This window comes from Flavobacterium sp., assembly GCF_040383245.1.
Taxonomy (GTDB): Bacteria; Bacteroidota; Bacteroidia; order Flavobacteriales; family Flavobacteriaceae; genus Flavobacterium.
In genome coordinates this window covers 1-57671 of the sequence record NZ_JBEIDX010000009.1, presented here as the reverse complement: position 1 = coordinate 57671, position 57671 = coordinate 1, and the positions used below count along the sequence as shown (strand labels likewise).

Annotated in this window: 58 protein-coding genes and 2 tRNA genes (1 of these 60 running past the window's edge); 37 read left to right on the top strand and 23 right to left on the bottom strand. The window is 32.1% G+C overall.

Features of this window, described 5'->3' with window-relative positions:
- The 3 genes from ABWO08_RS05635 to ABWO08_RS05625 all read right to left on the bottom strand — a co-directional run.
- Positions 1–895: the 5' portion of a saccharopine dehydrogenase family protein gene (locus ABWO08_RS05635; protein WP_353084172.1), read on the bottom strand. 482 nt of this gene lie to the left of the window's left edge; 895 of the gene's 1377 nt are visible here — the first part of the coding sequence; it begins with the start codon at positions 893–895; its stop codon lies beyond the left edge, outside the window.
- A 106-nt stretch (positions 896–1001) separates the two neighbouring features.
- Positions 1002–1316: a hypothetical protein gene (locus ABWO08_RS05630; RefSeq protein ID WP_353084170.1), complete on the bottom strand. Its 315-nt coding sequence runs from the start codon at positions 1314–1316 to the stop codon at positions 1002–1004.
- Between the two features lie 2 nt (positions 1317–1318).
- Positions 1319–2080, bottom strand: a complete 762-nt coding sequence (locus tag ABWO08_RS05625; RefSeq protein WP_353084169.1) for a DUF3108 domain-containing protein — start codon at positions 2078–2080, stop codon at positions 1319–1321.
- 119 nt (positions 2081–2199) lie between these two features.
- Between ABWO08_RS05625 and ABWO08_RS05620 the strand changes: the two genes are divergently transcribed.
- A complete protein-coding gene (locus ABWO08_RS05620) occupies positions 2200–2586 on the top strand; it encodes a DUF423 domain-containing protein (RefSeq protein ID WP_353084167.1) in 387 nt (128 codons plus the stop codon).
- 80 nt (positions 2587–2666) lie between these two features.
- Positions 2667–4292 carry a phosphoenolpyruvate carboxykinase (ATP) gene (pckA, locus tag ABWO08_RS05615; RefSeq protein WP_353084166.1) on the top strand — a complete coding sequence of 542 codons (1626 nt, stop codon included), beginning with the start codon at positions 2667–2669 and terminating at the stop codon, positions 4290–4292.
- Positions 4293–4373: 81 nt separating this feature from the next.
- Here pckA and ABWO08_RS05610 read toward each other — a convergent pair whose 3' ends face one another.
- Both ABWO08_RS05610 and ABWO08_RS05605 read right to left on the bottom strand, forming a co-directional pair.
- On the bottom strand, positions 4374–5123 hold the full coding sequence (locus ABWO08_RS05610; RefSeq protein WP_353084218.1) for a uroporphyrinogen-III synthase: 750 nt from the start codon (positions 5121–5123) through the stop codon (positions 4374–4376).
- Positions 5124–5140: 17 nt separating this feature from the next.
- Positions 5141–5806 carry a DUF4271 domain-containing protein gene (locus ABWO08_RS05605; RefSeq protein ID WP_353084164.1) on the bottom strand — a complete coding sequence of 222 codons (666 nt, stop codon included), beginning with the start codon at positions 5804–5806 and terminating at the stop codon, positions 5141–5143.
- 104 nt (positions 5807–5910) lie between these two features.
- Here ABWO08_RS05605 and ABWO08_RS05600 point away from each other — a divergent pair, with 104 nt between their 5' ends.
- The 3 genes from ABWO08_RS05600 to ABWO08_RS05590 are packed head-to-tail and all read left to right on the top strand — an operon-like array spanning position 5911 to position 8417.
- Positions 5911–6636, top strand: a complete 726-nt coding sequence (locus tag ABWO08_RS05600) for a polyprenol monophosphomannose synthase (RefSeq protein WP_353084162.1) — start codon at positions 5911–5913, stop codon at positions 6634–6636.
- 45 nt (positions 6637–6681) lie between these two features.
- Positions 6682–8022: a dihydroorotase gene (locus ABWO08_RS05595; protein ID WP_353084160.1), complete on the top strand. Its 1341-nt coding sequence runs from the start codon at positions 6682–6684 to the stop codon at positions 8020–8022.
- Positions 8023–8033: 11 nt separating this feature from the next.
- Positions 8034–8417 (top strand): DUF4296 domain-containing protein, encoded by a 384-nt coding sequence (locus tag ABWO08_RS05590; RefSeq protein ID WP_353084158.1) that lies wholly within the window; start codon positions 8034–8036, stop codon positions 8415–8417.
- Here ABWO08_RS05590 and ABWO08_RS05585 read toward each other — a convergent pair whose 3' ends face one another.
- Positions 8418–9437 (bottom strand): NAD-dependent epimerase/dehydratase family protein, encoded by a 1020-nt coding sequence (locus ABWO08_RS05585; protein WP_353084156.1) that lies wholly within the window; start codon positions 9435–9437, stop codon positions 8418–8420.
- A 122-nt stretch (positions 9438–9559) separates the two neighbouring features.
- Here ABWO08_RS05585 and tyrS point away from each other — a divergent pair, with 122 nt between their 5' ends.
- On the top strand, positions 9560–10855 hold the full coding sequence (tyrS, locus tag ABWO08_RS05580; RefSeq protein ID WP_353084154.1) for a tyrosine--tRNA ligase: 1296 nt from the start codon (positions 9560–9562) through the stop codon (positions 10853–10855).
- A gap of 28 nt (positions 10856–10883) precedes the next feature.
- Here tyrS and ABWO08_RS05575 read toward each other — a convergent pair whose 3' ends face one another.
- The 4 genes from ABWO08_RS05575 to ABWO08_RS05560 all read right to left on the bottom strand — a co-directional run bounded on the left by ABWO08_RS05575 (position 10884) and on the right by ABWO08_RS05560 (position 14870).
- Positions 10884–11591 (bottom strand): hypothetical protein, encoded by a 708-nt coding sequence (locus ABWO08_RS05575; protein WP_353084152.1) that lies wholly within the window; start codon positions 11589–11591, stop codon positions 10884–10886.
- A gap of 40 nt (positions 11592–11631) precedes the next feature.
- On the bottom strand, positions 11632–12612 hold the full coding sequence (locus ABWO08_RS05570) for a LuxE/PaaK family acyltransferase (protein WP_353084150.1): 981 nt from the start codon (positions 12610–12612) through the stop codon (positions 11632–11634).
- Positions 12613–12690: 78 nt separating this feature from the next.
- Positions 12691–14451, bottom strand: a complete 1761-nt coding sequence (locus tag ABWO08_RS05565; protein ID WP_353084148.1) for a T9SS type A sorting domain-containing protein — start codon at positions 14449–14451, stop codon at positions 12691–12693.
- Positions 14452–14534: 83 nt separating this feature from the next.
- On the bottom strand, positions 14535–14870 hold the full coding sequence (locus ABWO08_RS05560; RefSeq protein WP_353084146.1) for a T9SS type A sorting domain-containing protein: 336 nt from the start codon (positions 14868–14870) through the stop codon (positions 14535–14537).
- A gap of 191 nt (positions 14871–15061) precedes the next feature.
- Here ABWO08_RS05560 and ABWO08_RS05555 point away from each other — a divergent pair, with 191 nt between their 5' ends.
- Positions 15062–15412 carry a toxin-antitoxin system YwqK family antitoxin gene (locus ABWO08_RS05555; RefSeq protein WP_353084144.1) on the top strand — a complete coding sequence of 117 codons (351 nt, stop codon included), beginning with the start codon at positions 15062–15064 and terminating at the stop codon, positions 15410–15412.
- A gap of 102 nt (positions 15413–15514) precedes the next feature.
- On the opposite strand, the gene ABWO08_RS05550 is transcribed toward ABWO08_RS05555, so the two are convergent.
- Together ABWO08_RS05550 and ABWO08_RS05545 are read right to left on the bottom strand one after the other, a co-directional pair.
- A complete protein-coding gene (locus ABWO08_RS05550) occupies positions 15515–16687 on the bottom strand; it encodes a beta-helix domain-containing protein (RefSeq protein ID WP_353084143.1) in 1173 nt (390 codons plus the stop codon).
- Positions 16688–16878: 191 nt separating this feature from the next.
- Positions 16879–19659 carry a TonB-dependent receptor gene (locus tag ABWO08_RS05545; RefSeq protein ID WP_353084141.1) on the bottom strand — a complete coding sequence of 927 codons (2781 nt, stop codon included), beginning with the start codon at positions 19657–19659 and terminating at the stop codon, positions 16879–16881.
- Positions 19660–19857: 198 nt separating this feature from the next.
- Here ABWO08_RS05545 and ABWO08_RS05540 point away from each other — a divergent pair, with 198 nt between their 5' ends.
- Together ABWO08_RS05540 and ABWO08_RS05535 are read left to right on the top strand one after the other, a co-directional pair.
- Positions 19858–20544 (top strand): response regulator transcription factor, encoded by a 687-nt coding sequence (locus ABWO08_RS05540; RefSeq protein ID WP_353084139.1) that lies wholly within the window; start codon positions 19858–19860, stop codon positions 20542–20544.
- A gap of 33 nt (positions 20545–20577) precedes the next feature.
- Positions 20578–21621 carry a sensor histidine kinase gene (locus tag ABWO08_RS05535; RefSeq protein WP_353084137.1) on the top strand — a complete coding sequence of 348 codons (1044 nt, stop codon included), beginning with the start codon at positions 20578–20580 and terminating at the stop codon, positions 21619–21621.
- Here the strand turns inward: ABWO08_RS05535 and ABWO08_RS05530 are convergent.
- Together ABWO08_RS05530 and ABWO08_RS05525 are read right to left on the bottom strand one after the other, a co-directional pair.
- Positions 21586–22650, bottom strand: coding sequence for a glycosyltransferase (locus tag ABWO08_RS05530; RefSeq protein ID WP_353084136.1), 1065 nt, complete (start codon positions 22648–22650; stop codon positions 21586–21588). The genes ABWO08_RS05535 and ABWO08_RS05530 overlap by 36 nt on opposite strands.
- A gap of 1 nt (position 22651) precedes the next feature.
- Positions 22652–23476 (bottom strand): UDP-2,3-diacylglucosamine diphosphatase, encoded by an 825-nt coding sequence (locus ABWO08_RS05525; RefSeq protein WP_353084134.1) that lies wholly within the window; start codon positions 23474–23476, stop codon positions 22652–22654.
- Between the two features lie 148 nt (positions 23477–23624).
- On the opposite strand from ABWO08_RS05525, the gene trmB reads away from it, so the two are divergent.
- From trmB to ABWO08_RS05490, 7 genes are all read left to right on the top strand, one after another.
- Complete coding sequence (gene trmB / locus ABWO08_RS05520) at positions 23625–24299, top strand: tRNA (guanosine(46)-N7)-methyltransferase TrmB (RefSeq protein WP_353084132.1); 675 nt, start codon at positions 23625–23627, stop codon at positions 24297–24299.
- Positions 24300–24944 (top strand): lysine transporter LysE, encoded by a 645-nt coding sequence (locus ABWO08_RS05515; protein ID WP_353084130.1) that lies wholly within the window; start codon positions 24300–24302, stop codon positions 24942–24944.
- On the top strand, positions 24934–25266 hold the full coding sequence (locus ABWO08_RS05510; RefSeq protein WP_353084128.1) for an MGMT family protein: 333 nt from the start codon (positions 24934–24936) through the stop codon (positions 25264–25266). The genes ABWO08_RS05515 and ABWO08_RS05510 overlap by 11 nt, the downstream gene beginning before the upstream one ends.
- Positions 25267–25384: 118 nt before the next feature.
- Positions 25385–26515: an Mrp/NBP35 family ATP-binding protein gene (locus tag ABWO08_RS05505; protein WP_353084126.1), complete on the top strand. Its 1131-nt coding sequence runs from the start codon at positions 25385–25387 to the stop codon at positions 26513–26515.
- Between the two features lie 35 nt (positions 26516–26550).
- Positions 26551–26790 (top strand): NifU family protein, encoded by a 240-nt coding sequence (locus ABWO08_RS05500; RefSeq protein WP_353084124.1) that lies wholly within the window; start codon positions 26551–26553, stop codon positions 26788–26790.
- A gap of 72 nt (positions 26791–26862) precedes the next feature.
- On the top strand, positions 26863–27915 hold the full coding sequence (locus ABWO08_RS05495; RefSeq protein WP_353084122.1) for an NAD(P)/FAD-dependent oxidoreductase: 1053 nt from the start codon (positions 26863–26865) through the stop codon (positions 27913–27915).
- 5 nt (positions 27916–27920) lie between these two features.
- Entirely contained in the window at positions 27921–28253 is a 333-nt protein-coding gene (locus tag ABWO08_RS05490; protein WP_353084120.1) for a 2Fe-2S iron-sulfur cluster-binding family protein, read from the top strand.
- 31 nt (positions 28254–28284) lie between these two features.
- Here ABWO08_RS05490 and ABWO08_RS05485 read toward each other — a convergent pair whose 3' ends face one another.
- The 5 genes from ABWO08_RS05485 to ABWO08_RS05465 form a co-directional block, all read right to left on the bottom strand.
- The gene (locus ABWO08_RS05485; RefSeq protein WP_353084118.1) at positions 28285–29070 is read right to left on the bottom strand and encodes a DUF3050 domain-containing protein; all 786 of its coding nucleotides are present in this window, start codon (positions 29068–29070) and stop codon (positions 28285–28287) included.
- A gap of 81 nt (positions 29071–29151) precedes the next feature.
- The gene (locus ABWO08_RS05480; protein WP_353084116.1) at positions 29152–30330 is read right to left on the bottom strand and encodes an acyl-CoA dehydrogenase family protein; all 1179 of its coding nucleotides are present in this window, start codon (positions 30328–30330) and stop codon (positions 29152–29154) included.
- Between the two features lie 130 nt (positions 30331–30460).
- Positions 30461–31123: a tRNA1(Val) (adenine(37)-N6)-methyltransferase gene (locus ABWO08_RS05475; RefSeq protein WP_353084114.1), complete on the bottom strand. Its 663-nt coding sequence runs from the start codon at positions 31121–31123 to the stop codon at positions 30461–30463.
- A 96-nt stretch (positions 31124–31219) separates the two neighbouring features.
- A complete protein-coding gene (rimM, locus tag ABWO08_RS05470; protein WP_353084112.1) occupies positions 31220–31744 on the bottom strand; it encodes a ribosome maturation factor RimM in 525 nt (174 codons plus the stop codon).
- A 13-nt stretch (positions 31745–31757) separates the two neighbouring features.
- Positions 31758–32411, bottom strand: coding sequence for a 30S ribosomal protein S16 (locus tag ABWO08_RS05465; protein WP_353084110.1), 654 nt, complete (start codon positions 32409–32411; stop codon positions 31758–31760).
- 155 nt (positions 32412–32566) lie between these two features.
- Between ABWO08_RS05465 and ABWO08_RS05460 the strand changes: the two genes are divergently transcribed.
- The 7 genes from ABWO08_RS05460 (at position 32567) to ABWO08_RS05430 (ending at position 40924) form a co-directional block, all read left to right on the top strand.
- Entirely contained in the window at positions 32567–33322 is a 756-nt protein-coding gene (locus ABWO08_RS05460) for a DUF6252 domain-containing protein (RefSeq protein ID WP_353084108.1), read from the top strand.
- A 136-nt stretch (positions 33323–33458) separates the two neighbouring features.
- Positions 33459–33827, top strand: a complete 369-nt coding sequence (gene rbp / locus ABWO08_RS05455) for an RNA-binding regulator (protein WP_353084106.1) — start codon at positions 33459–33461, stop codon at positions 33825–33827.
- A 182-nt stretch (positions 33828–34009) separates the two neighbouring features.
- Complete coding sequence (gene dnaE, locus ABWO08_RS05450; protein ID WP_353084104.1) at positions 34010–38551, top strand: DNA polymerase III subunit alpha; 4542 nt, start codon at positions 34010–34012, stop codon at positions 38549–38551.
- A 79-nt stretch (positions 38552–38630) separates the two neighbouring features.
- Positions 38631–38972, top strand: a complete 342-nt coding sequence (gene trxA, locus ABWO08_RS05445) for a thioredoxin (RefSeq protein ID WP_353084216.1) — start codon at positions 38631–38633, stop codon at positions 38970–38972.
- 108 nt (positions 38973–39080) lie between these two features.
- The gene (locus tag ABWO08_RS05440) at positions 39081–40007 is read left to right on the top strand and encodes a DUF58 domain-containing protein (RefSeq protein WP_353084102.1); all 927 of its coding nucleotides are present in this window, start codon (positions 39081–39083) and stop codon (positions 40005–40007) included.
- Positions 40008–40103: 96 nt separating this feature from the next.
- Positions 40104–40177: transfer RNA gene (locus tag ABWO08_RS05435), tRNA-Asp, on the top strand.
- Between the two features lie 261 nt (positions 40178–40438).
- Positions 40439–40924, top strand: coding sequence for a hypothetical protein (locus ABWO08_RS05430; RefSeq protein WP_353084100.1), 486 nt, complete (start codon positions 40439–40441; stop codon positions 40922–40924).
- A 6-nt stretch (positions 40925–40930) separates the two neighbouring features.
- Here ABWO08_RS05430 and ABWO08_RS05425 read toward each other — a convergent pair whose 3' ends face one another.
- Both ABWO08_RS05425 and ABWO08_RS05420 read right to left on the bottom strand, forming a co-directional pair.
- Positions 40931–42589 (bottom strand): phospholipase D-like domain-containing protein, encoded by a 1659-nt coding sequence (locus ABWO08_RS05425; protein ID WP_353084098.1) that lies wholly within the window; start codon positions 42587–42589, stop codon positions 40931–40933.
- 70 nt (positions 42590–42659) lie between these two features.
- A complete protein-coding gene (locus tag ABWO08_RS05420; protein ID WP_353084096.1) occupies positions 42660–43586 on the bottom strand; it encodes a hypothetical protein in 927 nt (308 codons plus the stop codon).
- Positions 43587–43641: 55 nt separating this feature from the next.
- Here ABWO08_RS05420 and ruvC point away from each other — a divergent pair, with 55 nt between their 5' ends.
- The 12 genes from ruvC (at position 43642) to ABWO08_RS05360 (ending at position 52619) form a co-directional block, all read left to right on the top strand.
- Entirely contained in the window at positions 43642–44196 is a 555-nt protein-coding gene (gene ruvC / locus ABWO08_RS05415; RefSeq protein WP_353084094.1) for a crossover junction endodeoxyribonuclease RuvC, read from the top strand.
- 2 nt (positions 44197–44198) lie between these two features.
- Positions 44199–45332 carry a radical SAM family heme chaperone HemW gene (gene hemW, locus ABWO08_RS05410; protein WP_353084092.1) on the top strand — a complete coding sequence of 378 codons (1134 nt, stop codon included), beginning with the start codon at positions 44199–44201 and terminating at the stop codon, positions 45330–45332.
- Between the two features lie 10 nt (positions 45333–45342).
- Positions 45343–46104 (top strand): cyclase family protein, encoded by a 762-nt coding sequence (locus ABWO08_RS05405; protein ID WP_353084090.1) that lies wholly within the window; start codon positions 45343–45345, stop codon positions 46102–46104.
- Positions 46101–46499 carry a GNAT family N-acetyltransferase gene (locus tag ABWO08_RS05400; RefSeq protein ID WP_353084088.1) on the top strand — a complete coding sequence of 133 codons (399 nt, stop codon included), beginning with the start codon at positions 46101–46103 and terminating at the stop codon, positions 46497–46499. The genes ABWO08_RS05405 and ABWO08_RS05400 overlap by 4 nt, the downstream gene beginning before the upstream one ends.
- A gap of 12 nt (positions 46500–46511) precedes the next feature.
- Positions 46512–46871 (top strand): MmcQ/YjbR family DNA-binding protein, encoded by a 360-nt coding sequence (locus ABWO08_RS05395; RefSeq protein ID WP_353084086.1) that lies wholly within the window; start codon positions 46512–46514, stop codon positions 46869–46871.
- Between the two features lie 190 nt (positions 46872–47061).
- On the top strand, positions 47062–47469 hold the full coding sequence (locus ABWO08_RS05390; RefSeq protein ID WP_353084084.1) for a response regulator: 408 nt from the start codon (positions 47062–47064) through the stop codon (positions 47467–47469).
- 23 nt (positions 47470–47492) lie between these two features.
- On the top strand, positions 47493–48908 hold the full coding sequence (locus tag ABWO08_RS05385; RefSeq protein ID WP_353084082.1) for a PAS domain-containing sensor histidine kinase: 1416 nt from the start codon (positions 47493–47495) through the stop codon (positions 48906–48908).
- A gap of 4 nt (positions 48909–48912) precedes the next feature.
- On the top strand, positions 48913–50043 hold the full coding sequence (locus ABWO08_RS05380; RefSeq protein ID WP_353084080.1) for an FIST signal transduction protein: 1131 nt from the start codon (positions 48913–48915) through the stop codon (positions 50041–50043).
- A complete protein-coding gene (locus tag ABWO08_RS05375; RefSeq protein ID WP_353084078.1) occupies positions 50043–51065 on the top strand; it encodes a sensor histidine kinase in 1023 nt (340 codons plus the stop codon). The genes ABWO08_RS05380 and ABWO08_RS05375 overlap by 1 nt, the downstream gene beginning before the upstream one ends.
- A 7-nt stretch (positions 51066–51072) precedes the next feature.
- Positions 51073–51390, top strand: coding sequence for an Hpt domain-containing protein (locus ABWO08_RS05370; RefSeq protein ID WP_353084076.1), 318 nt, complete (start codon positions 51073–51075; stop codon positions 51388–51390).
- Between the two features lie 11 nt (positions 51391–51401).
- Positions 51402–52106: a LytR/AlgR family response regulator transcription factor gene (locus tag ABWO08_RS05365; RefSeq protein WP_353084074.1), complete on the top strand. Its 705-nt coding sequence runs from the start codon at positions 51402–51404 to the stop codon at positions 52104–52106.
- Between the two features lie 150 nt (positions 52107–52256).
- Positions 52257–52619, top strand: coding sequence for a hypothetical protein (locus ABWO08_RS05360; protein ID WP_353084072.1), 363 nt, complete (start codon positions 52257–52259; stop codon positions 52617–52619).
- A 47-nt stretch (positions 52620–52666) separates the two neighbouring features.
- On the opposite strand, the gene ABWO08_RS05355 is transcribed toward ABWO08_RS05360, so the two are convergent.
- The gene (locus ABWO08_RS05355; RefSeq protein ID WP_353084070.1) at positions 52667–54055 is read right to left on the bottom strand and encodes a dipeptidase; all 1389 of its coding nucleotides are present in this window, start codon (positions 54053–54055) and stop codon (positions 52667–52669) included.
- Positions 54056–54164: 109 nt separating this feature from the next.
- Here ABWO08_RS05355 and ABWO08_RS05350 point away from each other — a divergent pair.
- Positions 54165–54246, top strand: a tRNA-Leu gene (locus ABWO08_RS05350).
- Between the two features lie 65 nt (positions 54247–54311).
- Here the strand turns inward: ABWO08_RS05350 and ABWO08_RS05345 are convergent.
- The gene (locus tag ABWO08_RS05345) at positions 54312–55208 is read right to left on the bottom strand and encodes a NifU family protein (RefSeq protein WP_353084068.1); all 897 of its coding nucleotides are present in this window, start codon (positions 55206–55208) and stop codon (positions 54312–54314) included.
- Between the two features lie 135 nt (positions 55209–55343).
- On the opposite strand from ABWO08_RS05345, the gene ABWO08_RS05340 reads away from it, so the two are divergent.
- Positions 55344–57671 (top strand): choice-of-anchor L domain-containing protein (locus ABWO08_RS05340; protein ID WP_353084067.1); only part of this gene is annotated, 2328 nt, incomplete at its 3' end.

Sequence of the window (57671 nt, the reverse complement as noted above, 5' to 3'; positions counted from 1 at the left end):
TTTCAACAGAATCAGTTGGGTGATAAGGAAGAAAAGAATTTGTAAAATCTCGAAAACTCATATTTTCAGAATTTTCCATAATGTAACTGTCATCGGTCATTCCCAGTTGAACAAACATATTCCATGCTTTTGAAAAACCAACTCTTCTAATAGTTCCTCTATATAAAGTTAGCGCGTCATCTAACCCATATACACTTCTATATTTAAGAGAATCTCTATTGGCATATCCTTCAAATTTTCCATATCCTTCCACCTGTAAAAATTCGGTTCTTCTAAATAATTTAGTGTAAGGGATGTATTTATATTTGCCTTCTTGAATGAATTTTGCCGCACCACCTTGCCCTGCAAGGACAACATTTCTTGGTGCCCAAGTAAATTTATAATTCCACAAATTATCATCACAATCTGGTGCAACAAGTCCGCCACAAAAAGACTCAAACAAAATGATTTTGCCACCTTTATCCCGAATTTCATCAATTACTTTCATCGCACTCATATGATCAATTCCTGGATCTAGGCCAATTTCGTTCATGAAAATTAATCCATTTTCTTTTGCAGCAGTATCCAACTCTTGCATTGCATCTGAAATGTAAGAAGCTGTAACTAAGTGTTTTTTATAAATAATGCAGTCTTTGGCAACTTCAATATGCAAGTTAGCGGGCAACATTGAAATTACAATATCAGCTTTTGCAATTTGGGAATGTCTTTGTTCTTGGTTATTTATATCTAATGCTATTGCGGAAGCATTTGGATGATTGTTTGTTTTTTTCTGTGCTAATTCTAATGAAATATCAGCAATGGTTAGGTGAAGATTTTCTTGACTTGATTTATTTAAAAGATATTGAATTAAGGAAGACGCAGATCGTCCAGCTCCAATAATTAGAATATTTCTCATAATTTGATTGTGTATGGATTACAAATTTAAAAATTTGTAATGATTTTAGACTCTTTTTTGATAAAAACAAAAAAGACATCATAAGAAGTAAGAAATTTGAGAAGAATTATTCTAAACCTTCTAAATCTTTAAGGTCTTCTTTTTTTGAATCAACTTTTTCCTGTTCAAATTTAGTGTCTACTGTAACTTTATCTTTAATTAAATAGGTTTTTCCTAATACATATAAAGCACAGATATAGGTAATAATAAATAGTAGTTTAGTTAATTTTCTTTGCTTAACATCCGACTTTTTGAAAGCAATAAAAATAAATAGCAAGGCTAATCCAATGGGAGCAAGTGCTAAAGTATCTAGGGGTAATATTGAAAATAAAATGCTGATAAGGGTTAATACAACCGCTACAATTACTAATATTTTTCTCATAATTAAATTCCAGTTGCAGAGGTTAAGGCTAATTGTCCTGTTCCAACAGGGATGCTAAATTTCATTAATACCGGGATTTTTTTCGAATCTGCAGTTAAATAAATTAAGTTTTTATCTTTTCCTTTAAGCACATCAGTTTTCGCACCAATGGACAATTTAAAACAATTTTTTGAACCCAAATTTCCAGCGGAAACAGTTTCAGTTCCTAATAATTTTATTGTTACAGGAATTTGCGTTTCGTCAAAAACAATTACAAAAGATTGTGATTGCCCTGTTTTCATTTTATTAAAATCTAAAGTTCTTATTCTATACATTAGCGAAACTACATCTTGTGTTGACCCCCCAATTGTAAAAGTTTTTGTTGTTTCTGCACAATTTTTTCTTTTTGCAGTACTTGTTACAGAGTTTCCTTTGAATACATATTTTTCTTTTTTTGTCCAACCGCCTTCGTCAATATTTCGCTTATATAAACTAGGCTTTAAAGTGGTAGGGTTAACATAAGCTTCATAAGTATCTCTTATTTTGAAAAACTTATCCCATTTAGAAAAGGTAGCTAATTCGCAATTTAAATGTAAATAGGTCTTGTTAGAAGTATTCACCATTTCGGTAGAGAGAGTTACTTGTGCCAACTGGGTCATTAATCCACTCATGTTGTAGGATCCAGCATATACTAACTTTTCTCCAGAAGGAATTTGATTTGATTGGTCCGTATTAAAAGAGCATAACATCACAAAAAATCCGATAAAAAATAGTGCTTTTTTCATATTAAATAAATTTATACAAATATAAAGTTAAATATCATTTTTAATAAAGAAAAATAAATGTTCTATATTAATTTAATGATAACTCGTAAATTTGGTAAAAATTATAGATTACTAAAATTATGAACAACAAAATAATAACTATTGCTGCTTTTTTTGGAATGACTGCAATAATTTTCGGGGCTTTCGGAGCTCATGCACTTAAAAAGGTTCTTAATGTTGACCAATTAGTAACTTTTGAAACCGGAGTGAAATACCAAATGTATCATGCTTTGTTCTTATTGTTTATAGGATTGAATGCGAACATGGCAGAAAAAATAAAAAAAACAATTTTGAATTTAACTATTCTAGGTGTTATTTTCTTCTCAGGGTCAATCTATTTATTAGCTACCGATAGTTTGAACACATTTAATTTCAAGGTAATAGGATTTCTAACCCCAATTGGCGGCTTATTATTAATTACTTCTTGGGGAGTATTAATGTGGAATTTTTTAAAGAAAAAGGCATAATTAACATGCAACTATATCGATATAGTTGAAATTTATTTTACCTTTGTTGAATATTTATTAATTGCAACACTATACTTTTTATGGATAACTACACCTTAAATACGAAATCGTTTTCGTTAGAAAAATATGGAATACAAAATGCTCAAGAAATCATCTATAATCCTTCTTTTGAGTTATTATATAAAGAAGAGTTAAATCCAAATTTATCTGGTTATGAAAAAGGCCAATTGACAGAATTAGGTGCAGTTAATGTAATTACCGGTGAGTTTACAGGTCGTTCTCCAAAAGATAAATATATTGTAAAAGATAGTGTTACAGAAAATACAGTTTGGTGGAATTCTGACAAAGCTGTTAATGATAACAAACCCATTTCACAAACAACTTGGAATGCCTTAAAAGAAACTACTACAAATCAACTTTCAAATAAAAGATTGTTTGTTGTAGATGCTTTTTGTGGAGCCAATGAAAACAGCCGATTAAAAGTTCGTTTTATTATGGAAGTAGCTTGGCAAGCGCATTTTGTAAAAAATATGTTTATTCGACCTACCGATGCAGAATTAGAACAATTCGGCGAGCCAGATTTTGTAGTTTTAAATGGGTCAAAAACTAGCTTTAAAGATTATAAATCACACGGTTTAAACTCTGAAGTTTATGTTGCTTTCAATCTTACTGAAAAGGTACAATTAATAGGTGGTACTTGGTATGGTGGAGAAATGAAAAAAGGATTATTTTCCATGATGAATTTTTATTTACCGCTTAAAGGAATGGCGTCAATGCATTGTTCTGCAAATAAAGGATCAGATGGCGATGTCGCTATTTTCTTTGGATTGTCAGGAACTGGAAAAACCACACTATCAACAGATCCAAAAAGAGAATTAATTGGCGATGATGAGCACGGATGGGATGATGATGGAGTATTTAATTTTGAGGGAGGTTGTTACGCTAAAACCATCGACTTAAGTAAAGAAAATGAACCAGATATTTACGGAGCCATAAAAAAAGATGCATTATTAGAAAATGTAACGGTTGCTCCAGATGGAAAAATTGACTTTAAAGATGGATCGGTTACCCAAAACACTCGTGTTTCGTATCCAATAAATCACATTCATAATATTGTAAAACCTATTTCAAAAGCAGGTCATGCAACAAAAGTGATCTTTTTAACTGCAGATGCATTCGGGGTAATGCCGCCTGTTTCAAAATTAACTCCTGATCAAACTAAATATTATTTTCTTTCTGGATTCACCGCAAAATTAGCGGGTACTGAAAGAGGGGTTACTCAACCAGAACCAACTTTTTCTGCTTGTTTTGGAAAAGCATTTCTTTCTTTACATCCTACGCAATACGGGCAAGAATTAGTTAAAAAAATGGAACAACATCAGGCAACGGCCTATATGGTCAATACGGGTTGGAATGGATCCGGGAAACGAATTTCAATAAAAGACACTAGAGCTATAATTGATGCAATTTTAGATGGTTCAATAGAAAAGGCAGAAACCAAAACAATTCCGGTTTTTAATTTTGTAGTTCCAAACGCTTTGCACGATGTAAATTCGGCAATTTTAGATCCAAGAGATACCTATATAGATGCAAAAGAATGGAGCGCCAAAGCTGAAGATTTGGCGAGTAGATTCATTAATAACTTTGTTCAATATACAGATAATCCAGAAGGCCAAAATTTAGTAAAAGCTGGCCCTCAATTATAAACCCCAACAAACCAAACTTATACCAAACGAAAAGTCCAACAATTACTGTTGGACTTTTTTTAATTTTAAATATATTTTGAATTATTTTCCTTTGTTTGAATCAGCAATATAACGCTCTAAAGCCATTGTCATAGATGGTGTTTCTGGAGTAGGAGCCAAAATATCAATTCGTAATCCATGTTCTAAAGCTTCTTTTTGAGTAGTGCTTCCAAAAACTGCAATGCGAGTATTGTTTTGTTTGAAATCCGGGAAGTTTTTAAATAAAGATTTAATTCCTGTTGGACTGAAAAATGCCAACACATCATAATAAACATCAGCCAAATCAGATAAATCGCTCATAACTGTTTTGTAAAATACAGCTTGAGTCCAGTTTATTTTTAAATTATTTAAAGTAATTGGCGCATCTGCATTTAGTTGATCTGATGCGGGCAACAAATATTTCTCGTCTTTATATTTCTTAAAAAGAGGCGCCATATCGGCAAAGTCCTTTTGGCCAACATAAATTTTGCGTTTACGATACACTACATATTTTTGCAAATAAAAAGCAATTGCTTCCGATTGACAAAAATATCTTAAATCTTCAGGCACTTTATATCTCATTTCTTCTGCAACTTTAAAGAAATGATCTACAGCATTCTTACTTGTTAAGATGATTGCAGTGAAATTATTTAGATCAATTTTTTGCGCTCTTACATCTTTTGCGCTAACGCCTTCTACATGAATAAAAGAGCGGAAGTCAATTTTTACCTTATGCTTTTGTTGTAAATCAAAATAAGGAGAGTTCTCTACTTTAGGTTCTGGTTGGGAAACCAAAATCGTTCTTACTTTCAAGTTGGACATGTCGTGCTCTAATTTTTTGTAATCAAATAATAAATGAAATAATACGGAGCTATTTCAAGAGCGCAAAGATACAAAATAAAATAAAAGAACTTGCTAAATATAAAATTTTGATAAATTTTTAGAGAAATGAAATACGCAAGCAAATTTATTGTTAATAAGATAATTATAATCGAATAGATTATAAAATTTGTAATGTAATCACTATAAAATAACATAAAAGTAACGGGAAGTAGAAGCAATCCCATGTAAGTTCTAAATGTTACTTTTTGCAAACTAAATTGTTCAATTACTTCTTCAATACCAAAAATGGTAGCTATTATTTTTTCAATTAAAAATTTCGAAAATATAAAAACAGATAGCATAGTGAAAATTCTAATAAATAATATCCAATCTGTTTTTTCACCATAATGCAAATGATAAATTACCAATTGTATAAAAAAGGAGAGTGATATTAAATTAACCGCAACAAGTAATACATTAAAACCGCTCATTAAATGGGAGCTTTCTCGATATATTTTGATGTATTTATCAGATACAATTAATCTAATAAAATCATTAAATCGACTTTCAAAAGCCCCTTTTGCAATAACAATAAATGCTAACGCAAATAAAAAAACCAGTGTTGCCCAGTCTTTATTTTCAATGATTCTAGGATGTAGTTCTTGCGCTATCATGGTTCGCAAAATTACTAAATTTTATTTGTTCCGTACTATTATAATTTTATTAAGATTCGGATGATATAAAATCAGTATTTTTGCAGAAATTATTTTATCTAAATATGAATTGCGGACTTGTAATTATTCCAACTTATAACGAAATTGAAAATATTGAAAGTATTATTCGTGCTGTATTTTCTTTGCATAAGCCGTTTCATGTTCTTATCGTAGATGATAATTCACCAGATAAAACAGCAGATAAAGTTAGAGAGCTACAAAGTGAGTTTGCGGACCGTTTATTTTTAGAGCAACGCACTAAAAAAGCAGGATTAGGAACAGCCTATGTTCATGGTTTTAAATGGGCTTTAGCTCATAATTATGAATATGTATTTGAAATGGATGCCGATTTTTCTCATAATCCACTCGATCTAGAAAGATTGTATGATGCATGTCATTTTGGAGGCGCAGATCTTGCAATTGGATCTCGTTATGTAACAGGCGTAAATGTGGTTAACTGGCCACTAAGTAGAGTATTGTTGTCTTATTTTGCTTCGGTTTATGTTCGTGCTATAACCGGAATGAAAATTATGGATGCTACAGCAGGTTTTATTTGTTATAACCGATCTGTATTGGAGGCTATAAATTTAGACAAGATAAAATTTATTGGCTATGCCTTTCAAATAGAAATGAAATACCGCGCATTTTCAAATAAATGTAACATACAAGAAGTGCCTGTTATATTTACAGATAGAACCAAAGGACAGTCTAAAATGAGTGGGTCAATAATTAAAGAAGCCATTTTTGGTGTTTTAACTTTACGTCTAAAAAAAATGTTCCATAATCTATAAACTAATATTTGAAATGCTTCTTTGCATAAAACAGAATAAAAAATTATGAAGACCATATTAATTAAGAATGCTAAGATCGTAAATGAAGGATCAATTTTTGAGGGAGATGTATTAATTGAAGGCGAATATATTAAAGAAATTGCTCCAAGAATAAGTCATAAAAGTTCCGATTGCAAGGTGATTGATGCCGAAGGAAATTATTTAATTCCGGGAGCTATTGATGATCAAGTGCATTTTCGTGAGCCAGGTCTTACCCATAAAGGTACAATTGCTTCCGAAAGTAGAGCAGCAGTTGCCGGCGGAATTACTTCATTTATTGAACAACCCAATACGGTACCGAATGCGGTTACACAAGAATTACTAGAACAAAAATATGAGATCGCTTCTCAAAGTTCGTATGCCAATTATTCATTTATGATGGGTGGTACAAATAATAACTTGGATGAAATTCTTAAAACCAATCCTAAAAATGTAGCTGGATTAAAATTATTTCTTGGTTCCTCAACAGGAGATATGTTAGTTGATAGTTCTACTGCCCTTGAGAGTATATTTTCTAGTACAAAATTATTAATTGCAGTTCATAGCGAAGATGAAAACACAGTAAAAAATAATTTAGAACATTATAAAGGAATATATGGAGATGATATTCCAGTAGTTTTTCACCCTGAAATCCGTAGTGTTGAAGCTTGTTATATTTCTACTGAAAAAATAATTAAACTTGCAAAAAAAACAGGCGCAAGACTTCATGTATTTCATCTTTCAACTGAAAAGGAATTGAGTTTGTTTTCAAACAAAATCCCGTTGGAAGAAAAACAAATTACTGCCGAAGTATGTATTCACCATCTTTGGTTTTCAGATGAAGATTATGCTACAAAGGGGAATTTAATTAAATGGAATCCAGCTGTAAAATCTGCTAAAGACAGAGAGGCATTATGGAAGGCTTTGCTTAACGATACTATAGATGTTATTGCGACTGACCATGCACCACATACTTTAGAAGAAAAACAACAAGTTTATACCAAAGCTCCATCAGGTGGGCCTTTAGTTCAGCATGCGGTTGTTGCAATGTTTGAAGCATTTCATCAAGGGAAAATATCTGTTGAGAAAATAGTTGAAAAAATGGCACATAACCCTGCTAAAATTTTCAAAATAGAAAAAAGAGGTTTTATCAAAGAAGGGTATTACGCCGATTTAGCAATTGTTAATCCATCCAAGCCATGGAGTGTAAATAAAGATAATATTTTATACAAATGTGAGTGGTCGCCTTTTGAAGGGACTAATTTTAAATCGAGAGTTTCACATACTTTTGTAAACGGGCAGTTAGTTTATGAAAACTCTGCTGTTAAAGAAATTAAAGCCGGTAAGCGTTTGCTTTTCGATAGATAATAAATAGTTATATGAAGAAATTTAGTTTACTGATATTCGCTTTAATTTTTGTAGCTACAAGTTGCAAAGAGGCGTCATTTCCAAAACCAAATAATCTTATTCCAAGAGATAAAATGGAAAATATTATTTATGATTTAGCTATTTTGGAAGCAGTTAAACTTCGAAATTCTGCCGTTCAAAATTATCCAACACCCACCGAATACATCAAATTAAAATACAAGATTGATAGCTTGACTTTTGCAAAAAGCACGCAATATTATGCTTCAGACATTAAAGAATATAAAAAAATGTATGATGAGGTAAAAGACCGTCTTGTTAAAGAAAATGCAAAATTAACCAATACTAAAGTTCGCAGTAATCCCGAAATAATTCTGGAAAAAGAATTAGAGCAATAGTTAATTTTTGTAAAACGGAATTATAGTTGCTAAGTAATCTTCAATACTAGTAAAAGAATAATTCAACTCTTTTTTTATTTTATTATTAGAAAACACGGTTTGACTTAACAAAGAAGCTGCACTAGTTTTAGATAATTTTCTTTTTGATTGAAAGATTTTTGATTTAATCCAATCCAATCTCCAAGCCAAATTTAATAAACCCGAACTTGCTTGAATTGTTGGTTTTTTTACGTCCAATTTAGCAGCAATGTTATTCAAAATATCCTTGTAGGTACAATTTTCTGAGACCAAAATAAATTTTTCTCCACTGCAATCGGAACGCATAAGTTGGTGCATGATTGTTACCACATCAATAACCGAAACATATCCGGTGCTTCCGTTGGTGTAAAATGAAATTCCTTTATTAACAGTTTGAAACAAGATCCCACTTCCTTGATTCCAAAATCCAGGACCTAAGATAACTCCGGGATTTACAATAACAACGGGCAACCCTTCTTGCAGTCCGCGCCACACTTCCATTTCGGCGCCATATTTTGAAATAGCATAATCGCTATGCGGTACTTCAGGATTCCATTCGGTTTGTTCGTTAATAGGAGTTTGATTTGGATGTTTTCCTTCGCTTTGAAGCAATTCTCCAAGTGCAGCTATTGAACTAACATAGCATAACTTTTTTACTTTTTTGTCGATACAAAAGTTAACTATATTGGCAGTACCTTCAATATTTACTTTCCTTAATTTATCTTCTTCAGCTGGATCAAAAGAAATTAATGCGGCACAGTGGTATACATAATCAACTTCTTGAAAAGCTAGTTCAAGAACAGGAACATCTAAAATATCTGCCAAAACCCAATCAATTTTAGTATACAAATCTCCTTTTTTATAAAGTTCGAAAAGCTGTTTGGTTTTGGTTAAGTTAATAGAATCTCTATAAGTAGAGCGAACTTTTTCGGCTCCATTTTCTAATAAATGAAGAAGTAAATGTGCACCAACTAAACCTGTTCCTCCTGTAACTAATATCATGGTTACAAAGATAATTAGTTTGGCGGGTTTATGGATTTAAACTTTAAAAAATCTACACCAAATTAGCTTTGTTGCCATTGCCATTCACAATTCTTATATTTGCGGAAATTATAGTTTTTACGATGAAGAATTTAGTAGAAGAATTGCAATGGCGCGGATTGGTTCACGACATTATGCCTGGGACTGAGGAACAACTTACTAAAGAAATGACAACGACCTATATTGGGTTTGATCCAACAAGCGATTCGTTGCATATTGGGAGTTTGGTGCCGATTATTTTGTTGGTTCATTTGGAGCAATTTGGCCATAAACCAATTGCTTTGGTTGGTGGTGCAACAGGAATGATTGGAGATCCTTCTGGAAAATCAGATGAGAGAAATTTGCTTGATGAAGCTACTTTAGAAAAAAATGTTGCCGGAATTAAAGCAATTTTATCTCGATTCTTAGATTTTAATTCTGCTGCTGCAAATGCTCCATTGTTGGTAAACAATTACGATTGGATGAAAGATTTCTCATTCATAAATTTTGCTCGAGATGTCGGTAAACGCATCACAGTGAATTACATGATGGCAAAGGATTCGGTTAAAAAACGATTAAGTGGAGAAAACGGGGATGGAATGAGTTTTACCGAATTCACTTACCAATTAATTCAAGGTTACGATTTTCATCATTTATATAAAACACACCATTGCTTGTTGCAAATGGGAGGTTCAGACCAGTGGGGGAATATTACTACCGGAACAGAATTAGTGCGCAGAATGAATGGGGAAGGGGCTAAAGCTTATGCAATGACTTGCCCATTAATCACCAAAGCGGATGGATCTAAATTTGGAAAAAGCGAAGGGGGTAATGTTTGGCTTACCGCCGATAAAACTTCGGTTTATAAATTTTACCAATTTTGGTTGAATACAACAGATGTTGATGCAGAAAAATACATTAAGATTTTCACGTTTTTAGATAAAAACACGGTGGAAGCATTAATAGCTGAACACCATGAAGCACCGCATTTAAGAGTGTTACAAAAACGATTGGCAGAAGAAGTAACTACTTTTGTTCACGGAAAAGAAGAATTGGAACGCGCTATTTTTGCTTCTAATGCTTTTTTTAGCCCTACTATGGAAGACTTAGCCAAACTAGATGACGCCACTTTTGTTGAGGTTTTTGATGGAGTTCCAAATGCGCAAATTTCAAAAGAAGAACTCGCAGACGGAATGGATATGATTGCTGCACTAGCTGCAAAAACTAATTTTTTACCTTCTAATAGTGATGCGAGACGCGAATTGAAACAAAATGCGGTTTCGTTAAATAAAGCTAAAGTTGCCGAAGATTATATTATTTCAGAAAAGGATTTGATAAAAGGCAAATTTTTAGTTTTACAAAAAGGGAAGAAGAATTATTACATAATTCAAATAGTATAAATGAAAAGGAGCTAAAAGGCTCCTTTTTTTATTCTTTAAAATTGATTTCCATTTTTTTGGAAGTAAACGTGCCTTGAACAAAGTTCATTTGGCTAGTTATTTTTTCAAATTCCTCGGATTCAAGATTGTAATTGTATCCAACTTTGTCTAAATTGATTGATAATTCTATAAAATGTAGTTTGTCTTCATTTATGTAATATTCGTTATCTAATATTTTGTAATATCTTGTTTTGTCCCAATTAAGAGTTTTTGTATAAAGAATTTTCTCTTTAGGTTTTAGGCTTATTATAGAATTTAACACCAAATCTTTTTCGTGTTTTAATTGTTCTTTTTCATCTTTATTAATCATTGCTTGATAGTCCATATTCATTTCTTTTTTAAAAAATATACTAAGTAGGCTATCCTTTTCTTTTTGTGTTTTTGCTTCTTCTAATTTTTTAATGAAGGCTTCCCTCTTTTTGTTATTAAAAACATCCTCGATATCTAATAAATCGGTCTCTTCATAGATTTTATAAATTATAGTTTTTGATTGAGATGCCCGCAAATTAGGGGTAAGGGTTTTTGTATATAAAAAAAAGGACACTTCCTTATCGGTTAAATTTTCAATATGGTAATTAATAGTAAATTTCCTTTCTGTTGGAATTGAATCTAAAAAAGAGATGTGATCAATTTTTAATTCAATTTGTGCCGAAACGGAACAAGATATAAAGAAAAGTAAATAATATAATTTTCGCATATACTAATGAGATTAGTAATTACGAAAGTAATAAAATAAATTAGTAGACCATTAAATTACATCCTCGAATGTCGGAATTATCGAATCTTCCCAATACTTCGAAGGAATTGTTAGGATATTTCTTACCCAAATCTTGTGAAGCAATAAAGGAACACGAATTGATGTTGGCTAAATCAATCACATTAATGCCCCCCGTTTTTCCATTTGAAACATAAGTTAGTGCATCTTCGGGATCACGAATTAGGATATGCATCCAGCTAGGACATTCAAAAATACCATTTCCTAATGAATAGGCTTGGGATAATAATTCGGTCATGCCGTATTCGGAGTGAATGCTAGAAACTCCAAAACCTTCACAAAGAATTTGGTGTAACTCTTCTCTAATAATTTCTTTTCGCTTGCCTTTCATTCCACCCGTTTCCATGATAATGGTGTTTTTTAATTGAAATTTTCTTTTTTCGATTAAATCCAATAAGGCATAAGTTACTCCAATTAAAATTACATTTTGCCCAGCAGCATCCAACTCTAATAATTTAGAAATTAGTTCGTCGTAGTTATGTAAGTAAAATCCGCTATTTTCATTATTTGAAAGTTCAATTAAATCTTTAACCATATAGATTAAGGACGAACCGGTTCGCTCTAAATAGGAAGGGAGCAAAGCCAAAACGGCATAATCTTCAATATTTCCGTAAAATTCTGAAAATGCATTGCGGTAACTTTGTTCGTATAGGGTAACATCTGTAATTAAATGCTTGCTAGTAATCATTCCTGTAGTTCCGCTACTGGTGAAGGTTTCTTGAACGGGTGCAGAACTAGAAAGTACCTCGTGACTTTTAAAAAATTGAATAGGCAAAAATGGAATTTGCTCCAGCGATTTTACAGCCCCTTTATCGGTTTTTAATAAATCACAAAATTCTCTATAGATGGCGTTGTTTTCGTGTTGGTAACGAAAAACTTTCAAAGCTATTTTTTCAAATTGCTTTGCGCTTGAAATAGTGAAAATATCTTGTGATGGAATCAAGGTTGTAATTTTTACAAAAGTAATAAAAATAAAAAAGCTCCAATGATTATTGGAGCTTTTCAGTTGTATATAGAATAATTATCTAATTACTAATTTTTTAGTTGCAGTATTACCTTCTTCAGTAATTTGCACCATGTAAATTCCAGTGTGTAATTGGCTTACATTGATAGCATTATTAGAAGTAGTTGTGTTTAATACTTGTTTTCCTAATACATCAAATACAGTAATAGTTTTAACTGCATTTAAATCCGATTCGATGAATAAAGTTCCATTAGAAACTGGGTTTGGATATACTTTTAAACCAGTAATAGCATTCACTTGATTTGAAGTAAGAAGGCCGCCAATTGTGGTGTCAATTCTCAACTCATCAAAGATAATTGTAGGAGTTGAAGTTGCAGAATCCTGTCTTAAAATAAATCCACCTAAATCTGCGATTGCAGTAGTTAATACTTGTGATAATGTTGGAGCTGTTGTTAACACGTCAAAAGTGGCTAAAGTTGGATTTATCCACGCTTTTAAAGTTAATGATCCAAAATCATAACTCATAATTACTAACTGAACATCTCCTGCATTTCTTAAAGTAGCATCCAAGTTTGTTGTTGTACTTGCAGCATCTAAACCAAATTGATATTGAGTACCAGATTTAGTTATAAATAAACGTCCTTTATAGTTTTTAGCAGCATCAGTTAATCCAGCAAAGTAAGTTGTTGGAACTGCAGGCAATGTAGCTGTCATATTTGATAAATCAGTTACATTAACTAAAAATGAAGCATAAATCGTTCCAGATGTAGTAGCTGTATAAGGAGTAAAACAATCAATTCCTGTTCCTGTAAAAGTCACAGAATTTCCAGACGCACCATATCCAGTATATGATAAACTTCCAGATGCACCAAGAATTTCATCACCAGTATTAATGTTAGCCCATTTCTGAGAAGTTCCTAAGGCTACTCCTGAAGCGTAAGGAAACGGCTCGTTAAATGGTAATGTATTAATTGGTTTACAAGCTGGTGCAGTTAAAACAGATTGATAAGAACAAACTCCGCGTACTACATCAACTGTTAAATTAGTTCCTTCAGGTACTCCATTAATTAATATGTTACCAGCTGCTACTGTACCAGGATTGTCTCCTGCAACAGTTCCTGCAGATGGAGTTATTGTGTAAGTTCCTGTTCCACCTCCAGTATATGGAATTGTAGCTGTATAAGTATCAATATTAAAGGTAACTGCATCACAAGCTCCGGTTGCTGTACCTAAAACTAGTGTACATGATGGATTAAAGTTAAAAATTTTAATATCATCAATTCTCATTTGTCCTGCAGTAGCTGGCTGTTTAAATCTTAATGATAATGTGCTTGAAGAAGGTAATACTCCACCTGGGATTGTAACTAAATTCCATGTATTTGAAGTGTTATTTGCAAAATTTATCGGTGTCCAAGTTGGTGTTGTAGAAGAAGCGTCTGTACTATATTCTACTATAAGTTGAACTGTTGCAAAAGTTACTGTTAAGTATCCAAAGGTCATTTGAATATTTGCAGAAGAATAGGCAGAAGTGTTAATTCCATCAATTTGAAAGAAAACTCCTGCAGTTGCAGTAGTAAAGAAAACATTCCCTCCACCAGATGCACCAGCGTAAATGTTTGAAACAGAAGTTGCTCTAACATCTGCTGTTCCTGAATAGGCAATTGGCGATGCATTTTGGAATGTTGCAGGTGCAGTTCCTGTAATGTAATTTGCTACAGTTGTATTGGCAGCGGGAGTTCCGAAATTTTCTGAGTAAATAGTCTGTCCAAAAGACACAGAAGCTATTACTAGTAAAAATAAAGTGTAAAGTTTTTTCATAATTTTTTTTAAATATTTAACAAAGGTAATTCCTATTTTTTTATTTGAATTAAATCCAAGTAAAATTATAGTTAATTGTTTAATTATCTGACAATTAATTTTCTTGTAGTGCTTGCATCTCCTTCTTCAATTTTAATAAAATAGATTCCAGGAGAAAGAGAAGAAATGTTTAATTCTTTTGAGGTAAGTTGGGTTTGGAACACTTTTTTTCCTAAAACATCAAAAATTGCAATTTGTTTGTCTTCGTTGTTTTTTGAGGTAATATATAATTTCCCATTAGTTACGGGGTTAGGATAAAAGTTTAATCCTTCTATAGAATTGTCCTGCCCTTTAGGCTGTAACTTAGACTCCTGACCCACTATACTTGAAGTGGTCAAGATAAATAAAGTTAGTAAAAAGAAAAAGTAATTATTTTTCATAGGACTAATTATCAATGCAAATATAAAAATTTATTTCAAATATCTTGCCAAATAACATAATTTTAGTATTTCAGCTCCTTCTTGAAGAGGGATTTTATGTTAAATTTTCCTAATGTTACCAAATTGTTACCAAAAAGTTTTTTTATTGTAAATTAATTAATATATTTGTTTCAACATTAAAACATACAATTATGAAAAAGATACTATTTATTGCAGTAATGATGATTTTTGGATTGGGATTTAGTCAAAGTAAAAGTCCTGTATTAGAGGCAGAAGGTCAATTGGTTAAGGCTACCTATTATTATGAAAATGGTACAATTCAACAGGTTGGATATTTCAAAGAAGGTAAGCTTGATGGAAAATGGAACTCTTATGATGTAAATGGAAATTTACAAGTTGTAGCAGAATACAAAGAGGGACAAAAAACAGGAAAATGGATGTATTATTCAAATAATGTTTGTGTAAACGAAATTAATTTTTCTAATAATCAAATAGTAAATATTCGAAATAATAATCAAATTGCCATAGTAGATAATAATTAATTTTTGATTAGAATAAAATTTAATAGCTCATCCAACGGATGAGCTATTTTTATAAAAAAAACCTCCAATTGGAGGTTTTTTATTTATTATATGATTTTTTATTTATTGAATTAGATTAACACCATCAACTATAGACCACGCTCCACTTGTTAATGAAGCACCAGTTGCTGTAGTACTATTTATGAAATTTGCAGCTCCAAAAGCTACTGTAAATGTTGTTCCTATTCCAGCATAATTAGTTGTTGCTGCATCCATGATTTTAACATTCAAAATCTTGATTTTTCCACCATTAACCTGGTTTGTATTCGTATTTGCATCCTGAATTCTAACGGCTGTTGCACCAGAAGTAGTGTAACCAGAAATCAAAATGTTACTAAATTCACCATTTCCTTCTTTTTTAAATTGAATAGCATCATATTCAGCTGCCGATGTACCTCCTTCAGTTACAGTTCCAGCTGCTCTTTTTAAAGTAATATTTGATACTTTAGGAAAGAATGAGTTATTAACTGATTTACATTCAACTTCCATACCAAAGTTACCAGTATTTAATTGATAAGCATACCAGTTTGTATTTTCTTGACCTTTCCATCCATCTTGCCAGTCAAATGAATCGTCAAAGTTTCCGTAAGAAATTAGATTTTTAGCACTTACAGTTCCTCCATAAAATTCAAATCCATCATCTGCACCTTTGAAAGCAACTAAGTTTTCTAAAACTGTTCCGCTACCAACTGAGTAAAATGAGAAACCATTCATTTCACTTGTATTGTCTGTTAATTTTTTTCCAGCATATTCAACTCTTACATATTTAAGAATTCCACCATTGTGCATATCATTTGTTCCACCATATGGTAATTGATTACCATCTTCAGAAGTAGCGCTTGTAACGCTGTTTGCACCTACAATAGGAGCATTACCATATAATATTATTCCGCCCCATGATCCCGGAACTTTAGAAAGTTCAGTAAATACAATAGGTAAAGCTGCTGTTCCTTCTAAAAATAATTGTGCACCATTTTCTATAACAAGCGCATCAGCGCCATTAGCTACATCTGCTGTTATTGTTGATCCAGCTGCGATTCTTAACGAAGCTCCAGATTTTACTCTTACAGTTCCTTTAATGGTGTAGTTTCCAAGTGGGTAAGTTTTTGCTGTTGTTATGTCACCTGTGATTTCTCCTGTAGCAACCGTTGGAGTGTTATTACTTTCATCGTCATCAGATGAACAGCTACCTAAAATTAAAGCTACTGCTAGAGCGCTAAAAATTAATTTTTTCATAGTTAAAGTTTTTGTGTTAATTGTTTTAATATTTTTTTGACAAATCTACTTTTCAAATTATTTTCATTGATTAATTTAATATTATTAAAATATTATTAGTAAGTCAATTAGTAGTAAATTTTTTGTTAAGAAAGAACATAAAATTAAAATAGGCGCCATTAGCGCCTATTAAAATACTGATAATATGATAGTTAGAATGTGTAGGAAATGTTAAGTGAAATTCCAGTACCTCTTTTATTGCTCTCCATTAATTTTGAATCTTCTATTACAGGTATAGTTGAATTATTACCTAATTCTAATTTGTACTCGGGATTTAGTATATTATCAAATGCAAGTTTTGCATCTATTTTTTTAGATAATTTACTTGTCCAAACTAAATCTAATTTGTGAAAAGGTTTTTCATAAATATGATCAACTCCAGAACCACCTACAGCAAAAATTCTATCACCATATACACCATAAACCAGAGAAAGAGTGTTTTTCATTACTTCATTAAATTCAAATTCATATTTTAAATCAGAATTAATAATCCATTTTGACGCTCCTTGTAATTCTCTACTTTTTTGATTTTCTAATGAATTGCTTCCAAATTCTACATCTACATTTGTAGTCATTAATGAAGTATTAAATCCAAATGAAAAATCTGACAAAGATTTAGAAATTCTATTTAATTGAAAAAGTAATTCAATTTCTGCGCCAAAAAGCGTTGCTTCTTTAGAATTTTTATATGTTGTTAATTGACCACTTCCACCGGCACCAGCAATAAATACACGCTCAATTGGGTTATTAATTTGTTTACCAAATACACCAATAACAAATAGTTCTTTATCGCTAGGGAAAAGCTCATATTTTAAATCAATATTTAAATTTTCACTGTCTTTTAAATCTTTATTTCCTAATTCTGATTTACCATCAGCACTAATATAAGAAACAGGAAGTAACTCCATTGTTACCGGTCTAGTTATTGTTTTTGAACTACTAAAGCGTAAATTATTTTTATCGTTAAGAGAAAATTTTGCATTTACAGACGGTAATACATAAAGTTTATCTTTATTTACTTTTGAATATGGATTTTCAATTATATCAGAAAAGTTACGATACTTCAATATTACTTTTGAATTTTCTATTCTTACACCACCATTTACTTCTAGTTTATCGCTAAAGTTCCAAAATATATTTGCATAACCAGCTTGAACCAACTGATTTAATTTCACTTTATAATCCGCATTAGATTCTTCTCTAAAAGCTAAAATTCCGTTATTAATATCATCAATAATATTATTATCTAAAGTATTTATTGGTGCAGTGTAATTTTTATTTATTACTCTTTGCCCTGCTAAAATTCTATAAGTTGAAGATAAGTCATTTTCAAAAATGTTGTAACCTACAGCTAATCGACTACTTTTTTTGTTTTCTTTTTCATTAAATTTCCAATTATATTCTAATAATGCAGAATAATAATAATTTCCTTTAACATCCAAATATTGTCTGTTTAAGTGATTTCCACCATAAGAAGTATTTATTTCAGTTTCCGAAACTTTTTCACCAACGATAAATTTTCTATCTGGCTGTTGAAATGCAGTTTTAACAAAACTATACCCTCCTTTAATTGTGTGTTTACCGTCAGATGTTAGTTTTAAGTTTCCTAATAATTGGGTGTTGAAATAATCTGATTGTTCAAATTGATTTAATCTGATTAATATATTTGGATTAGATGATAAATTATTAGTGTATCCAAGTTGATCTTGGATTTTACTCTCTGTAGATCTTAAATAAAAAGATGTTAAGCCTATATCAAATCTCTTAGCTTTATATTTTACTCCTAATAATGAAGATGATTGAGTTTGATATTTATAATCTTCTTTGTAAAAATTATTATCATAATTTCCTAAACCTTGAAGAAATGTTCTATCTACTCCTTTTCTAATTAGATATTTGTTCTCTCCGTTAAGTGATAGAATATAGTTTATAGAATTCCCATTTTTTAAATTAAATTTTTCCGAATGAAGAATTCCAATACTTGTATTTATTGGGCTTGAAGTTTCGTCTACATTCCAAGTATTATTATTAAATCCCTCTTTATATTGATCTGGTGTAGGTTTTACTGCTGATGGAATTGTTCCATAAAAGCTAGGTAATTTTCTGTCATTAGCAACCATTCCCAAAAATCCTTTAGAAGAATTTGCATCGCTTGAAATTAAAAAATCTTCTCCATTATTGTTAGTAGTATATCCAACTCCAACACTCAATTTTGTAATACTCTTTGCTTGTGTAGTTTCAATATTTACTGTAGCTCCAGCAAAATCTCCCGAAATATTTGGATTAAATGTTTTATAAATATTCAAAACACCAACAATGTCTGTAGGGAATAAATCCAAAGGAATAATTTTCTTAAAAGGAGTATTTGAAGGCGTTTGTAAATCATTTACAAGTAAAAAATTGTAACGATCTTCAAGTCCTCTCACAAAAAGTCCTCGAGATTCAACTTTTGTGATACCAGTAATTTTTGTCAAGCCTTCTTCTACATCGCTTACCCCTTTTCTAGACATTTCTTGAGCACCAATACTTTGTTTGATTTCGATTGCTTTTTTTTGTTCTTGCAATAAAGCGGTCTCTTTTTCTCTATTGGTTACTTTTTGAATTTTAACATCTTCTAATTTATAACCTCCAGAACCTAATGCTTTGTTTATAGTAAGCGTTTCATTTGCTTTAGCAGTAATAGCAACTTCAACAGATTCATAACCTACAAATGAAAATACTAAAGTGTAATTTCCTGGCTCTATTTTTAATGTATATTTTCCTTTTTCATCAGTAGTGACACCTATGCTTTTTCCTTTAATTCCTGCATTAGCAAATTGTAATGGAAGGTTAGAATTGTCTTTGTCGGAAAGCACTCCAGTTATAGTTGCTTTGTTTTGAGCAATAGAACTTAAACTGAAAAGTAATGCAAATAAAATAAGTTTGAATTTCATTATTTTCGTATATTAAAATTTGATGCAAATAACGCTACACAATGTAAAGTTCAAGTTACCCCGATTTTATGTTTAAGTTTTGTAATCTTTACCTTAATGTTAACAAAATTAAATTACTGTTAACTCGCACAAACTTGAGTTGATATAGTATAAATATCATATATTTACAATCGCAAACCTGCCACCAATTTTTGCCCTATGAAAAAAAAAGACATAAAGATATTATTGGTAGATGACGAACCAGATATTCTAGAAATTGTAGGTTATAACCTATCCCAAGAAGGATATAGCATTGTTACCGCCACTAATGGAAAAGAAGCTATTGCAATAGCAAAAAAAGAGCATCCACAATTAATAATTATGGATGTGATGATGCCAGAAATGGACGGAATGGAAGCTTGCGAGAATATAAGAAAAATCCCAGAATTAAGCAATACAATTATTACATTTCTAACCGCTAGAAGTGAAGATTATTCTCAAGTAGCCGGTTTTGAAGCTGGAGCAGATGATTATATTTCAAAACCAATTAAACCAAAATTATTGGTAAGTAAAGTTAAAGCGTTATTAAGAAGACTTAAAGGCGAAGAAACTAAAAATTTAGAAACAATTACTGTTGGCTCTATTATTATTAATAGAGAAGAATATAAAATCATTAAGGACAATGTTGAAATTGTTCTACCTCGAAAAGAATTTGAATTATTTTATTTATTAGCATCTAAACCTGGAAAGGTTTTTAAAAGAGAAGAGATTTTAGATAAAATATGGGGAAATGATGTAATTGTAGGAGGAAGAACAATTGATGTACATATCCGAAAATTACGCGAAAAAATTGGCGATGATTACTTTAAAACCACCAAAGGTGTTGGTTATAAGTTTGAATTGTAAATCGCAAAATACTTTAATTTCACATACTGTTAAATGTCATTAAGTTTTAAAAAAACCTACACTTTTGCTGTAGTTTCAACTACCTATATCACAATTTTTTCTACTGCATTAGTGGCAATTTTATCGTCTCTTTTTTCAGCGTTATCATGGCAATTTTGTTTGGCTTTTTCAGTTTCTGTAGCTCTATTTTCTTTTTTTGTTCTGCAATACAGAGTGGAGCATTTTATTTATAAAAGAGTAAAAAAAATCTATGACGATGTTTCGCTTTTAGATTCTACTTCTTTTAGTTCTCAATCAATTACTACCGATATGGCAACTTTAACACGAGAGGTTAAAAAGTTTGCTACCGATAAAAAAATTGAAATTGAAAACTTAAAAGTACGAGAAGAATACCGAAGAGAATTTATGGGTAATGTATCTCACGAGTTAAAAACTCCATTATTTACTGTTCAAGGATACTTATCTACATTATTGGATGGCGCTATTAAAGATAAAGATTTAAGAGTAAAATATATAGAAAGAGCCGAAAAGGGAGTTGAACGCCTTATTTATATTGTTGAAGACTTAGACATGATATCTAAATTGGAAATGGGACAATTAAATCTTGAAAAATCCAATTTTAATATTGTCGAATTAATTCAAAATGTGTTTGATTTACTAGAAATGAATGCCGATAAAAAGAACATAATTTTAATGTTTGATCAAAAATACAGTAAGTCAATAAATGTATTTGCAGATCAAGAAAAAATTCAACAAGCTTTAACAAATTTAATTACAAATTCAATTAAATATGGTAAAGATAATGGAACCACTGAGGTATCTATTGAAGATTTAGTTGAAAATAAAATTATTGTAAGAGTTAAAGACAATGGCGAAGGAATAGAACAACACAACATTCCAAGACTTTTTGAACGATTCTTCAGGGTTGATAAAAGTGGTTCGAGAAATGAAGGCGGATCTGGATTAGGACTTTCTATTGTAAAACACATTATTGAAGGCCACAACGAAAAAATTTATGTGGAAAGTGAATTCAATAAAGGTTCAGAGTTTTCTTTCACCCTTGAAAAGGCCGAATAATTCACTCCAATTTACCGTTATGTTTATTTCTGGAAGTCCACCAAATAAACTTACCGATTCTAAATCTTTTATCGAAAAACTATCTTGTAATGCAGTAGGCACTAATCCATCTTTTGATAATTGTATTGCCAAGTATTCTTGCTCAAATTGACCAGGAGTTGGAATAAAAAAAGCTTTCTTTTTTAATTTTGCCAAATCCATAACAGTAGTATATCCAGATCGCGAAAGTACCATTTCACTTTCGTTAATTGTTTTTTCTAACTCAGCAGATTGCATGTAGTTGAATACCGTAATATTCCCAATTTGTTCCTTGATTTGTTCTGCTTCGACCTTTCCTTTAATGAAAACTACTTTCTTGGGATAATCATTAAATTCAACCAAAAGTTTTTCCTCTAACATTGTTCGTTGTGGCTCTGGACCAGAAAGTAAAACCATTACATCATATTTTTTTCTTACCTTTTTATAGTTCAGCCTACTCAAGACCCCCAAATATTTAATATTTAGAGAACTGTTTTCTAAATGACCTAATTTACCTGATAAATTTGGCATGCTTTCGGCATCGGGAACCCAGCATTCCTTGTATTTTTTGATAATAATACTGTGAATAAAACTAGTAAACCAGGTTGTTTGACCAGATAAGACTCTAAGTTGATGGGTTATAAAAACAGCTGGAACCTTTTTTGTATATAAACCAAGTCGATTATCTGAAATGACTCCGCACAAATCATATTCTTTAACCCATTTATTTATTAATTTATTTTCAGAAATTATTGACTTAATTGTTTTTGGACTATTGTTAATTAATTTCCATTTAAAGTTTTCACCTTTTTTTGCATATTCAATGTTATAAGAGGGCAATTCTAAAGCAATCAAATCCGGAAATTCTTTTTTTAGTAAAGCCAATGCAACACCATCGGAAGCAATGATTGGAGTAAACCCATTTTTTTGTAATTCCTGAATGATTGGAATACATCTTGTTGCATGACCCAATCCCCAGTTTAACGGTGCTACTAAAATAGTATTACTCATATTAATCTTTATTTATTAATGAAATAAATTGCTCTGCTAAGTTGCTTTCTTCTTCAAATTCTTCTTCAATAGGACTTGTATTCAGTTTTTTTTCATGCGTATATAAACGCCATTCCTTTTTATTGTACTCGAGCGAAGTTAAATTTTCAATCCAATCTCCCGAGTTTAAATAAACCGTTTTCCCTTTTTCATTTTCAATAGTTTCAAATTTTGGCTCGTGAATGTGTCCACAAATTACATAATCAAATTTGTTGTCAATGGCTAGTTCGATACAAACATTCTCAAAGTTGGAAATAAATTTCACCGCCGATTTTACATTACCTTTTATTTTCTTTGATAATGAATAGGGTTCTTTATTTAATTTGGTTAAAACCCAATTAATAAATCGGTTAAGTAATATTAATAAGTCATACCCCCAACCACCTAGTTTAGCTAACCATTTTGCATGATTTATGGATGCATCAAAAACATCACCATGAAAAATCCAAGCTTTTTTCCCGTCTAGTTCAAGAACTAACTTATTTAAAAGACTAATGTTTCCAAGTTGTAAATCGGTAAATTTTCGTAAAAATTCATCGTGATTTCCAGTGATGTAATACACTTTAGTTCCTTTAGAACTCAAGGAAATTATTTTTTTGATTACTTTCAAATGACTTTTTGGGAAATAGGATTTTCTAAATTGCCAGATATCAATTATATCGCCGTTCAGAATTAAAGTTTTTGGCTTTATTTGCGATAAATATTCTAATAATTCCTTTGCATGACATCCGTAAGTGCCAAGATGCACATCGGAAATTACAACTAGTTCAACCTTTCTTTTTTCCAAGTGTAATTGTTTTCTACAAATTAAGCGATGTTGTTTTTTGTTAAGGTTATTTTAACATTAATAAAAGTTTAATAGTGTTACCTTTTAATTCCTTAGTTTTGTTCTCTTAAAATTAAGGTAATCCGAATAAAGAAATTTCAATTAAATTGTGGGGAGTAAAAATAAATTAAAGAGATTTAAAGAAAACGAAACATTCCAAAATGTATTTCAGCCAACAAGAGAAGAAGTCGTGAGTAATAATTTTCCGTTAAGAGGAAAATGGAACTCTGATTTTTTTAAAAATCAAAATCCAATAATTATTGAGTTGGGTTGCGGTAAAGGAGAATATTCTGTTGGATTGGCAGCGCACAATCCAGACAAAAATTTTGTTGGGATTGATATTAAAGGAGCGCGTTTTTGGCGTGGAGCAAAAACTGCTGTTGATGAAGGCATGCACAATGTAGCGTTTGTTAGAACTCAAATCGAATTAGTAAATCATATTTTTGCCGATGGTGAAGTAGATGAAATTTGGATTACTTTTCCAGATCCTCAAATAAAATATAAACGCACCAAACACCGTATGACCAACACCGAATTTCTTAAAATGTATAAGAAAATTCTAAAACCTACAGGTGTCGTAAATTTAAAAACGGACTCCGAATTTATGCACGGTTATACCCTTGGGTTATTGCATGGAGAAGGCCACGAGGTTGAATATGCCAATCACAATGTATATAAAAATGAAGGTGCTCCAAAAGAGGTTACAAGCATTCAAACCTTTTACGAAAAACAATATTTAGAAATAAATAAAGCCATAACTTACATTCGATTTAAAATTAAATAGATGCAATTTTTTTTTCCATTCCTGTTTGGTTTTTTTGCTGCTGTAATTGGTATTATTCCACCTGGATTAATCAATTTGACTGCTGCCAAAATTAGCCTTATTGACGGAAAGAATAGCGCGTTAAAGTTTGTGTTTGGAGCATTAGTTGTGATTTTTTTACAAACTTACATTTCCGTTTTTTTTGCACAATATATTAATGCCCACCAAGGAATTGTAATTTTATTAAGAGAAATAGGTCTTGTAATATTTATTGCATTGTCTATATATTTTCTAAAATTTGCAAAAAAACATTCTGATAATTCACAAACTCCCAATGTAATTAAGAGTAAACGCAATCGGTTTTTGTTGGGTATTTTCGTTTCTTCAATTAACTTTTTTCCCATTCCTTATTATGTCCTTATAAGTATCACTTTGGCAAGTTATAAGCTATTTAGTTTTGAATTATTACAAGAATTTTTATTTGTTTTTGGAGTACTATTAGGGTCCAGTATGGTATTTTATATATATGTAGAATTCTTTAATAAAATGAGAAATAAAGCAGATTATTTCATTGATAATATGAATAAAATAATAGGAACAATTACCGCAATTGTAGCACTAATTACCTTAATTAATCTTTTGAAATTATACTTTAATGGAAGATAATTTTTTTGAAAGAGTCTACACTATCGCGAAACAAATTCCCGAAGGTAGAGTTACTTCTTATGGCGCTATTGCCAAAGCATTAGGAACGGCACGATCTGCTAGAATGGTAGGATGGGCAATGAATGCTTCTCATAATAGAGCCGATATTCCGGCGCATAGAGTGGTGAATAAAACTGGTTTATTATCAGGGAAACACCATTTTCAAGGCACTAATTTGATGCAACAACTTCTAGAAAACGAAGGAATAAAGGTTGAAAACAACCAAATTTTAGATTTTGAATTGGTTTTTTGGGAGCCAAAAGTGGAGGACTTAGGAAAATAACTTTTCACTATTTTCCTAAGAAAACTTTATTCACTATTCTCTTTTACTTTTAAACTTCTTACTATCTTTGCAATCTAAAATCAATCTTAATAAGAAAGTTAGATTTAGTCATAAAAAAATGAAACTAGACAGAAAAGAAATCCTAAAAGCACTTGAAACCATAACTATTGCTGGAGAAGGGAAAAATATGGTTGAAAGTGGTGCTGTTAAAAATGTAATCACTTTTGGAGATGAGGTAGTAGTAGATTTAGTGCTTTCAACTCCGGCAATGCACATTAAAAAGCGTGCTGAGGATGATATAAAAAAATTAGTTCACGAGCAATTTTCTAAAGATGCTGTAGTGAAAGTAAATATTAAAGTAGAAGCGAAAGAAAATCCAAATGAAATTAAAGGGAAATCCATTCCCGGAATAAGTAATGTGATTGCAGTTGCTTCTGGAAAAGGCGGTGTTGGTAAGTCAACAATTACTGCAAACCTAGCTGTTTCTTTAGCTAAAATGGGTTTTAAAGTTGGGGTTTTAGATGCCGATATTTATGGTCCAAGTATGCCCATCATGTTTGATGTAGAAAATGAAAAACCAATTTCTATTGATGTGGATGGCAAATCAAAAATGAAACCTATTGAAAGTTACGAAATTAAATTACTTTCAATCGGATTTTTCACTTCACCAAGTCAAGCGGTAATTTGGAGAGGACCTATGGCAGCCAAAGCATTAAACCAAATGATATTTGATGCCGATTGGGGAGATTTAGATTTTATGTTAATCGATTTACCACCGGGAACAGGAGATATTCATTTATCCATCATGCAGTCCATGCCAATTACTGGCGCAGTCATTGTAAGCTCGCCACAAGCTGTTGCTTTAGCTGATGCTCGTAAAGGAGTTTCCATGTTTATGGCAGATAGCATTAATGTTCCAGTATTGGGAATTATTGAAAATATGGCCTATTTCACGCCTCAAGAATTACCTGAAAATAAATATTATATTTTCGGAAAAGAGGGGGCTAAAAACCTTGCAGAAGATTTACAAGTTCCTTTCTTAGGAGAAGTTCCTTTGGTGCAAAGCATTCGTGAAGCGGGAGATTATGGTCGTCCAGCAGCTTTACAAACCGATTCTCCTTTGGAAATTGTGTTTGAAGAAATTGCAAGAAATGTAGTTCAGGAAACTGTAAAAAGAAATGAAAATTTGGCTCCTACCGAAGCTATAAAAATTACAACAATGGCAGGATGTTCTGCTGTGAAAAAATAGAAATATCCAGTCTAATTATCTAATTCGAATATAGTATGACACCACAAGAATTAACCCTATCCATTGAAAAAGCACTAGAAGAAATTCGTCCTTTTTTAAATTCAGATGGAGGGGATATCAGTTTGATTTCGATAGAAGATGAAAAACATGTTAAAGTGAAGTTTCAAGGGGCTTGCACTAGTTGTAGTGTGAACCAAATGACTTTAAAAGCGGGTGTCGAAACAACTATTAAGAAATATGCCCCACAAATTGAAACCGTAGAGAATGTTGAGTAGTTAATTGAATGATAAAAGTCATTTCAAAACACGCTATTACTTTGTTACTTTACGATTTTAAAACCAAGAAAAATGATTGAAACCGATATACTTATTATTGGCGCAGGACCAACTGGATTATTTGCTGTTTTTGAAGCAGGATTATTACAGTTGAAATGCCACATAATAGATGCACTTCCGCAGCCAGGAGGGCAATTGGCCGAGTTATATCCTAAAAAACCAATTTTTGATATTCCGGGTTACCCCGAAGTATTAGCTGGTGATTTAGTAACCAATTTAATGGAACAAATTAAGCAATTTCAACCAGGTTTTACCCTAGCTGAAACTGCAGAAACAATAGATAAATTAGAAGATGGAACATTTATCGTTACCACTAATAAAGGAACAAAACATCACGCAAAAGCAGTTGCAATTGCTGGGGGTTTAGGAACTTTTGAACCTAGAAAACCGCAGTTAGAAAATATTTCGTTTTATGAAGAAAAAGGTGTGGAGTACTTTGTAAAAGACCCCGAATTATTTCGAAATAAAAGAGTAGTAATTGCTGGCGGTGGAGACTCAGCTTTAGATTGGAGTGTTTTTCTTTCTAATTTAGCTTCAGAGGTAACTTTGGTTCATAGAAGAAATGAATTTCGTGGTGCTTTAGATTCAGTTGAAAAAGTACAAGAATTAAAAAAATCGGGGAAAATTAACTTAATTACTCCTGCTGAAGTAGTTGCGATAAATGGGAAAGATCATGTTGAAAGCATTGTTCTTGAAAATGAAGGCAACCAACAAGTACTTGAAACCGATTATTTTATTCCCTTGTTTGGGCTTACGCCAAAATTAGGAGCGATTGCTAATTGGGGATTGGAGATTGAAAAGAATGCAATCAAAGTGAATAATGCACTAGATTATCAAACCAATATTCCGGGTATTTACGCCATAGGCGATGTAAATATATATCCAGGTAAATTGAAATTAATTCTTTGCGGATTTCACGAAGCAACATTAATGTGTCAAAGTGTTTACCAACGCATAAATCCAGGAAAGAAATATGTACTTAAGTACACAACCGTTTCTGGTGTAGATGGGTTTGATGGTACTCGAAAAGAAGCTGAAAAAGCAGTTGTAAAATCAATAGATTAATTGATATGCCACAAGACATAATCATAAAAATTACCGATAGAAATGGAGTTTTGCATGAAGTGCAGGCGCCAACCGACATGAATCTAAATGTAATGGAGCTAATTCGAATGTATGAATTAGCCGAAGAAGGAACTGTTGGAGTTTGTGGTGGAATGGCAATGTGCGCATCTTGTCAATGTTATGTTTTAAACGATGTATTGAAATCAGAACGCAATGACGATGAAGAAGCAATGTTATTAGATGCTTATCATGTAAAGTCAAATAGCCGACTTGGTTGTCAAATTCCAATTACCGAAGAAATAGACGGACTGGAACTAGAAATAGCCCCAGAGCAATAAAAAAAGCGAGAAATTATTCTCGCTTTTTATATTAGATAAGTTCCAATTCTTTTTGTGTTATTTGCTCTTCAATGGCATTCCAAAGTCCGAGGCGTTTTTCTAATGCTTCTATGGATACCTCTTCTAGTTCTTTCCATTTGGTTTCATTGGTGCCACACAATTCAGAAATCATTTGCATTGCCATTGGGCCGTGTTCATCGGCATCCAATTCTATATGGCGCTCAAAATAATATATTAATTTTGATAAATCGGTTTCTGGAAAATTGGTTTGAAAGTTTTTTAAGATTTCGGTAAACATACTCGGAATTAAATCTTCTCTTCCAAAGGTAAATGCAGCTGCAATTTTATGTTCTTTCCCTTCTTCGATAATTCTAAATGTAAAATCTAAAAATGCTTTTACATTAGGATGTAGGTCACTTTGTTTTATCGAGACAAATATGTTTTGTGTAGTTTTTACATTTTCAAGAAATACGTTTATTTCTTTGGTATTAGCTCCACATTGTTGCATCGCATCTAAATACATTTCAAAATGACTTTGTCTTGTTCCGTCAAAAGCCAAATCAGTTTCTTCGGCAACAACAATTTCGTTAATCAAATAACGCACTTCCGGATTTCCAATTGGTAACCAAGGGGTAGATGTGCAAGTAAGTTTATTTTGCAAGGCCTTAAGTAACGACATAAAATCCCAAACAGCATAAATATGGTTTTCTAAAAAACAATGTAAATCTTCAATTGTTTTGACTTTTTCGTATAATGAATGAGTCAATAATTGATTTTTATGACCTTGAATGTTATTGTTAATTGAATCTATTGTCATTTTGATAATTTTATGTAAAAATAAAAAAGCCCCTCGTAATGAAGAAGCTTTTTATATCAATTTTAATTATTGTTTAATCAATTATTTGAATGCCGGAATTCCAGTAATATCGGCACCTGTAATTAATAAGTGGATGTCGTGAGTTCCTTCATAAGTTATTACCGATTCTAGGTTCATACTGTGACGCATGATTGAATATTCTCCAGTAATTCCCATTCCACCTAAAATTTGTCTTGCCTCACGAGCAATGTTAATTGCCATGTCCACATTATTTCTTTTTGCCATCGAAATTTGAGCTGTTGTGGCTTTTCCTTCGTTTCTTAGAACTCCTAATCTCCAAGTTAACAATTGTGCTTTGGTGATTTCGGTAATCATTTCGGCTAATTTCTTTTGTTGTAATTGGGTTCCAGCGATTGGTTTGTCAAACTGAATTCTTTCTTTTGCATAGCGCAATGCAGTGTCATAACAATCCATAGCTGCACCAATAGCACCCCAAGCAATTCCGTATCTAGCAGAATCCAAACACATCATTGGAGCTCCAAGTCCAGATTTTCCTGGTAATAAATTTTCTTTAGGAACTTTTACATTATCAAAAATCAATTCTCCTGTTGCACTTGCACGAAGTGACCATTTATTGTGCGTTTCTGGAGTGGTAAATCCTTCCATACCGCGTTCTACAATAAGTCCGTGAATTCTTCCTTCTTCATTTTTAGCCCAAACCACAGCAACATCAGCAAATGGTGCATTAGAAATCCACATTTTGGCACCATTCAATAAATAATGATCGCCCATATCTTTAAAATTAGTCACCATTCCGCTAGGATTAGAACCATGATCGGGTTCGGTCAAGCCGAAACAACCCATGAATTCTCCAGTTGCTAATTTTGGTAAGTATTTCATTCGTTGCTCTTCGGTTCCAAATTTCCAAATAGGATACATTACCAAAGAAGATTGTACCGATGAGGTAGAGCGAACTCCCGAATCTCCTCTTTCAATTTCTTGCATGATTAATCCGTAAGAAATTTGATCTAAACCAGCGCCACCATATTCTTCTGGGATATAAGGCCCAAATCCACCAATTTCTCCCAGCCCTTTTATAATTTGCTTAGGAAATTCAGCTCTTTGAGCATAATCTTCAATGATTGGAGAAACTTCGCGTTTTACCCACGCACGAGCAGAATCTCTAACTAATTTATGTTCTTCTGTTAGCAAATCGTCTAACAAGTAGTAATCTGGAGCTTGAAATAAATCTGGTTTCATTCGAATGTTTGTTTTGATGTCGACAAATTTACATAAACATATTTAGTATTTCATTCAACGAATGTTATAATTTTTATGGATATGATAATTTTTTTGGAAAAAGAAAGGAAAATAATAACAATAATAGAATTTACATTTTAAGATAAAATGCGCTAGTTAGTTCTATATATTCATCAGTGTATTGATGTCTCGCGGTTTCAACAACCAATTCATCTGCAGTTAAAGTGCTTAATTCATAACGTTTAAAAGCCAACAAACTTCTTTTGATTTCGGTAGTTGGAGTACCTTTTATACGAGTGACTTTTATTGGGAAAAGTTCTATTTCGGCACACAAATCAATAAATTTTTCTTCCTCTTTATAAGGAATAATAACCGCAAAAATTCCGTTTTCAGATAATAATAAATCAGCTGCTTCAACCAATTCTTCAAAAGGTAATGCATCCTGAAATCGTGCTAAGTCACGTTGTGTACTTTCAGTTTTATAATCTTCTGAATAAAAAGGAGGATTAGAAATGATGAGGTCATAGGTGTCTTCAGGTTCCTCAACGAATTCATCAAGTCCTGCATGAAAGCAAAATAAACGATCTCCCCAAGGTGAATTTTCGAAATTTTCAACGCATTGTTCGTAGGCATCTTCGTCTATTTCTATAGCATCAATTTGATCTGCGTTGCTTCTTTGCGCTAGCATTAAAGATAAAATTCCAGTTCCGGCACCAATATCTAAAACAGAAAAAGGATTGTTATCAATAGGACACCATGCGCCAAGCAAAACTCCATCTGTTCCAATTTTCATGGCACATCGGTTTTGATTAACAGAAAATTTTTTGAATTGAAACAAAATGATTATCGATTATTAATTTATACAAATCAAATAAACGGAAGTAGAATGCTATAAATACATTTCTACTAAACCTTCAGGAAGGTTCATGATTACTTTTTTATTTTCTCTGTCAATTTTCACAAGAAATTGATCAATCATTGGAACCAAAATTTCAACTGATCCATTCACCACTTCAAATAGAGGCTGAGCAGAAGTATCATTGATGGAAACAATTTTCCCAAACACTCCTAATCGTTGGTCTTCAATTTCAAATCCAATAACTTCATGAAAATAAAATTTGTTGCCTTCAAGTTTTGGTAACATATTTAATGGCAAATAAATTTCGCAGCCAATTATTTCATCGGCATCAGCCTCACTATCTACATCCTCAAATTTTACTCTAAGAAAATCGCCTTTGTGTAGGTTGCCATTTTCAATAAAAAATGGAACCAAGTTTTTGTTGAATTCAACAAAAACCGATTCCATATTTTCATATAACTCAGGCTCGTCGGTATCTAAATAGATTAAGACTTCACCTTTGAAACTAAATTTTTTTGCAATTTTGCCTAAATAGAAACAATCTTCTTTACGCATTATTGCAAATGTATTAAGCCTCTGTTTCTTCGTTATTTTCTTCAGCAGCAGCTTCTTCAGCAGGAGCAGCTTCTTCTTCAGTAACTTCAGCAACTACTTCTTCTGTAGCAGTTTCTTCAGCAGCAACTTCAGCAACTTCTTCTTCAGTAGCAGTTTCCTCAGCAGCAACTTCAGCAACTTCTTCTTCAATAACTTCTGGTGCTTCTGCAGCTTTTAAAGCTTCAGCAGCAGCATTGATTCTTTTTTCGTTAGCAGCTTGTTCCGCTTTTAAAGCTTTAGCTTTAGCATCTTTTTGCGCTTTAGTTAAAGTTTCTTTTTTAGCATCAACTTTTCCAGCTTTTTCTTTAATCCAAGCTTCTAATTTAGCATCAGCTTGCTCTTGAGTTAAAGCTCCTTTACGAACTCCTCCATCAAGGTGGTGTTTCAATAAAGCTCCTTTATAAGAAAGGATAGCTCTAGCTGTGTCTGTTGGTTGTGCACCATTGTGTAACCATTGTACCGCTTGGTCAAGGTTTAATTCAATAGTTGCAGGATTGGTGTTTGGATTGTAAGTTCCTAGTTTTTCAAGGAATCTACCGTCTCTTTTTGCGCGAGCATCTGCCGCTACGATCCAGTAAAATGGTTTTTGTTTTTTACCGTGTCTTTGTAATCTAATTTTTACTGACATAATCTAAATGATTAAATTGAGGTACTCGACCTCGGTTAATTAAGGGTGCAAATATATAAAACTTTTTGATTCTAACTACAAGTAAATAAAAAAATAGTTTAACTTGGATTTTTTGCAAAAAAAACTATTTTTGTAATTATTAACTTATATACAAAATGAAAAAAATAGTATTCCTTCTTATAGTTTTAATTACAACTTTATCATGTTCTGAAGATGTTAAATTTAATAATCCAGGATTTCAAGCCTATCGTGATGGACAATTATTTAGAGCTGAAAATGTTACAGCTTATAAATCTGTTTCAACTGGCGATATATCAATAGTTGCAATAGCTCAAGAAGAAGATGTAGAAATTAATATTTCAAATTCTAATGTTGGAACATACTATTTTGGAACAACAGACATTTATACAAATGCATTGTATAATTCTTCATTTAGTTCGACCCCATTATCTTACAGAACCAATATAGTTTCAGGCCCTGTTGCTAAAATGAATAATTTTATGATTAATGGAGGAACTGGATATGTATCCGATTGTACTTTATCAAATGGTGTTTATGTGTGCGGTAATTCTCACACAACAACAAGTTCAGGAACAGGAACCGGATTAACACTTTCTGTAATTGCAAATGCTTCTGGAATTGTAACATCTGTAAAAGTTGCTTCTCCAGGAACTGGATATAAAGCTGGAGATATTGTTACCATTTCAGGTGGTAGCGGAAACGCACTAATTTCTGTTTTAAATGTTCAAGGAAGTAATGGAGAGGTTAGTATAACTGAAAACACAGGTGATACAATTACAGGTGATTTCAAATTTAATGCAGTGAATACTAGTGGAAATTCATTAGGTAGCGATTTAGTTAATTTTCAATATGGAACCTTTTATAAAATTCCAGTTCAAGTCGTTCCTTAAATAATAAACTAAACTATTTTACTTACCCATTTGAATTTCAAATGGGTTTTTTATTTATAAATGATAATAAAACCTTAATAAATAATATTACCCGGTTTATTATAAGTACCTTTGTAAGGAATTTTAAAATAAAATTATGAATATTTTTGTTGGAAGTCTTCCTTGGAGTATAGAGGAAGCAGATTTGAGAGAATCTTTTGAAGTGTACGGATCGGTTAGTTCTGTTAAAATTATTACTGATAAATTTACTGGAAGAAGTAAAGGATTCGGATTTGTTGAAATGGAAAACGATGCAGAAGCTGAAAAAGCAATTGCTGAATTGAACGGTGCAACTGTCGAAGGTCGTACAATTGTGGTTAACAAATCAGAGCCAAAACCAGAAGGAGAAAGAAGATCTTTTTCTAACAACCGTTCAGGCGGTGGTTATAATGGTGGTGGTAATTCTCGTGGTGGTGGAAGCTACAACGATAGAAACAGTGGTGACGGTAACAGAGGAAGATACTAGTTTTTCAAACTTATTATACTACAAAAACCATCCGATTTTTCGGATGGTTTTTTTTATTGTTAATAACTAAAATTGACAATTTGTTACTTAAAATGTACTTTTGAAAATAGAATAAAGTTTCGATTTTTTCTTTATGATTCTTTTCATAAATAAAAGTCTTCAATCTGTAATCTTCAACCTTAATGTATTTAATATTCGATACTGAAACTACCGGACTTCCTAAGAAATGGGCAGCACCAATTACCGACACCGATAATTGGCCTAGATGCGTCCAAATTGCTTGGCAACTGCATGACGAAATGGGAAATCTTTTGGAACATCAAGATTATTTAATACAGCCAGAGGGTTACAATATTCCGTATGATGCCGAAAGTGTTCATGGAATTTCAACAGAATTAGCTCAGCAACAAGGGATTTCGTTAAAAGAAATGTTAGAGAAATTTAATGTTTCTCTATCTAAAGCGAAGTTTATTGTAGGTCAAAATCTAGGTTTTGATGTGAATATAATGGGTTGCGAATTCTACCGAATGGGAATCGAATCGCCAATGTCCTCACTTCCTATTTTAGATACATGTACCGAAGTTACCGCATCTTTATTACAACTTCCAGGAGGAAGAGGAGGTAAATTTAAATTACCAACTTTAACCGAATTACACCAATATCTTTTTGGGCAACCCTTTGCAGAAGCACATAATGCCACCGCCGATGTGGAAGCTACCACGAGATGTTTTTTCGAATTAATTCGAACTCAAATATTCACCAAAGAAGAACTTGGTGTTGCATCTGATTACTTTGAAGCGTTTAAATTAAAACATTCAAAACCAATTTCTTTAATTGGTTTGAAACATATTAATCTTAAGGAAGCCTCTGAAAAAATAAGACAACAATTTGGAGACAAAGGACATGTTCCAATTTCAAATGAAACACTTTCAGAAAACAAGCAAATCCTTATTGATACTGAGTTTGTGCATTTGCATAATCACACTCAATTTTCGGTTTTGCAATCTACCGTTTCTGTAAAGGATTTAGTTTCCGCCGCTGTCAAAAATAAAATGCCAGCAGTTGCAATGACCGATATGGGAAATATGATGGGTACTTTTCACTTTGTAAGAGATATTCTCAATCATAATAAGGCTGCGGAAGCAAAAAATAAGGCTGCAATTGAAGCGGGAAATGACCCAGAAGAAATTAGTATTAAACCAATTGTAGGGTGTGAGTTTTTTGTTTGTGACAATCACAAAGATAAAACCCGAAAAGACAACGGGTTTCAAGTGGTTTTTCTTGCCAAAAATAAAAAAGGGTATCACAACTTAGCCAAGATGGCCTCTATAGCCTATACTGAGGGCTTTTATTATGTACCAAGAATTGATAGAGAAATTATCAAAAAATACAAAGAAGATATTATTGTCCTTTCCGGAAGTTTGTATGGTGAAGTTCCAAATAAGGTTCTGAATCTTGGTGAAAACCAAGCTGAGGAAGCTTTAATATGGTGGAAAGAACAATTTGGAGCTAATTTTTATATCGAATTAATGCGCCACAATCAAGAAGATGAAAACCGAGTTAATTCGTCATTAATTACTTTGGCTAGAAAGCACCAAGTAAAATTAGTAGCCACAAACAATACTTTTTACATTGATAAAAAAGATGCTAATGCACACGATATTTTGCTTTGTGTTCGGGATGGTGAAAAGCAATCTACGCCTATAGGTAGAGGCCGAGGTTTCCGTTATGGTTTGCCAAATCAGGAATATTATTTCAAATCGAGCGAGGAGATGAAAAAGCTTTTTGCCGATTTACCCGAAGCGATTTCAAGTATCACAGAAATTGTAGAGAGCATCGAAGTTTATGATCTAGCTCGTGAAGTATTACTTCCTAAATTTACTATTCCAGAAGAATTTCTAGTTGCCGAAGACCAACAAGACGCAGGCAAAAGAGGAGAAAATAAATACCTGCATTATTTAACCTATGAAGGGGCTAAAAGGAGGTATAAAGAAATCACCCCCGAAATTCAAGAACGCATCGATTTTGAATTACTCACCATTGAAAACTCTGGTTATCCTGGATATTTCTTGATTGTACAAGATTTCATTGCTGAAGCCCGAAAAATGGGTGTTTCTGTTGGGCCAGGTCGTGGATCTGCAGCAGGATCTGTCGTAGCCTATTGTTTAGGAATTACTAATATTGACCCCTTACTATATAATTTGCTTTTTGAGAGATTCCTTAATCCAGACAGGGTTTCCCTTCCCGATATTGATATCGATTTTGATGACGAGGGTAGAGGAAAAGTTATGGATTATGTAATTCAAAAATATGGTTCTAAGCAAGTAGCCCAAATTATTACTTACGGAACCATGGCTGCAAAATCATCTGTAAGAGATACTGCTCGTGTTCTTGACTTGCCACTCTTTGAAGCCGATAAAATTGCCAAACTAATCCCTAATAATTTAAATTTAGCCAAAATATTTTCAATGGATGAAGCTAGCTTAAAGAAAGCACTTCGTCCTGAGGAATTTGATAAAGTTAAAGATTTAATTGCACTTGGAGGTACTAAAGATTTGGGCGGGGATACCATTCAACAGGCGCAAATATTAGAAGGGAATCTAAGAAATACTGGGATTCATGCTTGTGGAGTAATTATTACTCCAGATGATATTACCAATTTTGTTCCGGTTGCCACTGCCAAAGATTCGGAGTTGTTTGTAACCCAATTTGATAACTCGGTGGTTGAAAGCGCCGGATTATTAAAAATGGACTTCTTGGGTTTGAAGACCCTAACTTTGATAAAAGACACCGTCAAATTAGTTAAATATAGAACCGGTATCGAACTCAATCCGGATGAATTTCCTATCGATGATGCCAAAACCTTCGAGCTTTTTCAACGTGGAGAAACGGTAGGTATTTTCCAATATGAAAGTCCGGGAATGCAAAAATACATGAAGGAATTAAAACCTACGGTTTTTCCTGATTTGATTGCCATGAATGCCTTGTATCGACCGGGACCTATTGCTTATATTCCGAGTTTTATTAAGCGTAAAAATGGGGAAGAAGAAATTGTATACGATCTCGAGGCTTGCGAAGAATTGCTAAAAGACACCTATGGAATTACCGTTTATCAAGAGCAAGTAATGCTTTTGTCTCAAAAATTGGCTGGATTCTCTAAAGGGGACGCCGATGTTTTGCGTAAAGCAATGGGAAAAAAACAACGAGATGTCCTAGATAAAATGAAGCCTAAGTTTATTTCTCAGGCAGAAGCCAAAGGACATGCGGCAGATAAATTAGAGAAAATTTGGAAAGACTGGGAAGCCTTTGCGGAGTATGCATTTAATAAATCGCATTCTACTTGTTATGCTTGGATTGCATACCAAACAGCCTATTTAAAAGCCAATTATCCTGCTGAATATATGGCTGCGGTTTTGTCTAATAACATGAATGACATCAAGCAGGTTTCTTTCTTTATGGAAGAATGTAAACGAATGGGATTAAATGTTTTAGGTCCTGATGTAAATGAATCGTTTTATAAATTTACGGTTAATGATAACTACGCAGTTCGCTTTGGAATAGGAGCTGTGAAAGGTGTTGGAGCGAATGCTGTGGATACAATTGTACAAAATAGAAAAGAGGCACCTTATAAGTCAATTTTTGATTTGGCCAAAAAAATCGATTTGCGTGCAGCAAATAAAAAGGCATTTGAAAGTTTAGCATTTGCGGGTGGTTTTGACTGTTTTGAAGATACGCATCGTGCGCAATATTTCCATTTAGATGGTGACGGTATTACCTTTTTAGAAAAGGCAATTCGTTATGGATCTAAATTTCAAGAAAATGAAAATTCATCGCAAGTTAGTTTGTTTGGTGAAGCCAGTGAAGTACAAATTTCAGAGCCAGTTGTTCCGCCTTGTCCCGAATGGAACACCATGGAGAAATTAGCCAAAGAAAAAGAAGTAGTTGGAATATATATTTCCGGACATCCATTGGATGATTACCGTTATGAAATGAACTATTTTTGTAACATTAGATTGGCTCAATTAAAAAATTTAGAGCCACTTGTAGGTAAAAACTTAACTTTTGGGGGGATTGTAACTAATGTGCAATACCGCACCGGACAAAAAGGAAAAGATTGGGGTTCCTTTACTTTAGAAGGGTATGATGAAAGTCATGATTTTAGAATATTTGACGAAGAATATCTGAAATTCAAACATTTTTTGGTAAACAACCAATTCATCTATTTCAAAATTAGTGTTAAAGAAGGTTGGATAAATCGGGAAACCGGAAAAAAATCGGAGCCAAGAATTACCTTTCAAGACGCAAAATTCTTAGTTGATGTTTTGCCAACATTTGCCAAAAAATTATCCATTCATTTGAATATTCAGGATTTAAATCCAAATTTAATTCTAAAGTTGAGCGAGTTATTTAAAGCAAATAGAGGAGAGAATTCGGTGAATTTTGAAGTGTTAGAAATAGAAAAAGTGACTAAGGTTGTAGAACAAGATTTACCTGTTGCTGCCACAATATTAAGTAGTTCTGAAGAAAGCGATTTAGATACGGATGCGATAGATTTAGATGCAGAAATGGATGAACCAGAAATGGAAGTTAATTTGCCAGTTACTGTTGATGAAAACAGAGTTGTAACAAGATTGGCTATGCCAAGTAGAAAGTTAAAAGTAAAAATCACAAAAGAATTATTGGAGGAATTAGATAAAGTACCGGTAAACTATAAACTAAATTAATTAATAAATAGCGAAAAGTAATAATTGTTACATTTTATCCATAAAATAATTAATTATATTTGCCTAAATAAATAAGAAAATTAATAAATTAAATAAAACAAATATGGCATTAGCAATAACAGATGCTACTTTTGATGAAGTAGTATTAAAATCAGACAAACCAGTAGTAGTTGATTTTTGGGCAGCTTGGTGTGGACCATGTAGAATGGTTGGACCAGTTATTGATGAAATTCACGGCGAATATGAAGGTAAAGCAGTTGTTGGAAAAGTAGATGTAGATGCAAACCAAGAATTTGCTGCTAAATATGGTGTTAGAAATATTCCAACTGTATTAATTTTCCAAAACGGAGAAGTTGTAGGACGTCAAGTAGGAGTTGCTCCTAAAAAAACCTATACCGATGCAATTGACGCATTGTTATAATAAAAATTAAATTGTTTTTAAAAGGTTCAGCGAAAGCTGAGCCTTTTTTATTTGTATAAATTCCTATTTAATGGGGTCATATTAAAATTTTCAAATTATATTTGAAGTATGAAAATTGAAGAACAAAAAGAACTTGTTTCAGGGTTTAAACATCTCGAACTATTAGCTAACCAAGTTGTGGAGGGCTTTATTTCGGGAATGCATAAATCGCCTTTTCATGGTTTTTCTGCTGAATTTGCCGAACATAAAATTTACAATATTGGCGAAAGCACCAAACATATTGATTGGAAACTTTTTGCCAAAACAGACCGTTTGTATACCAAACGATTTGAAGAGGAAACTAATCTTAGATGTCATTTGATAGTGGATAATTCTTCCTCCATGCATTACCCAAAGTTGGAGGCCAACCAAAATTTTTTCGAAAGCAAAATTGGTTTTTCGGTATTGGCTTCTGCGGTACTGATGAGTTTGTTAAAAAAACAACGCGATGCTGTTGGATTAAGTGTTTTTTCAGACAACTACGAATATTATGCTCCTGAAAAAGGAAGTGATCGCCACCACAGAATGTTATTACATAAACTTGAAGATTTATTGAATCAGCCAAAGCAATCTAAAGCTACAGATACAATAACCTTTTTACATCAAGTGGCCGAAAAAATTCATCGCAGATCAATGATTGTAATTTTTTCAGACATGTTTCAAGATGGAGATCAAGAGGCTTTGCTGAATGCGTTGCAGCATTTAAAACACAACAAACATAAGGTGGTTTTATTTCATGTTATTGATCACGAAACGGAATTAAATTTTGATTTTGACAATACCCCCCGTAAGTTTATAGATTTAGAATCGGGAGAGGTAGTTAATCTATTTGCAGAAAATGTAAAAGAAGAGTACGAAAAAAATCTTCAGACTTATTTCAAAAATCTTTCTTTGGTGTGTGCTCAAAATAAAATTAAGTATGTTCCGGTAAATGTGGGGGCAAATTTTGATAAAATCCTGACCACATATTTAGCTGAAAAACAAATATTTGGTTAGCTAATGCTAAATCAAGTAAGAAATTAATAAAAAAAAGCATTGAAACACTTGCTAATTTTAAAAATGGGTGTATATTTGCAACCGCAATAAAGCGAAGGTTTGGTAGTTCAGTTGGTTAGAATACATGCCTGTCACGCATGGGGTCGCGGGTTCGAGTCCCGTCCAGACCGCTAAAATTGGGAAAAAGCACTTTGGAAACAAAGTGCTTTTTTGCCCAAAAAAGCAAATGAAATGCAATTGCTGAATAGCATTTAAATTCAGGAATTCATTCAAAATTAGTTGTGTTGTTTCGATGCGAATTTGTAACTCGCATCACGGTTTAGTAGTTAGACCAATGAAAAGCTTTCCACTTTATTGTGGATGGCTTTTTTGCTTTTAGGAAACTTTGTAATTTTTTACTATTTTTGAAGGGCAGTATAAAAAATAATCATTTGAAAAAGATTAGTTTACTTTTATTGGTTGTACTTTTTCAATCTTGTCAGTATTTTGACAAGCAAGTTCCCAATGAAAAAGACTTATTGGAACAACGAATGAAAGAGATAAACTGGAAAGAGGTAGATCAATATCCGACCATAGCCGATTGTGAAAAATTAACGAATCCGGTGCAACGCAAACAATGTTTTTTTGAATTTATGCAAAGTACAATTCAGCAAAAATTAAGCATTGATACTTTAAAAATATTATTTCCAAAGCTAGATACAATAGAAGTAAAAGTAACAATAAACTCAGATGCTTCTTTACAATTTGAACCTCAATTTCCTAGAGATACAATTGCGTACGACACCATTAAAATCGATAGTATTTTAAAATTAAAATTGGTAGATTTCCCAAAAGTTAACCCCGCAATTAAAAGAGGGATTCCGGTGAAAACACAATTTATTTTACCTGTTATTATTAAAACCGAAAATAAAAAATAAGGAAACTTATTTTTTTACTACTTTATAAAAATAAGACTTACCGTCGTAATTTAATTCCAATAAATAAAAACCCGCATTTTCCATTGAAAGGTCTATTTCACAGGAACTAAAAGTGGCATATTGATTTTCTTTAATTAGCTTGCCCAAAACATCAAATAACCTAAATTCAAATTGATTAATACTTTTATTTGAAGCAATTTCAAAAATTCCATTAGTTGGATTCGGAATAATTTGGAATAGATTATAATCTGCATTATTTTCTATGTTTGATAATGGATTTACAATTATACCGCTTGAAGCTAAATATACACTAGCAAAAGCTTGATAATATTGATTTGCGATATTGGCATCATGAACGATTAAAGTATTTTCATCATTTTTGGTTTCTGCAGAGGTGCTCCAATTGTGAGAACCAGTAAGCACAAGAGGATCAGAAGCACTATTAAAATTATCTACTACCATGAATTTGTGGTGCATAATTCCAGATGCCGTATCAATAACTGCATGATTAGGCGATAAACCTGCTTGCAAATTGGAAATCTGATTGCTCAACGGATTGCTGCTATCAACTATAACATTGCAGTTTGTAATTCCGCTTGAAAATTTATTTAATATTGCAGTGCAAACATCACTTCTAGTGAAATTCATTACTGCTACTTCTAAATCGGTATTTGCAGAATTTACCGCTGCAATTATTTTCGAATTAGTTCCATCTGAAGGACTAAAATAACATTCTACAACACTTCCGCCAATAACAAAATTATGGGGTGTATTATCGGTTTTATATTGCCCAAATTTTGAATTGTTAGAATCGGGAGTTGCAGTAGCACTTCCCCACATTTCTTCAAATTCTAAAGTGTATGCAGCAGCTAGGGTTTGATCTTGAACAACTATCGCATTATTTTTATCTGGACCTTCAATTTGAGCAAAAGTCCAATTTGTAGAACCTGTCCAAACATAAGAAAGAAACGGATTATTGCAAATGGCGTCAATTATTACAAATTTATTGTGCATAATGGAATAGGTAGATGAAGTTGGACTTGCCAATTTGGGAATAGCACTATTTAATAAAGGAATCATAACACTACTTGTGCCGCCATCATAAATAATTCTTACTTGAATCCCTCTTGCATAGGCCGCATTAATAGCATTTGCAATTCCTTGAGTTGCCGATGGGGAATATGAATTATAGATTGCGATATCTAATGTTGCCACACAATTATTTATATAGGTAATCAACATATCATCTAAGGTATTCCCCAAATTAACCGCCGCCTGAGTTTGACTAAAACTAGTATCAACAACATGATTAAAATAGACATTTATAGCGCCGCTTGAAGCCGATTTTGACGCAATTGTAACTATTGAAGGATTTGTTTTAGAATCTTTAAGAGTATATTCAACTTTAAAGAACTGAGAAGGTTTTATAGAATCAATAATGAAAAAATTGGTACTTGCTGATTTCTCAATTGCAACTTCTTTTTTTGAAAATACATCAGTGACTTTAATAGAATTTGGTGCTTTTGCATTGTCAAATGCAAGTTCCAATCTATTTGGGAAATAGCGCACTGTAAAATCTTTTTCTGCAATACTTTCCTGGGCAAATCCACGAACTGTTGAAAACACTAAAAAGATTAAGATAGATAAGGGGAAATATCTAATCATTGATTTTTTTTCAAAAATAAGAAATAATAAGTATTTTCTTATAAAAGAGTTATTGATTTTTAAGTAGTTATTATTTTTTTAAATTAAATTTAAACAGTAACACATAGTAACTTCCAATGATAACGGGTAAAACTATATTTAATACCCACATTAAAGCTGTAACAAATACTGTGATCCATTCATTAACACCCAATAATCCGAAAAAATAAACAGCCAAACTTCCTTTCAACGCAAAGTCAATAAATTGAAAACTCGGAATTATGGATGCCAGTAAATAAACAGTTGCTATGGTTGTAATTAGAGTTAAGTATGGTAAATTAACATCAAAGGCTACAAGAAGAAAATAAAATTGGTGAATTAAAACCACATACCTCAATATACCCAACACGATATTTTTTTGATTAATTTTTCTCGGAATTTCAATTATTTTTAAGATAAACTTTTCAATAGAATAACCGTGAATCAATATTCGTTTGGTAAAAAAAGAAATTAATAGTAGTGCAATACAGCTGCATAATAACAAAAAACTCCATTTCCAATATCCTAAAATAAACATGCTTAAAAACCCGAAAAAACCAAGTATAAGTACTTGAATCCCGTTACAAATTAGGTTTAGAAATATGATTTTTTTGGTTTCTTTCTTTTCAAAATACAGCGCTTTTCCAACATATTCACCAATGCCAACCGGAGTAAAAACTCCCAATGTTAAGGCGGCAAGCACTTGCTTTGTTGCTTCCATTTTAGAAATTACAGCAACTTCTTGAGCAAGATTTTGCCATTTTAAAATTTCAAAATACCGATTCAAAAAACTTAAAAACAATAAAAAAGTGATTCCTGCAACCGATTGGTTTTTTTGGAATAAAACCAAAAATTTATCCCAATCAAGCTTGGTGTTATTTGCTAATTGACTATAAATAAAATAAAAAGCCGTAATTACAATCAAAAGTTTGATTATAAAAACACCGAATTGCTTAGTTTTGTGAGAAATTGAAATCATTGTTGCAAAGAAACAGAAAACTTTGAATTGATTTCTTAAACTTGAAACTTATTAATTGGCAAACGAGCGCATCATATTAGGAATTGACCCCGGAACCACAATAATGGGATTTGGCTTGATTAGGGTTGTAAATAAAAAAATGGAATTTATTCAGTTGAATGAATTGATTTTGAGTAAATACGACAACCATTACCAAAAGCTGAAAGTCATTTTTGAGCGAACTATAGAGCTGATTGATACACATCACCCCGATGAAATAGCTATTGAAGCTCCATTTTTTGGTAAAAATGTGCAATCAATGTTAAAGCTTGGAAGGGCACAAGGTGTAGCTATGGCTGCCGGACTTGCGAGAGATATTCCAATTACTGAATATGAGCCGAAGAAAATAAAGATGGCCATCACGGGGAACGGAAATGCCACGAAGGAGCAAGTTGCTAAAATGCTGCAGCAATTATTAGGTTTAAAAACACTTCCAAAAAATTTAGATTCCACCGATGGACTGGCAGCTGCAGTTTGTCATTTTTTTAATTCGGGAAAAGTGGTTGGCGCTAAAAGTTATTCCGGTTGGGATGCTTTTGTGAAGCAAAATGAAGATCGCGTAAAGAAATAACAATGAGCGGCATCTACATTCACATTCCTTTTTGTAAGCTAGCGTGTCATTATTGCGACTTCCATTTTTCTACTTCATTGAAGAAAAAAGACGAAATGATTTTGGCTTTAGCCAAAGAAATTGAAATGCGAAAAAGTGAGTTTCAAGATGAGGTAATAGAAACGATTTATTTTGGCGGCGGTACTCCAAGTAGATTGCAAATTGCAGATTTGCGATTGCAGATTGATTCTATTTATCAAAATTATAAGGTTACTAAAAATCCCGAAATTACGCTTGAAGCCAATCCAGATGATTTGTCTATTGATTATTTAATAGAACTTTCAAAAATTGGTATTAATCGCCTTTCAATAGGAATTCAATCTTTCTTTGAAGACGATTTGAAAATGATGAATCGGGCTCATAATTCGGCGGAAGCCAAAAAATGTTTGGAAGAAGCAACAAAGTATTTCGATAATATTTCCATCGATTTGATCTACGGAATTCCAGGAATGAGCAACGAGAAATGGATTCAAAACATTGATATGGCTTTATCTTATAATGTGCCACATATTTCAAGTTATGCCTTAACCGTAGAGCCAAAAACAGCGTTGCATTCGTTCATACAAAAACAATTAATTCCGCAGCCAGATGAAGAAGTGGCTCAAGAACATTTTCAAATCTTAGTTGAAAAACTAACTGAAAATGATTTTATTCACTACGAACTTTCCAATTTTGGAAAAGAAAATTATTTTTCAAAGAACAATTCCAGTTATTGGTTGGGAAAGAAATACATAGGAATTGGACCATCGGCACACAGTTATGATGGACAAAAACGAGGTTGGAATGTTTCTAATAATTCGATTTACATTAAATCAATCTTGGAAAATAAACTTCCAATGGAAACCGAAACCTTATCTAAAACCGATCGGTATAATGAATATATAATGACCGGTTTGCGCACCATGTGGGGCGTTTCTTTGGAACGAATTGAAAAGGAGTTTGGGAAGACCTGTTTGGATTATTTAAATAAGCAGGCCGCTCGATATGTTGAAGATCATTTATTGTTTGTAGATGATGCAATATTGAGAACCACACAAAAGGGGAAGTTCCTAAGTGATGGTATTGCATCCGATTTATTTTTACTAAATTTGGAATAAAATCATTAATTTGAAAACAACGATTAGCCATAATGGTCAAACTTTTGAAATTGATTTATCAAAAGCAATTGATATTTCGATTCCGTTAACCAATACCGATGCCAATCCTATTGCTTGGTATATTGAAAAACCAGAAATAGAACCGGTGAAATTTGGTGATTGGATTGGAAAAGTTTCGGAAGGAAGTTCCACCAATTTCAACAATATCTTTTTTAATCCGCATGGGCATGGCACGCATACGGAATGCCTTGGACATATAACAAAAGATTTTTATTCAATTAATCAATGTTTGAAAAAGTTTTTCTTCACTGCCGAATTGATTTCTATTACTCCAGAAGAAAAAGTTGAAGATCGAATTATTACTAAATCTCAGATCGAATTGGCTTTGAATGGAAAAACTCCGGAAGCAATTGTAATTCGGACTTTACCCAATTTAGAAAGTAAAAAACATCAGAATTATTCTAAAACCAATCCGCCTTATTTAGCTGAAGAGGCGGCAACTTATATCCGAGAAATCGGAATTCAACATTTACTAATTGATTTGCCAAGTGTAGACAGAGAAGAAGATGAAGGTAAATTATTGGCTCACAAAGCCTTTTGGAATGTAAAAAATGTAGCCGAATTAAATTCAGATGCACGACTTACCTGCACCATTACCGAGATGATTTTTGTAGAAAACGAAATTCAAGATGGAAGTTTTATTTTAAACCTTCAAATTGCATCTTTTGAAAATGATGCGAGTCCAAGTAAACCAATTTTATATAAAATATGATTTCGGTTTCTTCTGATAAAAACAAATTAGACATTCCATTTATTTTAAGTGAATTAAAACAAGTGAGTTGGCTTCCGCCAAAAACTCTAGAAGAGGTTCAAACAGTAATTGATGCGTCTTTTTGTTTCGGAATTTATTTGGAGGACAAACAAATAGGTTTTTGCAGAGTCATTACCGATTATGTGGTTTTTGCTTATGTAATGGATGTATTTATTACCGCAGAACAACGAGGAAAAGGTTACGCTTCTCAACTGATAAAAACAATGCTTTTGGATCCAAAGCTGAAAGATGTTAAGCTTTGGCGCTTGGCCACTTCTGACGCTCATTTTTTATATAAAAAATTTGGCTTTGATTCTTTAGCACATCCCAACAAAATGATGGAGAAAATAATTTAGTATTAATACAAAATGGACATCCAACAATTTTACGAATTTTGCTTATCTAAAAAAGGAGTAACCGAGCATTTCCCATTTGACGAGGATACTTTGGTTTTAAAAGTTGGCGGAAAAATGTTTTGCCTCACTTCATTAACCGAATGGGAGAAAGGGACTCCTTCCTTAAATTTAAAATGTGATCCCGAAAGAGCGCAAGAATTAAGAGCCGAATATGAAGCTATTATTCCGGGTTGGCATATGAGTAAAATTCATTGGAATACGGTTGCTTTTAATGGCGATGTTTCCGACAAAATGATGCGAGAACTTATTGATCATTCCTATGAATTGGTTTTTAAAAGTCTTACCAAAAAAGTGCAAGCCGAAATTCAATAGCAACAAAATGATTATTCATTGCGAAGCCCCTTGTAGTCAACAAGGGGCTTTTTTTTGGTGTTTTTATTCTTTTGTAAGAAGAATCAATTAATTCATCTACAATAAATGTAATTTTAACGATTAATCAAATAACTATAAAAATAGAATAAAATAATATGTAATATTTGAGAATTATAATAAAAACTAACCCATGTTTAAGTTGTTAAATATTTTATTCGTAGAGGACGATGCTATTGAAGTAATGATGTTTGTAAGGGTATTACAAAAAATTGGCAGTAACCATCGATTAATCGAAGCACGAAATGGGGAGGAAGCTTTGGCCGTATTAAATACTAAAGAAGTCATTCCAGACATTATTCTTTTAGATTTAAATATGCCTAAATTAAACGGAATTGAGTTTTTGAAAATTGTAAAATCAAATGAACTCACTAAGCATATTCCAGTAATAATTTTTACAACTTCTAATAATCACAGAGATATAGCAACTTGCTATAAAATTGGCATTTCTGGATATATAATTAAACCTTTAAAATATGAAGATTATCTAGTTTTAGTCCAAAAAACACTCGAATATTGGTCAAGTAATGAATTATTATAATTGCTAACCTGATCCTAAATAGTATGAAAAAATTTCAATTTGAGTTTGATGTAACTAGTTTTAATACTTTTTTCCCTTATTTTATTTTATTTGACAAAAATTATATTGTAAAATTTCACAGCACTTTACTTGCTAATTATTTTTCTGAGTTAAATGATGCAACTTCTATATTAGATCATTTTAAAATCAATTCATCAAATTCTGATTTATCTGGGAAAGTGACATTAAGTTCGATTCAAACGAAAGATTTTCAATTAATTGGACAAATTAATTCCTACAATGAAGATTTGCTTTTTATTGGATCACCAATTGATACTTTTATTTCAAGCGAAAAATTAAATAAATATTCAAAGTCAAATATCAAACTACAGGATAGACAAGAAGATCAACTTGTATTATTGTCTTTAATTGCCGAAAAAAACATTAATTCGGTTATTATTTGCGATAGTGAAGGTAATATTGAATGGGTTAATAGTAGTTTTATTGCTATGTCTGGATTTTCATTTGAAGAATTAGTTGGAAAAAAACCCGGACATATTTTGCAAGGCAAAGAATCCAGTTTAGAACAAATAAATTACTTAAGGACTCAAATTAGAAATGGATTACCATTTAAATGTGAGTTAATTAATTACAAAAAATCGGGGGAGAAGTATTGGGTTAAAATTCAAGGCCAGGCCTTGTACAGTAAGGAAGGTAAAATCTTAAAATATTTTGCAATACAAGAAGACATTACCAATACAATTAATTTGAAATCCCAAAAAGATGAATTAGCAAATAATGTTGCGAAAACCAATAAAGACTTAGAAAGTTATGCGCTAATTGCTTCCCACGATTTAAAAGCACCAATTAGAAGTATTTATTCCTTAATAACTTTCTTAAAAGAGGATAACGATTTAAATCAAAATTCTAAAGAATATCTAACCATTATTGAAAATAAGTTAGAAAAAATGAATCGGCAAATAGATGGCATTCTTGATTATGCTCAAATAGATAAAGAAGCGTTTATTTATGAGGATGTAAATTGTAATGAAATTATAAAAAACAGCATTGAAAATTTTGTTATTCCTGAGAATATAGAAATTACCATCCTACAAAATTTACCAACAATACGAGCAGATAAATACCGATTACAGCAATTGTTTCAAAAGGTTGTTTGCAATGCCATAAATTTTATTGATAAACCAAAAGGAATTGTAGAAATTGACTTTAAGGAGGATAAAAAAAGTTATATTTTTTCGATTAAAGACAATGGCAAAGGCGTAGCATTAGAAAGTCAACGACACCTTTTTAATATTTCAAAATATTTTAATAATAACGATAGATCTACAGGTTTAGGTTTATCAATTGCTAAAAAAATAGTAGAGATGTTAAACGGAAAAATATGGATAGAAAGTGAACTTGGAGTAGGAACAACATTTTATATAGAGTTAAAAAAATAACGAAATGAAAATTATTCAAGCATCAAAAAATGGAACTGAAAATTGGCGCTATTTGCAAACAAAAGTTGCATTGGTTAATCCACTAGTACTGGTTTTTGCTAACAGATTTATATTAGAAGATGAAGCCAAAATAAAAATTATTAAAGAGGAGTTTCCATATGAAAATCTTGTTTTTGCATCAACTTCTGGAGAAATACTTGATGGAAGTATTCAGGATAATTCAATTTCAATTACTGCAATAGAATTTGAAAACAGCACCTTTATTATTGAAAGGGAAAACATTTCAAGTTTTAATAAGCAAACTAACTTGTTGGGCGAAGCATTATTAAAGAAAATCCCAAAAGACAATTTAAGGCACCTTTTTGTAATTGCAGATGGATTGCTTGATGGCAGTAAATTAATAGAAGGATTGGAAAATAATTTAAGTAAATCGATTTCCATAACTGGAGGATTGTGTGGTGATGACGCTCGTTTTGAAAAAACACTTTCGTCTTATAATGACAATCCAAAGACAGGTGAAGTAGTGTTAATTGGACTTTATGGAGACACACTAGAAGTTTCTTTTGCAAGTGCTGGCGGATGGTTTCCTTTTGGGCCTGAGAGAAAAATTACAAGATCAATTGGTAATATCGTCTATGAAATTGACAATAAACCCGCATTGGAAGTTTATAAAAACCATTTGGCGCATAGAGCAATAAGTTTGCCTTCGGCATCTTTATCTTTTCCTTTAAATGTTACTTATGAAGGAAAAAAGCAAGCTGTTGTTAGAACAATTTTAGCAGTTGACGAGCAAAACAAAACGCTAATATTAGCTGGTGATGCACCCGAAAATTCAAAAGTACAATTGTTAATGGCCTCGGTTGATGCTTTAATCGACGGTGCTCAAAACGCAACAGAATTAGCAATCAAAGACCGAGAAAATAAGGCCGAATTAGCACTCTTAGTAAGTTGTATTGGAAGAAAATTAGTCATGAATAAAAGAGTAGGTGAAGAGACCGAGTATGTAAAAGAATCTTTAGATGAAGGTACTTTAATAACGGGTTTTTATTCTTATGGACAAATTGCTCCGTTTAATGGAAATGATTATACGAACCTCCATAATCAAACAATGACTGTAACTCTTATTAGCGAATAATGAATTCTTTATTAAAAAGACAAATAGGAAAGCACTTAAATAATGGATTAAATCACATAGACCAGTTTTTAGAGTCTATTGATGAATCGTATAGTAATTATGAAGATCAAATTGCCATTTTACAACATTCAATGAAGATTAGTTCTGATGAATTATATGAAGCCAATCAAAAACTAAGAGATGAAGCTGACAGCTTAAAAGAAATAAATAAAAACTTAGAATTTATATTGAATTCTATGAATTTGGATAGTAATACTAATCAATCCATAATTGATCTTAATACTTCTGATTACATTAAAGGGCAAACAATTGAGATCATCAAAATCAATAAACAAAGAGAGGAATTACTCTACAGTCTTGAAAAACAAAACCAATCTTTAAATGAATATGCACATGTAGTTTCCCATGATTTAAAATCCCCGTTGCGAAGTATACATTCGTTAATTACATGGATAAAAGAAGAAAACGAAGCAAATTTTAATCCTACAACTGAAGAATATTTTACATTGATTCAGAGAAAAGTGGAAAAAATGAATCACCTTATTCAAGGAATTTTAACCTATTCTAAAATTGACAAAGTTCATATTGTTAATGAAGAAGTAGATTTAAATGATCTTGTTCAAAATATTTTGAATATGGTTTTTGTTCCAGAACACATAGAAATTAAAATTGCAAATAAACTACCCACAATAAAAGCAGATGGATTTAGAATGCAGCAATTGTTTCAAAATTTAATCAACAATGCGATTAATTTTAACGACAAGCCAAATGGATTAGTAGAAATAGCCTGTGTTGAAAAAGAAGGGCATTTTGTTTTTTCAATTAAAGATAATGGTGTGGGGATTTCCAAAAAAAATCACGAAAAAATATTTTTCATTTTTGAGTCAATTGCACAAGATGATAAATCTAGTGGAATTGGGCTTTCAATTGTAAAAAGAATATTAGATAATAGTAACGAGAAAATATGGCTGGATAGCCAAGAAAATAAAGGGACAACCTTCTTTTTCACCTTACGTAAATAATAATAAAATGGAGCAACCAAATTTAGATTATTTCAATAAAATTGCCGAAGGAGAGCAAGCAATAATTGATAAGTTTATTTCAATATTAAAAAGTGAATTCCCGCAACAATTGATTAATTACAATCAAAATATATCGATTCCAAATTATGAAGAATCCTCAGAAGCTGTTCATAAACTAAAGCATAAAATTGGAATTTTAGGTCTTGAAAATTCGTATCAATTGGCTGGGAAATTCGAGCAGAATTTAAGAAATCACAATTTGGAATATCAAAAAGAGTTCGAAGTTATATTAAAAAATATAACTAACTTTATCCAAAAATTATAAGCATTGATTTTATGATTAAATGTATAATTATTGATGATGAAAAATTGGCTAGAGAAATTCTATCAATTTTAATATTAAAATCAGAAAAACTGGTATTGGTTGAGCAATTTTCTAATGCAATTGACGCAATGAAATACCTAAATTCGAATGAGGTTGATTTGATATTTTTAGATATTCATATGCCTAATTTTTCAGGATTTGATTTTGTTCAAACTATAAAAAATCCTCCTAAAATAATCTTAGTTACCGTAGATAAAAACTTCGCTTTAGATGCTTTTAATTATAATTGTATTGCAGATTATTTAGTTAAGCCTATTGAAGAAGAACGATTTAATAGAGCTATTAAGCGCATTTCTATAAAAAAAGAAACGCCACTTCCAACCCCAATTCTTCCTGATAATTCAATTAAAGAAATTTATGTCAATATTGATAAAAGATTAATAAAGATTGACATTTCAACCATTAACTTTATTCAAGCAAATGGGGATTATATTTTAATTAAAACAGAAGTTAATAATTACACTGTTCATACTACATTAAAGAAAATAGAAGAAAAACTTCCAAAATCTTCCTTTATAAAAATTCACCGATCCTATGTAATTAATGTCAATAAAATTATTGACATCCAAGATTCAACAGTTCTAATTGGTAAAGAATTAATTCCGGTAAGTAAAAACAATCGTTCTTTATTAATGGAATCCATCAACCTGCTTTAGTCGATAGTTTTTGAATATTTCAACTATTAATTCAGTCCTCTCGACGAAATAAAAAGCAATATTTATATATTAGAGTTATTTTTACTTTATATCGATTTGGTATTTGTTTTGATATTAAACAAACAAATTAAATGGTATGTAAGGTAATTTATGATCAATAAAAAAGTCTATATTTACGATACCTCAAAAGGTTTTTCTTCCCTGTTAAAACATTATTATTCTAATTTGTTGAATTTTGATGTTTGCACAAATAAAAAAAGATTTCAGCCCGAATCCATTCAAGGTTATGACGCTTGTTTTTTTGTAGTTAATGATGTTGATGATCTAGCCAACTTTTTGATTATTTATCCTAAAATAGAATGTTTTTTTGTTGGAGTTCCGAATTTAAATATTAAAGATAAAATTGAGCAATTAAAATATGAGGAGATTATAATTTTAGAATTTGATAAAAGCAAACACGAACTTCTAAAAATCATAAACCAAAATTTACAAAACAGAAAATTAATAGTATAAATAAATCCGTTATTATAACGGATTTATTTATGGTCAATATTTGCAAATTATTTACTCATTTCTACAAAATATTTGTAAAATAATGGAATAGTTTCAATTCCTTTTAAATAATTAAAAATTCCAAAATGTTCATTTGGAGAGTGAATAGCATCTGAGTCTAAACCAAATCCCATTAATATGGTTTTGCTTTTTAATTCTTTTTCGAATAAGGCTACAATCGGAATACTACCTCCTGATCTTACTGGAATTGCAGGCAACCCAAATGTTTCGGTGTAGGCTTGATTTGCTGCTTTATAGCCTATGCTGTCTATTGGGGTTACATAGCCTTGGCCTCCGTGATGAGGTGTTACTTTTACAGTAACCGATTTAGGAGCTATGCTAATAAAATGTTTGCTGAAAAGTTGCGTTATTTCTTCCCAATCTTGGTTTGGAACCAAACGCATCGAAATTTTCGCATACGCTTTGCTTGCAATTACAGTTTTAGCACCTTCGCCAGTATATCCACCCCATATTCCGTTTACATCTAATGTTGGACGAATGGAATTTCTTTCATTGGTTACATAACCAGTTTCTCCGTAAACATCTGCTATATCTAGTGCTTTTTTATAGTTGTCTAAACTAAATGGAGCCTTTGCCATTTCGGTTCTTTCGTCTGCAGATAATTCTTCTACTTTATCATAAAATCCAGGTATAGTGATATGATTATTTTCATCGTGAAGCGAAGCAATCATTTTAGATAACACATTGATTGGATTTGCTACAGCACCACCATATAAACCCGAGTGTAAATCTCTGTTTGGTCCTGTAACTTCAACTTCTACATAGCTCAATCCTCTTAATCCTGTTGTGATGGAAGGCTGTTGGTTAGAAATCATTCCGGTGTCAGAAATCAAAATCACATCATTGGCTAATTTTTTTTGATTTCGTTCAACAAACCAACTTAATGATTTCGATCCAACTTCTTCTTCACCTTCAATCATGAATTTAACATTACAAGGCAAATTATTGGACGCAATCATGTATTCAAATGCTTTAACATGCATGTACATTTGCCCTTTGTCATCGCAAGCACCACGAGCAAAAATTGCACCTTCAGGATGAATTTCGGTTGTTTTAATAACCGGTTCAAATGGAGGAGAAGTCCATAGTTCAACAGGATCTGGTGGTTGCACATCATAATGGCCATATACTAATACAGTTGGTAGGTTTTTATCAATAATATGTTCTCCAAACACAATTGGATAACCAGGAGTTTCACAAATTTCAACATGTTTACAACCTGCTTTTTCAAGACTCAATTTTACTGCATTTGCTGTATCAATTACATCTTGTGAGTAAGCAGTATCAGCACTTACCGAAGGGATTTTAAGTAATTCAATTAATTCATTAATAAATCGTTCTTTATTTTCTTGAACGTAATTTTTTATAGTGTCCATTATTATTGGTTTGTTTAGATTTTCAAAAATACAAAAAAGAGTTTTAAAAAAAATTATAATTCCTAATTTGGAATTCATATTTATTGTTATATTTGCACTCACAATTTTTGCGGGTATGGCGAAATTGGTAGACGTGCCAGACTTAGGATCTGGTGCCGCAAGGCGTGTAGGTTCGAGTCCTATTACCCGCACTTAAAAACCCTAAAACCATTTGGTTTTAGGGTTTTTTTATACTATTTAGTCTTTTAATTTTAATTTAAGGATTAACTGCTTCAACAACAATTGCTTGATCATTAAGCATGTCTTTGAGCATGTTTTCAATTCCGTTTTTTAATGTAAATGTTGAGGAAGGACAACCATTGCATGATCCTTGTAATATTACCCTTACTCTTTTTGAATCCTCATCATAAGAATCAAATAATATATTCCCGCCATCAGCAGCAACCGCTGGTTTTACATATTCTTCAAGAATATTGATTATTTGTTGGGAGGTTGTATCTAAATTATCAAAATTTTTAATTTGCTGTTTTTCTTGTTTAGTGTCTGCTTCTGCAAAGGTTTCTTCAATTGCAATTCCACCATTTTCAATATATTCTTTGATAAACGTTCGAATTTCAATTGTGATTTCATCCCAACTTGCTACATCATATTTTGTAACTGAAATATAGTTTTCATCAATAAAAACCTCTTTTACAAAAGGAAATTGAAACAATTCTTTAGCTAAAGGAGAAGCTTTAGTTTCGTCAATATTTTTAAATTCGAAAGCATTTTCTGTAAGTCTTCTGCTAACCACAAACTTAAGGGTAGTAGGATTTGGTGTTGTTTCGCCATAAACAGTAACAGCAGATTTTTTCATGTTGGAAGCAACTTCAAGTAAAATTTTTCCACCTGATTTTACGTATTCTTCAATTTGTTCTGCAACAGCATCTTTAACGTCATTCCAATCAACAATACTAAATCGTTCAATAGCAATAAAATTTCCTGAGATATATACCGTTTTAACAAAAGGAAGATAAAATAATTGTTGTGCTAAAGGGGAGTTTTTTGCTTCATCTATATTTTTAAACTCAAAATTTTCATTTTGGGTAATAAAATCTGGAAATTCAAATTTTAATATTGTTGGATTTTGTGTTTCTTTAATGATAATTTTCATTGCTTTGTTGCGTATTTTTCTACAAATTTAACAAAGATTTTTGTTGGAAATTTCTATATTTGGAGATTTAAACAATAAATTAACATTTCTTAAGTTTTATTTACTAGTTAAATTCGACTTTTTTTTAATCGAAATATGAAGAAAATTTTCATTTTATTTGCATTATTATCCATTCATGTTGTACAATCACAGCTAGTTGTAAATAACACTGCATTTCCTATTCCAAACACTCCGGCATGGTTAGTTCAAAATGTACTTTTAGGACCGGGTGTAACGGTTTCAAATATTACTTTTAATGGATCTCCTGACGCTGCGAATACTGTTCAAGATAAAGTTGGAAAATTTTCTAACGGTAATGCTTCAAATTTAGGCTTAATTAGTGGAATAATTTTAGCAACTGGCAATGCAACTGCTGCTGTCGGTCCCAACAATTCAGGTAATTTTACTTTTGCCTCCTCATCAACTTCTCCAAATGATTCTGATTTAGATCTATTAACCACAAACACAATTAATAATAAAACAATTATTGAGTTTGATTTTATTCCTAATGGTAATAACTTACAATTTAAATTTGTTTTCGCATCTGAAGAATATCCAGAGTATGTAAATTCATCTTTTAATGATGTTTTTGGATTTTTTCTCAGTGGTCCGGGTATAAACGGGCCTTATTCAAATAATGCTAAAAACATTGCTTTAATACCATCAACTAACACGCCCATAACAATTAATAATGTTAATGCTAACTCTAATTCTGCATATTTTACCACTAACGTGACGGGAGGCAATACCATTCAATATGATGGCTTTACCAAGGTTATAGCAGCTGTATCTAATGTTCAGTGTGGGTTAACCTATCATATTAAATTAGCCATTGCCAATGTAGGAGATAATTCATTGGATTCGGCAGTGTTTTTAGAGGCAGGTAGTTTTAATGTAACACCGCCATTAACTTTACCTATGGATTTATTAGTTTCAAATGGTTTAGCTCCATGTTACAGTACATCTGCGCAAGTATGTTCTGGCTTACCAAATACTGTAGTGCATGAATGGAAGTTAAATGGTGTTGTAATTCCTGGACAAACAGGCCCATGTGTTACTGTTAATCAGCCGGGTCAATTGTGTGCCACTGTTTATCCTTTTGGTCCAAATTGTCCTTTTACAGATTGTATGACCGTTGAATTCTTGAATCCAATGCCACTTGGTAACCCCGTAAATCTTTCTACATGTATAGGAGGGACTTTTAACTTATCTTCAAATTCTCCAATTATTTTAGGTGGATTAAGTCCAACTGATTATGTAATTGATTACTATAATTCACAAGCTGATGCTGAAAATTCAACAAGTCCAATAACCAATATCACAACTTATCCTGGCACTCCTGGAGAGGTTATTTGGGTTGGAATTATTGATAATGTTACTGGCGCACCTTGTGTAGAAACAAAATCTTTCACATTAAACTTTGTTAGCACAGTAACTCCTACAATAACTTGCGGTACTCCAACAGGATCTTCAGTTAATTTTAATTGGCTAGCATTATCAGGTGCAACTGATCATAGTGTATCTTATCAAGTTAATTCTGGACCAGCAAATACTATAGGTTTAATAGGTAATGTAAATAATTATCAAGTTTCTGGATTGTCTTCTGGCGATAATGTTCAAATTACTATAACTCCAATTGGAGGAGCTGGAACTTGTTTTGGACCGGCAACTTTCAGTTGTACAGCTGCATCTTGTCCATCAATTACTAGCCCTAGTTCAGCACAAAGTTTGTGTTTTTTTGGTGACCCAACTCCTTTCTCAGTTAGTACTAATTTCACAGGAAGTAATGCCATAAGTTATGTTTATTTTACATCACCACAAACTGGTAATAACATGTATATTGGTGGAATACCATTAGGTTTCTCAACTCCAAATACTAGTGGTACAGCTACTTTAGATCTTCCTGCAAATGGAACTTTAGGATCTTTACCCAATACACCTGGCATTTATTACGTTTATGCTATAGCAAATCCTGCACCCGCTGATATAACTTGTAGACCATTTGCAGAAATTCAAGTTACAGTTAATGCTATACCAGCTTTACCAACGGTAACTACATTGGTCAACTATTGTCAGGGAGAAACTGCCTCGCAATTAACTGCAGTAGGAACTGGTTTGTTATGGTACACAACTCCAACAGGAGGCACTGGTTCTGCAACAGCTCCAACACCAAGTACTGCAGCCGCAGCAGTAGGTACTACACTATATTATGTATCCCAAACGATATCTGGTTGTGAAGGTCCAAGATCTCCAATTTCAGTGACTGTAAATGCTACACCTGCTTTACCAACAGTTACTTCCCCTGTTACTTACTGCCAAAATGATTCAGCTACAGCATTAAGTGCTACAGGTACGGGATTATTATGGTATACAACTCCAACAGGAGGTGCAGGTTCAGCAACAGCTCCAACACCAAGTACTGCA

Bases quoted from the DNA above. Each gene is read 5' to 3' on its own strand.
- ABWO08_RS05465 (WP_353084110.1), bottom strand. From the start codon at position 32,411: ATGTCAGTAAAAATTAGATTACAAAGACACGGTAAAAAACAAAAACCA.
- pckA (WP_353084166.1), top strand. From the start codon at position 2,667: ATGGATAACTACACCTTAAATACGAAATCGTTTTCGTTAGAAAAATAT.
- ABWO08_RS05420 (WP_353084096.1), bottom strand. From the start codon at position 43,586: ATGATTTCAATTTCTCACAAAACTAAGCAATTCGGTGTTTTTATAATC.
- ABWO08_RS05515 (WP_353084130.1), top strand. From the start codon at position 24,300: ATGCAATTTTTTTTTCCATTCCTGTTTGGTTTTTTTGCTGCTGTAATT.
- ABWO08_RS05620 (WP_353084167.1), top strand. From the start codon at position 2,200: ATGAACAACAAAATAATAACTATTGCTGCTTTTTTTGGAATGACTGCA.
- ABWO08_RS05380 (WP_353084080.1), top strand. From the start codon at position 48,913: ATGAAAATTATTCAAGCATCAAAAAATGGAACTGAAAATTGGCGCTAT.
- ABWO08_RS05425 (WP_353084098.1), bottom strand. From the start codon at position 42,589: ATGATTAGATATTTCCCCTTATCTATCTTAATCTTTTTAGTGTTTTCA.
- ABWO08_RS05355 (WP_353084070.1), bottom strand. From the start codon at position 54,055: ATGGACACTATAAAAAATTACGTTCAAGAAAATAAAGAACGATTTATT.
- ABWO08_RS05535 (WP_353084137.1), top strand. From the start codon at position 20,578: ATGTCATTAAGTTTTAAAAAAACCTACACTTTTGCTGTAGTTTCAACT.
- ABWO08_RS05345 (WP_353084068.1), bottom strand. From the start codon at position 55,208: ATGAAAATTATCATTAAAGAAACACAAAATCCAACAATATTAAAATTT.
- ABWO08_RS05365 (WP_353084074.1), top strand. From the start codon at position 51,402: ATGATTAAATGTATAATTATTGATGATGAAAAATTGGCTAGAGAAATT.
- ABWO08_RS05605 (WP_353084164.1), bottom strand. From the start codon at position 5,806: ATGATAGCGCAAGAACTACATCCTAGAATCATTGAAAATAAAGACTGG.
- ABWO08_RS05560 (WP_353084146.1), bottom strand. From the start codon at position 14,870: ATGAAAAATAATTACTTTTTCTTTTTACTAACTTTATTTATCTTGACC.
- ABWO08_RS05385 (WP_353084082.1), top strand. From the start codon at position 47,493: ATGAAAAAATTTCAATTTGAGTTTGATGTAACTAGTTTTAATACTTTT.
- ABWO08_RS05480 (WP_353084116.1), bottom strand. From the start codon at position 30,330: ATGAAACCAGATTTATTTCAAGCTCCAGATTACTACTTGTTAGACGAT.
- ABWO08_RS05565 (WP_353084148.1), bottom strand. From the start codon at position 14,451: ATGAAAAAACTTTACACTTTATTTTTACTAGTAATAGCTTCTGTGTCT.
- ABWO08_RS05375 (WP_353084078.1), top strand. From the start codon at position 50,043: ATGAATTCTTTATTAAAAAGACAAATAGGAAAGCACTTAAATAATGGA.
- ABWO08_RS05400 (WP_353084088.1), top strand. From the start codon at position 46,101: ATGATTTCGGTTTCTTCTGATAAAAACAAATTAGACATTCCATTTATT.
- ABWO08_RS05550 (WP_353084143.1), bottom strand. From the start codon at position 16,687: ATGAAAAAATTAATTTTTAGCGCTCTAGCAGTAGCTTTAATTTTAGGT.
- ABWO08_RS05630 (WP_353084170.1), bottom strand. From the start codon at position 1,316: ATGAGAAAAATATTAGTAATTGTAGCGGTTGTATTAACCCTTATCAGC.
- hemW (WP_353084092.1), top strand. From the start codon at position 44,199: ATGAGCGGCATCTACATTCACATTCCTTTTTGTAAGCTAGCGTGTCAT.
- rimM (WP_353084112.1), bottom strand. From the start codon at position 31,744: ATGCGTAAAGAAGATTGTTTCTATTTAGGCAAAATTGCAAAAAAATTT.
- ABWO08_RS05495 (WP_353084122.1), top strand. From the start codon at position 26,863: ATGATTGAAACCGATATACTTATTATTGGCGCAGGACCAACTGGATTA.
- ABWO08_RS05485 (WP_353084118.1), bottom strand. From the start codon at position 29,070: ATGACAATAGATTCAATTAACAATAACATTCAAGGTCATAAAAATCAA.
- ABWO08_RS05440 (WP_353084102.1), top strand. From the start codon at position 39,081: ATGAAAATTGAAGAACAAAAAGAACTTGTTTCAGGGTTTAAACATCTC.
- ABWO08_RS05505 (WP_353084126.1), top strand. From the start codon at position 25,385: ATGAAACTAGACAGAAAAGAAATCCTAAAAGCACTTGAAACCATAACT.
- ABWO08_RS05585 (WP_353084156.1), bottom strand. From the start codon at position 9,437: ATGATATTAGTTACAGGAGGAACAGGTTTAGTTGGTGCACATTTACTT.
- tyrS (WP_353084154.1), top strand. From the start codon at position 9,560: ATGAAGAATTTAGTAGAAGAATTGCAATGGCGCGGATTGGTTCACGAC.
- ABWO08_RS05475 (WP_353084114.1), bottom strand. From the start codon at position 31,123: ATGAAAATTGGAACAGATGGAGTTTTGCTTGGCGCATGGTGTCCTATT.
- ABWO08_RS05370 (WP_353084076.1), top strand. From the start codon at position 51,073: ATGGAGCAACCAAATTTAGATTATTTCAATAAAATTGCCGAAGGAGAG.
- ABWO08_RS05395 (WP_353084086.1), top strand. From the start codon at position 46,512: ATGGACATCCAACAATTTTACGAATTTTGCTTATCTAAAAAAGGAGTA.
- ABWO08_RS05590 (WP_353084158.1), top strand. From the start codon at position 8,034: ATGAAGAAATTTAGTTTACTGATATTCGCTTTAATTTTTGTAGCTACA.
- dnaE (WP_353084104.1), top strand. From the start codon at position 34,010: ATGTATTTAATATTCGATACTGAAACTACCGGACTTCCTAAGAAATGG.
- ABWO08_RS05390 (WP_353084084.1), top strand. From the start codon at position 47,062: ATGTTTAAGTTGTTAAATATTTTATTCGTAGAGGACGATGCTATTGAA.
- ABWO08_RS05545 (WP_353084141.1), bottom strand. From the start codon at position 19,659: ATGAAATTCAAACTTATTTTATTTGCATTACTTTTCAGTTTAAGTTCT.
- ABWO08_RS05500 (WP_353084124.1), top strand. From the start codon at position 26,551: ATGACACCACAAGAATTAACCCTATCCATTGAAAAAGCACTAGAAGAA.
- ABWO08_RS05600 (WP_353084162.1), top strand. From the start codon at position 5,911: ATGAATTGCGGACTTGTAATTATTCCAACTTATAACGAAATTGAAAAT.
- ABWO08_RS05490 (WP_353084120.1), top strand. From the start codon at position 27,921: ATGCCACAAGACATAATCATAAAAATTACCGATAGAAATGGAGTTTTG.
- ABWO08_RS05530 (WP_353084136.1), bottom strand. From the start codon at position 22,650: ATGAGTAATACTATTTTAGTAGCACCGTTAAACTGGGGATTGGGTCAT.
- ABWO08_RS05510 (WP_353084128.1), top strand. From the start codon at position 24,934: ATGGAAGATAATTTTTTTGAAAGAGTCTACACTATCGCGAAACAAATT.
- ABWO08_RS05625 (WP_353084169.1), bottom strand. From the start codon at position 2,080: ATGAAAAAAGCACTATTTTTTATCGGATTTTTTGTGATGTTATGCTCT.
- ABWO08_RS05555 (WP_353084144.1), top strand. From the start codon at position 15,062: ATGAAAAAGATACTATTTATTGCAGTAATGATGATTTTTGGATTGGGA.
- ABWO08_RS05595 (WP_353084160.1), top strand. From the start codon at position 6,682: ATGAAGACCATATTAATTAAGAATGCTAAGATCGTAAATGAAGGATCA.
- ABWO08_RS05360 (WP_353084072.1), top strand. From the start codon at position 52,257: ATGATCAATAAAAAAGTCTATATTTACGATACCTCAAAAGGTTTTTCT.
- rbp (WP_353084106.1), top strand. From the start codon at position 33,459: ATGAATATTTTTGTTGGAAGTCTTCCTTGGAGTATAGAGGAAGCAGAT.
- ABWO08_RS05460 (WP_353084108.1), top strand. From the start codon at position 32,567: ATGAAAAAAATAGTATTCCTTCTTATAGTTTTAATTACAACTTTATCA.
- ABWO08_RS05575 (WP_353084152.1), bottom strand. From the start codon at position 11,591: ATGCGAAAATTATATTATTTACTTTTCTTTATATCTTGTTCCGTTTCG.
- ABWO08_RS05540 (WP_353084139.1), top strand. From the start codon at position 19,858: ATGAAAAAAAAAGACATAAAGATATTATTGGTAGATGACGAACCAGAT.